Origin of the sequence: Yersinia sp. 2542 StPb PI (genome assembly GCF_048593855.1) — a bacterium.
GTDB lineage: Bacteria > Pseudomonadota > Gammaproteobacteria > Enterobacterales > Enterobacteriaceae > Yersinia > Yersinia enterocolitica_E.
This window is the reverse complement of the sequence record NZ_JAZGQA010000008.1, coordinates 1-49,102: the sequence shown is the minus strand read 5'-3', so window position 1 is coordinate 49,102 and position 49,102 is coordinate 1. Positions and strand designations below refer to the sequence as shown.

Below are 49,102 nucleotides of genomic sequence, written 5' to 3'. Positions count from 1 at the left end.
GATATATTATAAATATTAAGTTTATTGTTTAATTCATTGGGGCTGGTTTAGGTTTTGTTTAGAAATATAGACTTTACATAATTATCACACGCAACTATACTCTTGAAAAATTTCGGTGGAGAAAATAATGGATACGCAAAGTAGTAGTCAAATAAGCAAGGCAAGCTAACCTATCTCTCTACAGATTTGTTGCTTGCCGAAAATGGCGGGCAGCACCCTCTCTTATTTCCTGAGTTGTGCATACCCAAGTAGACCCTTATTACTTGACGTTATCGTGGCGCTGGTGGTGTTTATTCACTTGAAGCCCATGTTTTAGTCAGCGCAACGAGATTCATTCAATCGTTGTCTGGTTATAACGCCAATGAGTGTGGGTGTAATATTTCACTCGATGTTTAATCATCGAGGGTAATAATTCGGGTTTTTATTATGGTATTTAACAACCACGCACTTTTTCCTCCCGGCAGAAACACGGGCTATTGCTGATTTATACCCTCGGGTTATATATCTCAGCACAATTACCTGTGTGCTAAATAGCACATGATTATTCTACCAATGATTAATTCATGGAGAGAATCATGGCATTAACTCCTTTTGTCGTAAATTTATTACTGGCGATGTGTTTGGGCGCATTAATTGGCGCTGAAAGACAATGGCGCCAGCGTATGGCGGGCTTACGTACTAATGCATTAGTCGCGACCGGTGCTGCAGTATTTATTCTCAGCTCTTATGCCACATCCCCTGATAGCCCTGGTCGTATCGCCGCTCAAGTTGTTTCAGGCATCGGTTTTTTGGGTGCAGGCGTCATTATGCGCGAAGGCATGAATATTCGTGGCCTGAACACCGCAGCTACACTCTGGTGCTCGGCGGGTATTGGTGTGCTTTGTGGCTTGGGACTGTATTGGAATGCAGTGGCCGCCACTGCCGTTATTCTGTGTGCCAATATATTGTTACGGGAGGCGGCGCAACGGATTAATATGCAGCCTCAGCAACAAGCCATAGACCTGGAAGTTCGTTACCGGATTCAGGTCACTTGTGGTGCGGAAGATGAGATATTGGTTCGAACCCTTATTTTACAGGCGTTAAATGGTGTGGCATTACGATTACAGTCACTTTGCAGTGCAGATATTGCCAAACCCGGTCAGTTGGAAGTGTGTGCAGAAATAATGGCGACACCCGCAGCGCAAAGAGAAATTGAAAGTATTGTTTGCCGTGTCAGTCTGGAGCGGAGCGTCAGTGCCGTCCATTGGCGTATCGCATCTGAATTACCTGCTTAATAATAAAGTAATTTACTCATTAATAAGTTGCTCAATTTTTTGCAATAAATAATTAAATACTGACCCATGTGGTAGTAAGGAGTTGTTATGGACGATCACCCCGGAGTTAACCAAATTAGTCGCTGCTAATTAAATACAAAGTTGGCAGCGCAATAATAGTTCAGCACATTTATCTCTCAATAATTGAGCGGATAAACCCTGTGCGTTTAGAATTAAAAGAGAAGCGTTATGACCCAATTCAAAAAAACAGTTACCAGCCGTAGCAGTAATAAAAAAACTTTTGCTATCGCGCAAGAAGCCAAGAATAGTTTGGATCAAACATTATCCAAGTTGAATGCTAATTTAAATGGGCTGACAGAAGAGGATGCCAGGGAGCGACTGGAATTATACGGCATTAATCAGGTAGCACATGAGAAAGCGCCTCCAGCGTTGCTTCAGTTATTGGCAGCATTTAATAATCCTTTTATTTTTGTTTTGATGGTATTGGCGGCAATCAGTTTCTTTACTGATTATTGGCTGCCATTACAACAGGGTGAGGAGACTGATCTGATAGGTGTCACTATTATTGTGACGATGGTATTGATCAGTGGTTTATTGCGTTTCTGGCAGGAGTACCGCACCAATAAAGCGGCTGAAGCCCTGAAATCGATGGTGCGAACCACCGCCACAGTATTACGCCGTAGTAGCCATAGTGCCCAACCGGCAAAACAAGAAATTGCGATTAAGCAATTAGTGCCGGGGGATATCATTCTGTTATCCGCCGGAGATATGATTCCGGCAGATTTACGGCTCATTAAATCCAGAGATTTGTTTATCAGCCAGGCGATCCTGACCGGAGAAGCTATCCCTATTGAAAAGTACGACGCAATGGGGGCCATCAGCTCAAAATCAGTAGATGCGGATGCCAATAGCGAGAGTGAATTACTTGAATTATCTAATATTTGTCTGATGGGAACTAACGTTGCCAGTGGAACGGCAATGGCTGTGGTTGTGGCTACCGGCGGGCATACTTATTTCGGGTCGCTTGCTAAGTCGATTGTTGGCACACGCGCGCAGACGGCATTTGATCGTGGCGTCAACAGTGTCAGTTGGTTATTGATTCGTTTTATGTTGGTAATGGTACCGATTGTATTGCTAATTAATGGTTTTACAAAAGGTGATTGGACTGAAGCGGCACTATTTGCATTGGCAGTTGCGGTTGGGTTAACCCCTGAAATGTTGCCAATGATTGTCAGTTCTAACCTGGCGAAAGGTGCAATTGCTATGTCACGGCGCAAAGTTGTGGTTAAGCGATTGAATGCAATACAGAACTTTGGTGCTATGGATGTGTTGTGCACAGATAAAACCGGCACATTAACCCAGGACCGCATCATTCTTGAACACCACCTGGATGCCAATGGCAGCAATGACAATAAAGTGCTGCAATTAGCATGGCTTAATAGTTTCCATCAAAGTGGTATGCGCAATCTGATGGATCAGGCGGTCATAAAATTTAGCCGCGGTAAACCTGAAATAGATGCTTTGCGCGGCTTTAACAAGGTCGATGAATTACCGTTTGATTTTATCCGTCGCCGTCTGTCAATTGTGGTAAAAGATGAGCAGCAGCACCAGCGCTTAATTTGCAAAGGTGCGGTGGAAGAGATGCTGAGCATCTGCACCCAAGTTCGCGAGGGAGATAAGATATACCCACTGGATGAAGCCCGCAGAGCCAAATTACTGGCGTTAGCCACGCAATATAATGAAGACGGTTTTCGTGTTTTGTTACTGGCAACCCGTGAGTTAGGGACTCAGCTCAGTGAATTACCGTTAAATATTAATGATGAACGTGATTTGGTTGTTCAAGGGCTACTGACTTTCCTCGATCCGCCAAAAGAGAGCGCGGAGGCTGCTATCACCGCACTGCGTGAAAATGGCGTTGCAGTAAAAGTGTTAACGGGCGATAACCCGATTATTACGGCAAAAATCTGCCGCGATGTCGGGTTGGAGCCGGGGGAACCGCTGAGTGGCCGTGATATTGAAGGTATGGATGATGAAACGTTAGCGCGTGAAGTCGAGTTGCGCACAGTGTTTACCAAACTTACCCCTTTGCAAAAATCACGGGTGCTAAAAATGCTGCAAAGCAATGGGCATACCGTTGGTTTTCTTGGCGATGGCATCAATGATGCACCGGCATTACGCGATGCTGACGTGGGGATATCGGTTGATACTGGCACTGATATCGCTAAAGAGTCGGCAGATATTATTCTGTTAGAAAAGAATCTGATGGTGCTGGAGGAGGGGGTTATTATAGGGCGTGAAACCTTCGGTAATATCATCAAATATCTGAATATGACGGCTAGCTCGAATTTCGGCAATGTGTTCTCAGTGCTGGTTGCCAGTGCATTTATTCCTTTCTTACCCATGCTTGCCATCCACCTGCTGTTACAAAACCTGATGTATGACATTTCCCAGCTCTCCCTGCCGTGGGATAAAATGGACAAAGAGTTTTTACGCAAACCGCGTAAGTGGGATGCTAAGAATATTGGCCGCTTTATGCTATGGATTGGGCCAACTTCCTCAATTTTTGATATTACGACTTATGCGCTGATGTGGTTTGTTTTTGCGGCTAACAGTGTTGAGCATCAGGCTTTGTTCCAGTCCGGTTGGTTTATTGAAGGTCTGTTGTCGCAGACGTTGGTTGTCCATATGTTGCGCACACAAAAAATACCGTTTATTCAAAGTACCGCCGCCTTGCCAGTGCTATTGACGACCGGATTGATCATGGCAATAGGTATCTATATTCCGTTCTCACCATTGGGAGCATTAGTCGGATTGCAACCATTACCGTGGCAATATTTCCCTTGGTTGGCAGGTACCTTAGTCAGCTACTGTGTTGTTGCGCAAATGATGAAGCAATTTTATATTCGCCGCTTCGGCGAGTGGCTGTAATTGCTTCGATTAATGGCTAGGTTTTATATCCGGCAAGATTATTTGTTGTTATCAGGGCATTGATATAACAGTTTCCGGGGCGAGTTGGCCCCGGAATTATGTCGACTATTCATTACTGACGCGAATCACCAACTTGCCAAAATTCTTGCCTTCCAATAGGCCGATAAAGGCTTGCGGCGCATTTTCTAGTCCGTCAACCAAGTCTTCACGGAACTTGATTTTGCCCTGATCAACCCATTGGGTCATTTGCTGTAGGAAATCACCAAAATGATGGCCATAGTCATCAATAATGATAAATCCTTGCATCCTAATCCGTTTGCGCAAAATGATGCTTTGCAACAGTGGCAAACGATCCGGGCCATCCGGTAATTCCGTATCGTTATAGCGTGCTATCAACCCGCATACTGGAATACGGGCGCGTGGGTTCAGCAATGGCAATACCGCGTCAAATACCGCACCACCTACGTTTTCATAATAAATATCAATGCCGTCAGAACAGGCTTTCTCCAATTGTTGCGCAAAATCTGTTGCCCGGTGGTCAATACAGGCGTCGAAGCCCAATTCTTCCACCACATAGCGGCATTTCTCCGATCCTCCGGCTATCCCGATAACTTTGCATCCTTTTAGTTTACCGACTTGCCCGACAACTGAGCCAACCGCGCCACTGGCTGCGGCAACGACCAGAGTTTCGCCCGCTTTGGGCTGACCAATATCCAATAGTCCCATATAAGCCGTGAAACCAGGCATGCCCAAAACGCCCAGAGAGCGTGAAGGATGGGAGAGTTGTGGCCCCAAATTGCGGATACCAGCACCATCCGATAACGTATAGTCTTGCCAGCCACTGTTGGCCAAAACCCAATCACCCACTTGAAACTCCGGGTGATTAGAGGCTTCAACGCGTGAGACGGCCCCGCCCACCATGACGTCACCAATTTCAACCGGCGCGGCATAGGAGGGGGCGTCGCTCATACGGCCACGCATATAGGGGTCAAGCGACAAATAGCGAGTGCGAAGTAGCACCTGACCTGCTGCGGGTTGCGCAATAGGTTGAATATCTAAGGTGAAATTTTCGCTGGTTGGTGTGCCATGTGGGCGTGAAGCCAGCAGAATACGGCGGTTACTGGTTTTATCTTGAGGCATCAAATTCCCTTACTTGGACGGAGTAAAAAGGCCGGTAGTGAACATAGCGAATATTAAAAATAACGCGTGTTGAGAATAATAGTAGAACTCGGCGGGATGATTTCAGCTAATAGTGCGGCAACACAGCGAAAGGTATTACGGTTCTGACAGAACGGTTGCCGCAACGCGCAGTTGCGGGTTAATTAAAGTGGGACGATCAACACGTCGACACTACTGGTATTAATCAGCTTGGCAGCAGAACAGGAGAGTTTATTCATCAGGCTTGTACTGTGGTTACCGCAGATAACTAAATCAATATGCTGCTGTTGGCAAACGTAAGCCATGCTATCAGCGAATTGCCCGTGCACAATGGATCTATCCTCTATGGGATAATCTGCATTAATCGCTAACTCCTCCATAAATAGTTGCGCTTCTTCTTGCAACACAGAACGCAAGTCTCCCAGCATGGGGGCAGCATAACTGCTGTACATTTCTGGCTCAGTTGTCAGGGTGATTAACGAAACCCTGCCATTATAGGGCCGCACGATAGAAACGGCTTTATTAACCAATTGTTGGCTATCGGGTGAAAGGGCAACTGCGACCAGTACATTTCTGTATCCCATCATTAAGCTCCCATAAGCGCGGCTATAGATTAAAGGTTAGGGGAATACACCTTTGATAAATGGGATGTCAGTCACATTTGGTTACGACCAGCCAATAATGCGAGCCGTGATAGGGCGTTAATTAAAATAGTCGCTAATAAGCAATGTTTGAAACTTATGTTTCAAACATTATTAATTACTTTCAATTACATTGTATTCACAAATTCCTTGTAAAAACGCGGATATGAACCAAAGTTAAAACTGCGGCAGAATGAAATGTGTGCAATAGCGTTGAACTGAAACATGCAGTTACCTCTGTTGCCTTTTTTAATACATGTTGTTGGGTTTTTTAACGTTAAAAGGTAAATGGGTTAATAAATGGTCGATAGGCGGTGTTTTGTGAAATCGCATAAATATTCGTTAAAACAAAATAGTTTCGGAAGGGTAGTTATAGGATAACCGAACTATAATCCTCTGCTTTAGTCCTTACTGCTGATAATTTTGGGTTATAACAGATTTATGTTCTACTATTTTGCTTTAGGAATGCTTTTGTTCGAACTGATCTAAAAACACTAAGAATTGGGCCTATATATCTAGTTTTTTAGCTCTTTTCTGACTTGTGAGTGTTTTTTAACCATGGGTGTGAGTGAAAAATGAACAATTATGGGTGTAAGAAACAGCTTTATATTTTATTTTTGTGACCTGCATCACATTGCATTTAAAATGAATCACTAGTCACATTGTATGTGCTAACGATTCGGGAGTAGAGTTGGGCCTCTTTAGGAATAATCCTAATATTTTGTAAGAAAAATTGCATAGCAAAATGCACTATCAGAGCAGCACAAAACCGAGCTGCCAAGTTTACGACATGTTATTTCATACCAAAATGGTATTTTTGTAATGTAACACCAGTAGGTTTTAATTACTTTTAGTTCTATGGGTTTTAATTAACTGTATAGCGGGAAGGATCCCAGGTCTTGGGTGAAGAATTCTATCATCCAACTTATGTTTTAAAACATAATCAGTCGGGATGTATAAAATGAGTACGTCTGAATTACTCAAACATATTTATGATATTAATTTGTCTTACTTGCTTTTAGCACAACGGTTAATTAACGATGAAAAAGCCTCAGCGATGTTTCGTCTGGGTATTACAGATACTATGGCCGACGCATTAGCGCAGTTAACTTTACCGCAAATGGTTAAATTAGCTGAGACTAACCAATTAGTCTGTCATTTCCGTTTCAGTGACCACAACACTATTCATCATCTGACGAAAGAATCTCGTGTCGATGACTTGCAGCAAATCCACACAGGGATCCTATTGTCGAGTCACTTACTCCACGAGCTATCGTTACAAGACGGTAGTGCGCCTAAAAAAAGAGCATGACTGATGGTTGTGAAAAGTATTGTCCAGGAAGCCAAAGACATTCATTTGGCAATGGAGTTGATCACTTTAGGTGCGCGTTTGCAGATGCTTGAAAGCGAAACGCAACTCAGCAGGGGGCGATTAATTAAGCTCTACAAAGAGCTGAGAGGGAGTCCGCCACCTAAAGGAATGCTGCCGTTTTCGACTGATTGGTTTATGACCTGGGAACAAAACATTCATTCATCGATGTTTTATAACGCTTATAGCTTCCTGCTAAAAAGCGGGCAATGCACCGGTGTTGAGGCCGTTATTAAGGCCTATCGTCTTTATCTGGAACAGTGTCCTGATCAGTCTGGAGTGCCGCCATTACTGGCGTTAACTCGTGCCTGGACCCTGGTTCGATTCGTTGACAGTGGTATGTTGCAACTCTCAGGTTGCAGTTGCTGTGGTGGGACTTTTATCACCCATGCGCATCAACCACGAAATAGCTTTGTTTGCAGTCTCTGCCAGCCACCTTCCCGCGCAGTAAAAAAACGTAAACTTTCTCCGCCATCTGCCGATATTACTTCACAACTGCTGGATGAGCAGGTTAGACGCGCAGTTTGAGTCTCTTTGAGTTGTCAGAGTTTTTTGGTTACAGCTGCGGTATGGATACCGTTCCTGTAGCCAGTTAATGACAATTCATTGCACTCAAAGGGTGCTAACGCCTCACCTTCCACCCACACACTTTGCTAAGGATGTCGCGTGTTAGTTATTTTGGGTTATATCGTGGTCTTAGGTGCGGTCTTCGGTGGCTACATGATTGTTGGTGGCAACCTTGGCGCACTGTATCAGCCAGCCGAATTTTTAATTATCGGCGGTGCAGGTATCGGTGCATTTATCGTGGGTAACAACGGCAAAGCGATAAAAGCGACAATAAAGGTCATGCCAAAATTGATGCGCCGTTCTAAATATAACAAAGTCCTGTATATGGACTTAATGGCGTTACTTTACCGTTTATTAGCTAAATCCCGTCAACAGGGAATGCTGTCACTGGAACGGGATATAGAAAGTCCGCGGGAAAGTGAAATTTTCTCTAATTATCCTCGGATCTTGGCCGATAAGTTATTAGTGGAATTTATTACTGATTATTTACGGTTAATTGTCAGCGGAAATATGAATGCTTTTGAAATCGAAGCACTGATGGATGAAGAGATAGAAACTCACGAACAAGAATGTGAAGTTCCCGCAGGTAGCCTGGCGATGGTGGGGGATTCGTTACCCGCGTTCGGTATTGTTGCTGCGGTTATGGGGGTGGTACATGCCCTGGCTTCCGCCGACCGACCCGCCGCAGAACTTGGGGCACTAATTGCCCATGCGATGGTGGGGACGTTTCTGGGTATTTTGCTGGCATATGGCTTTATTTCACCTTTGGCCACCTTGTTGCGTCAACAGAGTGCAGAAACCACCAAAATGATGCAGTGCATCAAGGTGACACTGCTTTCCAGCCTGAACGGATATGCGCCACAAATTGCCGTGGAGTTTGGTCGTAAAACGCTCTACACCACTGAGCGTCCATCGTTCATTGAGCTGGAAGAGCATGTACGCAGAGTGAAAGCGCCGGCACCGCAAGCGACAGAAGAGGACGCATGAAGCATCAGAACCACCCCGTTATTGTGATTAGAAAGCGAAAAGCTAAGCATGGTGGCGGTCATCATGGCGGGTCATGGAAAATTGCTTACGCTGACTTTATGACAGCGATGATGGCCTTCTTTCTGGTGATGTGGTTGCTATCGGTTTCCAGCCCGCAGCAACTGACGCAAATTGCGGAGTATTTTCGGACACCGTTGAAAATAGCGTTGACCAGCGGTGATAAGAGCAGTGCCAGTACCAGTCCGATTCCTGGGGGCGGTGATGATCCCACCCAGCAAGTGGGCGAGGTACGCAAGCACATCGATTCAGAAGAGAGTCGCAAAGAAGAGTATCGACTGAACAAGTTGCGGGAAAAACTGGATCAATTAATCGAATCCGACCCGAGATTGAGAGCATTACGGCCACATCTGTTGATTAACATGATGGAAGAAGGGCTAAGAATTCAGATTATTGATAGCCAGAATCGGCCCATGTTTAAGATGGGCAGTGCGCAGGTAGAGCCGTATATGCGTGATATTTTACGTGCTATAGCCCCTATCTTGAATGACATACCAAACAAAATCAGTCTGTCTGGGCATACCGATGATCTGCCGTATGCCAATGGCGAACGAGGTTACAGCAACTGGGAGTTGTCGGCTGATCGTGCTAATGCTTCACGGCGTGAATTGCTCGCCGGTGGTTTGGATGAGGGAAAAGTGCTGCGGGTGGTGGGCATGGCCTCGACGATGCGCTTAAAAGAGCAAGCAGCGGACGATCCGGTTAACCGTCGAATCAGTATTTTAGTGCTGAACAAACAGACGCAACATGATATTGAGCATGAGAATTTAGATAACAAAGCGCTGGATATAGAAAAAGCCGCGAGCTTAAAGCAGCTTGAAACCAGTGGGACTGTGCCAACCGCGACGCCTGCTGCTGCGACAGCGCCAACGGGTACGGCAACCTCCACCGGGCAAACCGCGACTGGGGCGGTAACAGTATCGGCGGCGGCAGTACCGGTAACGGCAGCACCTGTGAAAACGATAACGCAGCCTGCAACAGCACCACAAACACAACAATCGAGCACGGGGAGCATCACTCCAGCGACCACTGGGCCAACGACATCGTTGCCAGCGGCACCTGCAAGTAATGCACCGGTCTCTCCGACAAGCCGCGACGCACAGTAGAGGTGACACCGTGAGCATGGATATTACCGCGTTTTATCAGACTTTCTTTGATGAAGCAGATGAACTGTTGGCAGATATGGAACAGCACTTGTTATTGCTGGACCCACTGGCACCAGATAAAGAACAACTCAATGCCATTTTCCGTGCTGCTCATTCGATCAAAGGCGGTGCAGCGACGTTTGGCTTTACGGTATTACAAGAGACAACCCATCTGTTGGAAAACCTGTTGGATGGTGCTCGTCGCGATGAAATGCGGTTGAGCACTGATATCATCAACCTGTTTTTGGAAACGAAAGATATTATGCAGGAACAGTTGGACGCCTATAAAACCTCTCAGGAACCTAATGCGGAAAGCTTTGAGTATATCTGCCACGCATTGCGCCAACTGGCATTAGAGGCTTTAGAACAACAAAGCACAGGAACCAACACATCAGTAGCACAAGGGAATGGCGTTGTGATGACTGACACCAAAGTGGGGGGTAAGTCACCGGCATTGGTTCAGGGGGGAATGCGCATTCGCTTGTCTGGCCTGAAAGAGCAAGAAATCCCACTGATGTTGGAAGAGCTAGGCAATCTGGGTGAAGTGAAAGATCCGCATCAAAGTGCTGATAGCCTGGAAGCCACCCTGATTACGTCTGTCAGTGAAGATGATATCAGCGCCGTGCTCTGTTTTGTGTTGGAACCGGAACAGATCAGTTTTATACCCGCTGAATTGCAACCAGAAGCTACAGCTGAAATGGCTGTAGTGGCGCCGGTTATCGCAGAATTACCGCCAACGGCGGTGGCCCCAGTGGCTGAAACCAACAGTTCCCCTAAAACGGGTGTTATTGCCGCACCGACCAGCCCGGAACATGTAAAACCAAAAGCGAAAGCCAGTGAGTCAACCAGTATTCGCGTCGCGGTTGAGAAAGTTGACCAGTTGATTAATCTGGTGGGCGAGTTGGTGATTACTCAATCAATGTTGGCACAGCGCTCCAGCACGCTGGATCCCGTCATCAACGGTGATTTGCTCAATAGTATGGGGCAGTTGGAACGCAATGCGCGTGACTTGCAAGAGTCGGTGATGTCGATCCGTATGATGCCGATGGAGTATGTGTTCAGCCGCTTCCCTCGTTTGGTGCGCGATTTAGCCAGTAAGCTCAATAAGCAAGTCGAACTGACGCTGCTTGGCAGTTCTACCGAACTGGATAAAAGCCTGATTGAACGCATTATCGATCCCCTGACCCATCTGGTTCGTAACAGTTTGGACCACGGTATTGAAGATGCTGAAACCCGTATTGCTGCCGGTAAACCGCCGGTGGGGAATCTGACGCTGTCCGCAGAGCATCAGGGCGGTAATATCTGTATTGAAGTCTTGGATGATGGCGCAGGGTTAAACCGGCAGAAGATTCTGGCAAAAGCGCAGTCTCAAGGAATGGCCATTAATGAGCATATGAGTGATGAAGATGTTGGGATGCTGATTTTTGCTCCCGGATTCTCCACCGCAGAGCAAGTCACTGATGTTTCTGGCCGCGGTGTCGGTATGGACGTGGTTAAGCGAAATATTCAGGAGATGGGCGGCCATGTGCAAGTCAGTTTCCAGGCCGGTCTTGGCACTTCAATCCGTATTCTATTGCCATTGACGCTAGCTATTCTTGATGGAATGTCAGTAAAAGTCAGTGATGAAGTCTTCATCTTGCCATTGAATGCGGTAATGGAATCACTGCAACCTTTGGCTGAAGATTTACACCCGCTAGCCGGCGGTGAACGGGTATTACAAGTGCGCGGCGAGTATTTACCTTTGGTTGAATTGTACCGGGTATTTGATGTTGAAAACGCCAAAACTGAAGCCACTCAGGGCATCGTTGTGATTCTGCAAAGTGCCGGGCGTCGTTATGCACTCTTGGTAGATCAGTTGATTGGTCAGCATCAGGTGGTGGTGAAAAACCTCGAGAGTAACTATCGCAAGGTGCCAGGTATTTCAGCCGCAACCATATTGGGTGATGGCAGCGTGGCATTAATTGTTGATGTGTCGGCTTTGCAGGCATTAAACCGGGAAAAGCGTGTAACGGCTGATGATGTGGTCGCAGCCTAACAGGTGGACCAATTGAAGCCTGTATGGAACCCGTATGAAAACAGGTATAGGGCACGGAGTGTTCCGGTCCTGAAAACAAACATAAATTCAACCTATTGATTGAAGGGTAAAAACATGGCAGGACTAGCAACCGTCACGAAGCTGGCTGGCGAAACGGTAGGACAAGAGTTCCTGATTTTTACGCTGGGCGATGAAGAGTACGGGATTGATATTCTGAAAGTACAAGAGATCCGTGGCTACGATCAGGTGACCCGTATCGCTAACACCCCGACGTTCATTAAAGGTGTCACTAACTTACGCGGCGTCATTGTTCCTATTATTGATTTACGGGTTAAGTTTGCACAAAAAGGCGTGAGCTATAACGAAAATACCGTAGTGATCGTACTGAATTTTGATCAGCGCGTGGTGGGTATTGTCGTTGATGGTGTGTCTGATGTGCTGTCATTAACCAATGAGCAAATACGTCCTGCTCCAGAATTTGCCGTTACTCTGGCAACTGAGTATCTAACAGGTTTAGGTTCACTCGGGGAAAGAATGCTGATTTTGGTGGATATCGAAAAGCTGTTGAGCAGTGAAGAGATGTCGTTGATTGACTCCGTCATTAAAGGGTAAGTTTCGGTTAATTTGCCTATCGGGTTTCGGTTGATATTCGTTCAGTGATCAGGTGATCTCCTGTCTCATGTCAACCGAACCAATCACCACGTCGGTCTCCATCGAAACCGTGGTCCGTTTTTGTCCGGCCAAAACCTGATGAGGCCGGTTTTCACCTCGATAATAACAAACTGCTAACACTCATCCTCATCTCGTTAAAATAATGTCTCTCTCCGGTAAAGTTCCCCCTCCCAGTGCCGATAACACAGTTAATTAGACGTCCTATGTTTTGGCGTACCTGTGTTTTGACGTACTTATGAAGGGATAACATGTTTAAGCGTATGAAAGTGGTCACCAGCCTCCTGTTGGTGTTAGTGCTATTTGGTGCCTTACAGTTCGTTTCCGGCGGGCTTTTCTTCAATTCCCTGAAAAATGACAAAGAGAACTTTGCGGTTTTACAGGTTATTCGTCAGCAACAGTCGGTGTTGAATGAAAGTTGGGTAAATCTGCTGCAAACCCGTAATACGCTGAACCGCGCAGGCATCCGCTACATGATGGATGTGAATCACACCGGTAGTGGCCCTACGGTGAATGACCTGTTGGCATCAGCCAAAGGGACATTGGGTGTGGCGGCGGAGCGTTTTAAAAGCTACGAACAGATCCCGTTGGATAGCCAGCAAGATGCCGAATCAGCTAAAAAATTAAAACAGACTTATGACCAATACTTTGGTGCGTTGACCGAACTGATCCAATTGATGGAAGCTGGCAAGATCAATGAGTTCTTCGACCAACCCACCTCTAGCTTCCAAAATGCTTTTGAACAGGATTACAACACTTACCTGACACAAAATGATCGCTTGTATGCCTCTGCAGTGGAAGACAGCAACCAGTCATTTAGCTTCGCGATGGGGGTGATTGTTACCGTACTGATTGTGGTATTCGCGGTAATTATTGTTGTTTGGCTTGGCATGCAACACATCTTGATTAATCCGCTTAAACACTTGATAGAACATATTAAACATATCGCTAACGGTGACTTAACGCAGACTATCGAAGTGCATAGCCGCAACGAAATGGGCACATTGGCAGCCAGCCTGAAACACATGCAATCTGAATTGATTACCACCGTCAGTGACGTGCGTTTAGGTGCCGATGCTATCTATAGCGGTGCCTCAGAAATTTCCGCCGGCAACAACGATCTGTCAGCGCGTACAGAACAACAAGCCGCCTCACTGGAAGAAACCGCCGCCAGTATGGAGCAGTTAACCGCCACAGTGAAACAGAATGCTGAGAATGCCCGTCAAGCTAGCCAACTGGCCTTAAGTGCATCGGAAACGGCACAGAAAGGTGGCAAAGTGGTGGCGAATGTGGTGCAAACCATGCATGAGATTGCCGGTAGTTCACAGAAAATTGCAGATATTACCAGTGTCATCGATGGTATCGCTTTCCAGACCAATATCCTGGCGCTGAACGCCGCCGTTGAAGCTGCCCGTGCCGGTGAGCAGGGTCGTGGTTTTGCCGTTGTTGCCGGTGAAGTACGTAACCTGGCACAACGTAGTGCGCAAGCTGCAAAAGAGATTAAAGGCCTTATTGAAGACTCGGTTAGCCGTGTCGATATGGGGTCAGTACTGGTTGAAAGTGCGGGTGAAACCATGGGAGATATCGTTAATGCGGTAACCCGCGTCACCGACATCATGGGTGAAATCGCTTCTGCTTCCGATGAGCAAAGTCGCGGTATCGATCAGGTGGGTCAGGCGGTCACTGAAATGGACCGGGTAACCCAGCAAAACGCCTCTTTGGTGGAAGAGTCAGCCTCTGCCGCCGCCGCACTGGAAGAACAAGCCAGTATGTTAACCCAATCCATGTCTGTATTCATTCTGCGTATGGATAACGGTAGTACTACAAGAGATGTTAGAAAAATAAAGCAACCGACACAGGATTTGAGCATCACAGCTAAAAAAACACTGGGAAGTGGCCTGCAAGACAATTGGGAAACTTTCTAGTCCCCTACAACCCTTCATACTTGAAATTGCAGGGGTGTTAACTGCGCTCACGAACCCGAATCACTTGACTGCGTAAGCTCATCGGGATTCGTTTGCTGGCTGCCTACCTGCAACTCCAATTATTTTGGGTGGACAAAAATAGATAAAGCCGACCAATGAGCCGGCTGAGAAGAGGTTACGATGTTTGGCCGAATTCGGATTTCTACCAGCTTTTTCCTGTTACTGATATTAATTTGCTCGATACAGTTAATTTCAAGTGGTCTGTCATTTACTGCTTTTCGCTCAGACTACCAAAATTTGAACCGGGTGGATCTCAGTAGCCAGCAACGGGATGCATTAAGCCTCAGTTGGGTATCCTTGCTTCAGGCGCGTAATACCTTAAACCGGGCGGGGACGCGCTCGGCTCTCAAAGTACCTCAGGAGCAAGTCAACGCATTAATGGGCAGTGCGCGCAGCTCATTACAAAAAGCGGACCTCTACTTCAATCAATTTATTGCGGTGCCACGCCTTGATGAGAGTGATAACGGTGGCGAATTGTTGGATGCCACTAAAAACAGTTATCAGAACTTACGGACGTCGTTACGACAACTAATCGATTTTCTGGAAGCCGGTAATTTACAAGGCTTTATGGACCAACCCACCCAGAAAACACAAGATTTGTTTGAAGCCGATTTTTTACAGTATTTGCAGTATGCCAATGAAGTGATTGCTGAGGCCGGTACCCAAAACCAGCAGGCGTACCATCTCTCCATGTGGATATTTGGTGCGGCGATTGTAATGGTAATAGCCATGGCGATTTCGTCGCTTGTTTGGCTGCGCACTATGTTTGTCAGGCCGCTGAAAATTATGCGCGCGCATTTTGACCGCATCGCACGGGGGGATTTATCGGCGCAGATTCATGTCTCCGGGCGTAATGAAATCAGTGAGATGTTTGCCAGTTTACGCATCATGCAGCAGTCGCTTATCACCACCGTTAGTCATGTCCGAGATGGCACTGAAGCAATGCTAACGGGGATTCAGGAAATTTCTGCTGGTAACAATGATTTGTCGGCAAGAACCGAACAGCAAGCGGCGTCACTGGAACAAACTGCGGCCAGCATGGAGCAACTGACCGCGACGGTCAAACAGAATGCGGATAATGCTCGTCAGGCAACATTGCTGGCGAAAGACGCATCAGCAACCGCTGCCAAAGGGGGTGAGTTGACGGGCAGTGTGGTGACAACCATGCATGATATCGCCACCAGTTCACAGAAGATTGGTGCCATTACCAGTGTTATTGACGGTATTGCCTTCCAGACCAATATTCTGGCGTTAAATGCTGCTGTTGAGGCTGCTCGCGCCGGTGAGCAGGGGCGCGGTTTTGCTGTCGTCGCCGGTGAAGTTCGTAATCTGGCCCAGCGCAGTGCACAAGCAGCAAAAGAGATTAAAGGGTTGATCGATGAATCGGTCAGCCGTGTTCGCCAGGGCTCCACTCTGGTTGAAAATGCGGGTACTACCATGGAAGAGATTGTTCGCTCAGTGACTCGGGTTACCGACATTATGGGTGAAATCGCTTCCGCCTCGGATGAGCAAAGCCGAGGTATAGAGCAGGTTTCACTGGCAGTAACACAGATGGATCAGGTCACTCAGCAAAACGCCGCATTAGTGGAAGAGGCTGCGGCTGCGGCTAACGCACTCGAAGAGCAGGCAAGTATGCTCTCCGATGCAGTGTCTGTTTTTCGTTTGGAGCAGGATAGCGACAGCGGGGAGGGGCAGGCAGCAGACGGCAGTGGTAAACAACCGGCTGTTAAGGAAATTCCAGATTGTCAAACGGCGTAACGAAGACTTTGTTGTGGGGTGAGGCCGGATGAAACCATCATCGATGAAACAGCCATCACCCCAAGAGTCTGGGTCGATCCTGACTCAGATGATTCAACGGCTCCCGTTGCCGGATGTTCACTTCCGGCGCATCTGCCAACTTATTTATCAACGAGCCGGGATAGTACTGGCCGATCACAAACGGGAAATGGTCTATAACCGCCTGGTCAGGCGGCTGAGATTGCTGGGGATTAACGATTTTGGTCAATACCTTGCTTTGCTGGAGACCGACCCGAACAGTGCAGAGTGGCAGGCATTTGTTAATGCCTTGACCACTAATTTGACGGCATTTTTCCGTGAGGCACACCATTTTCCGATTCTGGCTGAACATGCCCGCCAGCGGCCGGGAAGCTATTCGGTGTGGAGTACGGCGGCATCGACCGGTGAAGAGCCGTACTCTATCGCGATGACACTGTGTGATGTGTTGGGAAATAGAGTGGGTTCGTGTCAGGTGTTAGCCAGCGATATCGATACGCAAGTACTGGAAAAAGCGACCAGTGGTGTATACCGGCAAGATGAATTGCGTTCATTGTCGGCACAACAGATGCAACGCTATTTCTTGCGTGGCACCGGCCCACATCAAGGCATGGTGCGAGTGCGCCCGGAATTGGCCAATATGATCCATTTCCAGCAACTCAATCTGCTGGCACCAGAGTGGGCGTTACCCGGGCAGTTTGATGCTATTTTTTGTCGTAATGTGATGATTTATTTTGATAAAGAAACGCAGGAGCGCATTCTGCGTCGCTTTGTCCCTTTGCTAAAACCAGGTGGTCTGATGTTTGCAGGCCACTCGGAGAATTTCAGTCAAATTAGTCGGGAATTCTATTTGCGCGGGCAGACCGTTTATGGGCTGACCAAGGAGAGGTGATGAGTAAAATCAGAGTATTGTGCGTTGATGATTCTGCATTGATGCGCCAACTAATGACCGAGATTATTAATAGTCACCCGGACATGGAAATGGTTGCAACGGCTCCCGATCCGTTGGTTGCCCGTGATTTGATCAAAAAATTCAATCCGCAGGTTTTGACGCTCGATGTCGAAATGCCGCGGATGGATGGTTTGGATTTTCTTGAAAAGCTGATGCGGTTGCGGCCGATGCCGGTGGTGATGGTCTCATCATTAACCGGTAAGAACTCCGAGATAACCATGCGTGCGTTGGAGTTGGGAGCGATTGATTTTGTTACCAAACCTCAGCTTGGGATCAGAGAGGGAATGCTGGCTTACAGTGAGTTGATTGCGGAGAAAATCCGTACGGCTGCTAAAGCTCGCCTGCCGCAGCGCGGCCCAGAGAACGCGCCGGTTATGCTGACGCATACACCACTGCTCAGTAGTGAAAAGTTAATTGCAATTGGTGCCTCTACCGGGGGGACAGAAGCTATCCGTATGGTATTACAGCCGTTGCCACCGACCAGCCCGGCACTGTTAATTACTCAGCATATGCCGCCGGGTTTTACCCGTTCATTTGCTGAGCGACTCAATAAGCTGTGTCAAATCACTGTGAAAGAAGCAGAAGACGGTGAACGGGTCTTACCGGGGCATGCCTATATTGCGCCCGGCGATCGGCATATGGAACTGGCGCGTAGTGGGGCGAACTATCAGGTTCGCATTCATGACGGGCCGGCGGTTAACCGCCATCGTCCCTCGGTTGATGTTCTATTTCGCTCAGTGGCGCAGTATGCCGGGCGTAACGCCGTGGGGGTTATCCTGACGGGGATGGGCAATGATGGTGCGGCCGGGTTATTGGAGATGTATCGCGCCGGTGCTTATACCATCGCGCAAAACGAGGCCAGTTGTGTGGTTTTCGGCATGCCGCGTGAAGCGATTGGTATGGGGGGCGTTAATGAAGTTCTGGATTTGAACCAGATAAGCCAGCGTATGTTGGCGCAGATTAGCAGTGGTCAAGCCCTGCGAATCTAGTAGACATTTTCCGGTGGAAATCGGGCGTTGATAGTTAATCGCTCAGCGGTGAGCAACAAACCTTAGGAGTTGGTATGGCGGATAAGAATCTCAGATTTTTGGTGGTAGACGATTTTTCGACCATGCGTCGTATTGTCAGAAACCTGCTGAAAGAGCTGGGTTTTAACAATGTGGAAGAGGCCGAAGATGGCGTCGACGCATTGAATAAATTACGTGCGGGTGGTTTTGATTTTGTGGTTTCTGATTGGAATATGCCGAATATGGATGGCCTGGACCTGTTGAAAACTATCCGTGCCGATGGTGCTCTTAGTACTTTGCCGGTTCTGATGGTAACCGCCGAAGCGAAAAAAGAGAATATCATCGCAGCAGCGCAAGCAGGTGCCAGTGGTTATGTAGTGAAACCTTTCACTGCCGCTACCTTGGAAGAGAAGCTCAATAAGATTTTTGAAAAGTTGGGTATGTAAGGAGGCGAGATGAGTAACCATCAAATGCCCGCAACAGATGCGGCATCGGCCAGTGATATAATAAGCCGCATTGGCCAATTGACGCGGATGTTACGCGATAGCCTGCGCGAATTAGGTCTTGATCAGGCGATTGCACAGGCTGCGGAAGCCATTCCAGATGCGCGTGATCGACTGGATTATGTCGTTCATATGACGGCTCAGGCCGCAGAAAGAGCACTGAACTGTGTTGAGGCAGCACAGCCGCGCCAAAATGAGCTGGAGTCATCGGCGAAGGCGCTTAAAGTTCGTTGGGACGAATGGTTTGCTAATCCTGTCGAGCTGTCAGATGCCCGCTCTCTGGTCGCTGATACCCGTGAATATCTGGAAGTCGTGCCGCAACATACCTCATTTACCAATGCACAATTGTTGGAAATCATGATGGCGCAAGATTTCCAGGACCTTACCGGTCAGGTTATCAAACGCATGATGGATGTGGTGCAAGAGATTGAGAAGCAGCTATTAATGGTACTGATGGAAAATATCCCAGATATGCCATCTAAACCGCAAAAACCTGCTGACAGTCTACTCAATGGGCCACAACTGGATAAGAATGGTGCTGGTGTTATTGCCAACCAGGATCAAGTTGATGATCTGCTGGACAGTTTAGGCTTCTAAGCCGACTGATGACCATAATCGGCAGGTGAGGGGATATCTCATCTGCCATTATTTCTCTCTGTATTGATCTGCGCGATAACTTCATTTAAGGCTGCTTGTTGTTTAGCCAACCAGCCCCCTAACAGACGACTGAGCCTGACATGATGTCCTCATCCGAGAAATAACCCCCTAATTGCTGCTTTGTTCCATCCATAACCTTGCTGAATATTTGTCATGCTAGACAGCAATTTTTTATTTCCTAATTATCTGATATGGGAACGCTTACGCTGAACAGGAAAACCTGCTGTGGCTGAAGATAGCGACGCGGAAAAGAGCGAGGAACCCACAGCCCACAAGCTGGAGAAGGCTCGCGAAAAAGGCCAAATACCGCGTTCGCGCGAACTGACCTCGATGCTGATGCTCGGGGCCGGTTTGGCGATCCTGTGGGTATCTGGGGAATCGATGGCTCGCCAACTGGCGGCGATGATTGCCCAAGGGCTGCATTTTGACCATGGCATTATCAGCGATGATAAGCAGATGTTGCGCCAAATAGGGATGCTGCTGAGTCAAACGATGATGGCATTACTGCCAATCTTTGCCGGATTGGTGATCGTGGCGCTAGCAGTACCGATGCTGTTAGGTGGGGTGCTGTTCAGCGGAGAATCCATCAAGTTCGATTTTCAGCGGATGAGTCTGATTGCGGGCTTAAAGCGTATGTTTTCTTCTCAGGCTCTGGCCGAATTGCTGAAAGCCATCCTCAAGGCCACGCTGGTCGGTTGGGTCACGGGAATATTCCTCTGGCACAACTGGCCAGATATGATGCGGTTGATGGCAGCCCCGCCAGTGGCGGCTTTAAGTGATGCTGTCCACTTGATTATTTTCTGCGGACTGGTGGTGGTATTAGGCCTGACCCCGATGGTTGGATTCGACGTGTTCTTCCAAATAACCAGCCACATTAAAAAATTACGTATGACCAAACAAGAGATACGTGATGAATTCAAGGATCAAGAAGGTGACCCACATGTGAAAGGGCGCATTCGTCAGCAGCAACGGGCTATGGCTCGCCGCCGAATGATGGCTGATGTCCCTAAAGCTGATGTAATAGTGACCAACCCAACCCACTATGCTGTTGCCTTGCAATACAACGAAGCAAAAATGAGTGCACCCAAGGTGCTGGCGAAAGGTGCTGGCGCAGTGGCACTGCGTATCCGCGAGTTAGGTGCAGAGCATCGTATTCCGTTATTAGAAGCGCCACCGCTGGCCAGGGCACTGTTTCGGCACAGCGAGGTAGGCCAACATATTCCAGCCACCCTTTATGCCGCGGTGGCAGAAGTTCTTGCCTGGGTATACCAGTTGAAGCGTTGGAAACGGGAAGGCGGGCTAATCCCGAAAAAACCTGAACATCTGCCAGTGCCGGAAGCACTGGATTTTGCAACAGAGAGTGAGACTGACTAATGGCTAACTTGGCCGCCCTGCTACGTTTACCGGGCAATTTTAAAGATACGCAGTGGCAAATCCTTGCCGGGCCAATTCTTATCCTGATGATCTTGTCGATGATGGTGCTGCCGCTGCCGCCCTTCATCCTTGATTTGCTGTTTACCTTTAATATCGCGCTGTCCATTATGGTGCTGTTGGTTGCCATGTTTACCCAACGCACGCTGGATTTTGCCGCCTTCCCAACCATTCTGCTGTTCTCAACGCTGTTGCGTTTATCGCTAAACGTCGCCTCCACCCGTATCATTCTGATGGATGGGCATACCGGTGCGGCGGCTGCGGGCCGAGTGGTGGAAGCGTTTGGTCACTTTCTGGTTGGTGGCAACTTTGCCATCGGCATCGTGGTCTTTATTATTTTGGTCATAATCAACTTTATGGTTATCACCAAAGGGGCGGGGCGTATTGCAGAAGTGGGGGCGCGCTTTGTTCTGGATGGTATGCCCGGTAAGCAGATGGCGATCGATGCCGACTTAAATGCTGGCTTGATTGGTGAAGACGAAGCCAAAAAACGCCGTTCCGATGTTACGCAAGAAGCTGACTTCTACGGCTCAATGGACGGGGCCAGTAAGTTTGTTCGTGGCGATGCGGTTGCCGGGTTACTGATCATGGTGATTAACGTGGTCGGTGGCTTACTGGTAGGGGTGCTTCAGCACGACATGGCGGTGGGCCATGCAGCAGAAACCTATACCTTGTTGACGATTGGTGACGGCCTGGTAGCACAAATCCCGGCATTGGTTATCTCGACGGCGGCGGGTGTTATCGTGACCCGCGTCAGTACCGACCAGGATGTTGGCCAGCAAATGGTCACCCAGCTATTTAATAACCCACGCGTGATGGTGCTGAGTGCCAGTGTCCTCGGGTTACTGGGGATGGTGCCTGGCATGCCTAACTTTGTCTTCCTGCTATTCACCAGCGCACTGTTGGCATTAGCCTGGCGTTTACGTGGCAAACAAATGCAGCAACCCATGGTGGCAGAATCACCGGTGGTGCAAGACCAGCAACAAGCTACTGAAGCGACCTGGTCAGATGTTCAACTGGAAGATCCGCTGGGTATGGAGGTGGGGTATCGCCTGATTCCGATGGTGGATTTCCAGCAAAATGGTGAGCTGTTGGGGCGGATTCGCAGTATTCGTAAAAAGTTTGCTCAAGAGATGGGATACCTGCCACCGGTGGTGCATATCAGAGATAATCTGGAACTGCCACCAGCAAACTATCGGATATTAATGAAAGGGGTCGAGATTGGCAGTGGCGAAGCTCATCCCGGCCGTTGGTTAGCCATTAACCCCGGCAATGCGGTCGGTTCGTTACCCGGTGAGGCCACCCATGATCCCGCCTTCGGATTGGCGGCGGTTTGGATTGAAAGTGCATTACGTGAGCAGGCGCAGATTCAAGGTTTTACCGTGGTTGAGGCCAGTACCGTTGTGGCGACCCATCTAAACCATCTGATTAGCCAATTTGCCAGCGAACTGTTTGGCCGCCAGGAAACCCAGCAATTGCTGGACAGAGTTGCGCAAGAGATGCCGAAGCTGACGGAAGACTTCATTCCCGGCGTCGTCACCTTAACCACGCTGCATAAAGTACTGCAAAATCTGCTAATGGAGCGGGTATCCATTCGCGATATGCGCACCATTATCGAGACACTGGCTGAACATGCGCCAAACCAGACCGACCCTTACGAATTAACGGCGGTAGTTCGAGTGGCGTTAGGGCGCTCCATTGCGCAACAATGGTTCCCGGGAACCGGCGAAATTCAGGTCATCGGGCTGGATGCGGCATTAGAGCGTTTGTTACTACAGGCGCTGCAAGGTGGGGGTGGTCTGGAGCCAGGTCTGGCTGACCGTTTGTTGGATCAATCTAAACAAGCGCTGCAACGTCAGGAGATGTTGGGTGCACCGCCGGTGTTACTGGTTAACCATGCACTACGGGCACTTTTAGCCCGTTTCTTGCGCCGCAGTTTGCCGCAGATGGTGGTGCTGTCTAATCTGGAAATTGGCGATAATCGCCAGATCCGGATGACATCAACGATAGGAGCTGCTTGATGCTAACTCGTCTCTCCCTAATGTTGGCTACACTACTTCCGGTATGTGTATTGCCGTTGAAGGCTGTCGCTTCAGGCACTTGGGTGGCGGACGATATTGGGGTTACGCAGGGTTTGCGCGGGGTAGCTACCTCGTCGGCGGTACTGCAACCACCGGTAGCGCTGGCGCAGGAAAATGCGCGCATCGTGTCGGTTGGTTGGCGCTACCAATTAATGTCGACAGCGCCAGAGGGTTTACAGGTTAAATTATGCACCCCGACCCGTTGTATGCCACTTGAGGGTGGCAGCGGACAGAGCCGGGGACTGGCGGGAGAGGCGGCAGCAACTCAACTGAGGTTTGTTTACTTTATTGCCGGTAAAGGCCGGGTTAACCCGCCGTTGCAAGTGATCAGCAATCAGGTGTTGGTCAATTATCGCTAAAACCAGACGAAGGGGTAATAGCAAGTCGTACAGAAATAGACCGGATGTTCGAGCTGATTGTTGGTCTCAACGGCCTGCACTGCCTGACTCATTGACAGTGCTGCCGCACCGCAAAAAAAACACCCCAGTAGCAGACTTACATACCTTTTTTTCATATTTCCTCCTTGACACTAAGCACATTTGCTCAGTTTCAGCAGACTAAAACATCGGAGAAAAACAGGAAAACTCATTTTTTAAGTAGGTAGAAAGCATTGAGGGCACGAGCCAATCAACGCGGAGGAACGCTACGTATATAAGCCTCGGCTGAGCGGCGGTTTATATCCGTAGGGATGAGGTTTTAAATACCGATCTTGCGGCCCAGTAGACTGGCACCTTTAGAATGACCATCTGGCCCGTATAGTGACTGGCCGTGGCGGGTATTCAATACTGCCAGCGCCTGAGTATTATGCTCAATATGCTGTTGTAGCAATAATCCATTGTGCAAATTACTGTACTGAAGGTTCTCAGCCAGCTGCAAGATACGTTGCCAACGAATTGCCAACTCTTGAATCTCGCTATAAGGCGCCTGTATATTGGCCGCAATTTCGGTGGTGAGCCGGGTTTGATCCAGATAAGCCAAGGTGGCCAGTATTGAACTTTTTTGTTCCGTCACACCTTGCAGCACGACACCTTGAATCCGACCGGAGCAGAGTAATTGCTGCTCTTGTGCTACCACAGTCGTCAGTGACTCGAGAAGTTCCAGTTGCTGGTCCAAATTGGTCTGTAGTCTTTCCACCACCACGTATCCTTTTACGGTTAACGACTGTTTTGCGGTTAACGATTATTCTAGGGTTAATGACTTTTGTTATGTTTAGCTATTTCTCAGAAAATCCGCGACATTCTTTAACAGAGCATCGGCAATTTTACCGGTGTCCATCGTCAGTTGACCTGAGCGGATAGCCTGTTTTAAGGTTTCTACACGTTCTACGTTGATGTCCTGGCTGCCCGGTTGCATCAGTTTTGCCTGCGCATCACTTAATTTAACCTCAGTACCACTCACCTGTGCTTTTGTCTGGGCAGAAGGCTTACGCATCTGCTGCGCAATGTCACTGGTTTCCCGTGGCTGCACTTGCGATACCGGTAATAACGGTTGAGTGCGATCAATACTCATGTTGTGTTGCTCCCTCTATAGCGGGATTGACGTTTATCGACCCGCGAGACTTTTATCTTTTAACAAAAAGAAAGGCGGGATTGTCACAGTGCTACCCGCAAATAACTGCATACCAGAGTTATCGGCAAAGGTTAAAAAAACTTTAATCACTATAACATAATCCGAATTGTGCCATCTTCGGCTACGGTGCCACTGACGATTTGGCCGGATGCCATGCGCACCCGAACGTTATCCTGTATGGCGGCGTTGTTCATCGCTTTACCATTACTGTTAACATTAAATCCTTCTCCCTGTGCCAAAACTTGCACCTCTTGCCCTGCTTTAATGACCCACAATCGACGCAGCATATTGCGCGTCAGCGGCTGGCCGGCACTGATTTGCCGCAAGCTGACGGCACCTTGAGCAAAATGCGAATCCAGCAAGGCGCCGGGGGGGAGGGTATCCAACCGGCCTTGTTTCATCTGTATATCAGACACGGCAATTTTCTCACCCGCTGCCAGTTGGCGGCCAGCCACAGCATATTGCCCACTGACCTGCACTTGTGTCTGAATAAAACGGCGAACCCCCTCACAGCGTACGGACAAACTGATATTGCCCCACGGGCGCGCATTGGCAGGCAGCGTGATTTCTGGCACTTCGCATTGCGGCCATTGGTTCTGTGGCGTTTTGATAACCACCTTAACCTGACTCTCTTTATCCGGGTATTGCTGTTGGAAGAATTGATTTACCTGCGTTAATAAATCTGCCGCCATCGCTGAATGAGTGACGGTCTGACTCAGCAACAGCACCCCCCAAGCCAACTTTATGACGCCATTTTTATTCATTGTCATCAATCTCCTTTCTGCCTGTGTAACCAGGTAATACCAGGGCACACCCCTTTTGCACACTAGTGTACCTGTAGCGCGATGAGGTTAAGGGGACAAATAGCGACGCATTTTGCTCTTATTCTGGCGATAGGCTTTCCTATACGGCGTTTATGCTGTCGACTCCAAATTCTAACCTTGCGGGGGGACTATGCTCGACAAACTGGACGGTGCTCTGCGTTTTCAACAAGAGGCGCTTAACTTGCGTGCTCAACGACAGGAGATCCTGTCGTCCAATATTGCAAATGCGGATACACCCGGCTTTCAGGCACGTGATATTGATTTCTCCAGCCAACTGAAAAAAGTGATGGAGCAAGGCCGTGCCACAGGTACAGGGGTGTCGCTCAGTTTAACGTCAGCCCGTCATATCCCGGCAAGCACCGTTGCGCCACCTGACCTTGACCTTTTATTCCGGGTTCCAGACCAGCCGGCGATGGACGGTAACACGGTTGATATGGATCGTGAACGTACTAATTTTGCCGATAACAGCCTGAAATATCAGACCGATTTGACCGTTCTTGGCGGCCAGATCAAAGGGATGATGTCAGTGTTACAACAAGGATAAGACGTATGTCTTTACTGAATATTTTTGATATTGCCGGTTCGGCATTATCAGCCCAATCGCAACGGTTGAACGTCAGCGCCAGTAACATGGCCAACGCCGATAGCGTTACCGGCCCGGATGGTCAGCCTTATCGTGCCAAGCAAGTGGTGTTTCAGGTAGCGGCTCAACCAGGGCAGGAAACCGGCGGGGTACGTGTATCACAAATCGTTGACGATCCCGCACCGGATCGTTTGGTGTATCAGCCGGGTAATCCGCTGGCTGATGCCAAGGGTTATGTCCGCATGCCCAACGTTGATGTAACAGGGGAAATGATTAACACCATTTCGGCCTCGCGTAGCTATCAAGCCAACGTTGAAGTGCTTAATACCACTAAATCTCTGATGCTCAAGACGCTTACACTGGGTCAATAACAGGAGCTTGTCTATATGGCCATTACCAATTCTCTGACTGAGAGCGATTACGGTATTACCAACACCACCGGGACCAATTCCACCACCGGTAGCGGTAGCACCAGTCAGGATTTGCAGAACAGTTTCCTAACGTTGCTGGTTGCCCAGTTAAAGAATCAGGACCCGACTAACCCAATGCAAAACAACGAGTTGACAACGCAATTGGCGCAAATCAACACCGTAAGTGGCATTGAAAAGTTGAATACTACACTGGGCTCCATCTCCGGGCAGATTGATAGCAGCCAGTCGCTGCAAGCCAGTAGCCTGATTGGCCACGGCGTGATGATCCCCGGCACCACGGTGTTGGCAGGCAGCAAAGATGGCACCGTCACTACCACGCCATTTGGTGTTGAGTTAGAACGTTCAGCAGACAAAGTGACGGCAACCATCAGCGACAGCAATGGTCTGGCAGTACGCACCATTGAAATCGGTGGCCTGTCAGCAGGTGTCCACTCCTTTACCTGGGATGGTTCACTGGACGCGGGCGGTAATGCGCCAGATGGTGCTTACACCGTGACGATCGCCGCCAGCAGTGGTAGCGAGTCACTGGTTGCTACTCCGCTGAGCTACGCGGTTGTTAATGGTGTGACCCGTGGCAGTGACGGTTCCAAGCTGGATCTGGGCCTGGCGGGGACTATCACCATGGATAAAGTCCGTCAGATTTTGTAGGTCAGAGATCAGTCTTAAGCAGTAACCAAACAAATACCATGGTGAGTTAACTAATTGAAAAAACTCATCTTAATTTTTTAAATAGCGTTTGATATGTCATCAATGCTCAAGGTCTATAACGGACCCCGAATCTAACGGAGAAGAAAATGGGCTTTTCTCAAGCAGTCAGCGGTTTGAACGCAGCATCCAGCAATCTGGATGTGATCGGTAACAATATCGCCAACTCGGCGACATCAGGTTTTAAAGCCGGCTCAGTTTCTTTTGCCGATATGTTCGCAGGTTCCCAGACCGGTATGGGGGTTAAAGTTGCCGGGATTACTCAAGACTTTAACGACGGTACGCCAACCACCACCAACCGCCGTTTGGATTTAGCCATCAGCCAGAGTGGTTTCTTCCGCATGCAAGATAGCAGCGGCGGTGTGTACTTTGCCCGTAACGGCCAGTTCAAACTTGATGAAAACCGCAACATCGTTAACATGCAAGGGCTGAGTTTGACCGGTTATCCGGCAACAGGGACTCCTCCTACCATACAGCAAGGGGCAAACCCGGTACCCCTGTCGATTCCTCAGGATATGATTGCCGCGAAAGCCACCACCTCGGGCAATATGGTCGCTAACCTGACCTCAACCCATGATGTTATTAGCGCAACCTTTGATCCGCAAAAGCCAGATACTTATAGCTTTGTGAATAACATGACCACCTACGATAGCCTGGGTAACCGCCACGTTATCAATGTGTATTATGTGAAAACCGCTGAAGATGCCATCAATGGTAATAGCTGGAATGTCTATACCAAAGACAGCAGCGGGACATTGGCCGATGCGACTAAACCTTTTGACCCTGCTGACCCTGCCGCTGCCTCTCTGCGCGGAACGATGGTATTTGATACCAATGGCGCACTGAAAAGCGTGAAAAATGGCGCGGGTGCTGCCAGTACCACTGACTTCAATCTGACTGTCCCTATGGCGGTGGTGAATGGTGCCCCGGCGCAAACCTTCGCGCTGAATGTTGGGGGTAGCAAACAGCAAAATACCGGTACTGACGGTATTGTGACTCAGAACCAAACCGGCTATGCCGCAGGTGAGTTCACCGGCTTCCAGATCAACAACGATGGCTCGGTTGTCGGCACTTATTCAAACCAGCAGACCCAACTGCTTGGCCAAATTGTGCTGGTTAACTTCTCTAACCCTGAAGGTTTGTCTCCTGAAGGCGATAACGTTTGGAAAGAAACCAAGTCTTCCGGTAACCCGATCCTCGGTACTGCCGGTGGTGGCGGTTTCGGCACTTTGACCAGTGGCGCGTTGGAGTCTTCTAACGTGGATTTGAGTAAAGAACTGGTGAATATGATTGTGGCGCAACGTAACTATCAGTCCAATGCGCAGACCATCAAAACTCAGGATCAGATCTTACAAACTCTGGTTAACCTGCGTTAATCGAACTGACGGGATAAGCTCATGGATCACGCAATATATACCGCGATGGGGGCTGCCAGGCAGTCGCTGGAGCAGCAAGCGGTTACGGCTAACAATCTGGCTAACGCCTCGACGCCGGGTTTCCGCGCGCAGTTGTCAGCGATGCGTGCCGTACCTATCGACGGGCCGAGCATGGCAACCCGTACCATGGTGACGGCATCGACCCCCGGTGTGGATATCAGTCAGGGGACGATGAATTATAGCGGCCGCCCATTGGATGTTGCCTTACAGCAAGATGGTTATCTGGCGGTGCAACTGCCTGATGGCACCGAGGCTTATACTCGCAACGGGAATATTCAGGTTGCGGCTAACGGTCAAATGACCGTGCAGGGCTACCCGCTGATGGGCGATAACGGCCCGATTGAAGTGCCACCGCAGGCCGCAGTGACTATTGCGGCTGATGGCACCATTTCGGCGCTGAACGCCGGTGACTCACCGAATACGATTGCTCAGCTCGGCCAAATCAAACGGGTTAGGGCCAATGCGGGTGAAGTGATGCACGGTGATGACGGTTTGTTCCATCTGACTCCCGCGACGCAACAGGCGCGTGGTGCTCAGTTGGCCAATGACCCGCTGATTAAAATTATGCCGGGTGTACTGGAGGGCAGCAACGTGAAAGCGGTTGAAGCCATGGCAGACATGATTGCCAATGCCCGCAGTTTCGAAATGCAGATGAAAGTCATTCACAGTGTGGATGAAAATGAACAGCGCGCTAATCAGCTGTTAGCAATGGGCTAAGCGCGCAGGCGCAGAGGAATAAACAGATGATCCGATCATTATGGATTGCCAAAACCGGTTTGGATGCACAGCAGACCAATATGGATGTCATCGCCAACAACCTGGCGAACGTCAGCACCAATGGCTTTAAGCGCCAGCGGGCGGTATTTGAAGATTTGCTCTACCAGACCATGCGCCAGCCGGGTGCGCAATCCTCCGAGCAGACAACCTTGCCATCGGGTTTACAGATTGGTACCGGTGTTCGCCCGGTAGCGACAGAGCGTTTACACAGTCAAGGCAACCTGTCCAAGACCGACAATACCAAAGATATCGCCATTAAAGGTGAAGGGTTCTTTCAGGTGCAAATGCCTGATGGTACCAACGCTTATACTCGCGATGGGTCTTTTCAGGTGGACCAAAACGGCCAGTTAGTAACATCCGGCGGTTTTCAGGTACAACCGGCGATTACCATTCCGGCCAATGCCCTGAGCATGACGGTGGGGCGCGACGGGATAGTCAGTGTCACCTTGCAGGGGCAAACTGCCACGCAGCAAGTCGGGCAACTGACATTGACCACATTTATCAATAACAGTGGCTTGGAAAGTATTGGCGAAAACCTGTATCAGGAGACCGCCAGTTCCGGTGCACCAAACGAAACCACGCCAGGTCTGAATGGTGGGGGCTTGCTGTATCAGGGCTATGTTGAGACCTCTAACGTCAATGTGGCGGAAGAGTTGGTCAATATGATCCAGACGCAACGAGCCTATGAAATCAACAGTAAAGCGGTTTCAACTTCAGACCAGATGTTGCAAAAACTGACCCAATTGTAAATCCGCTTTCAGGGGGTAATTTAGCCCCCTGACTGCAACAGAATAATGAGTAGATGAGGCCGACCGCGTGGCCTCTTACCGGTTACAGGACTGATAATCAGAGATGGACAGAAAGCCGCTGCGCAAATCAGGTGGATTGAAATGGGTCTGTATGCCGTTGACGGCGATGCTGCTCAATGGCTGCGCGTATATTCCGCATAAACCACTGGTGGAGGGTACCACCTCGGCACAACCGGCACCGGCCAGTGCGCCGTTGCCGAATGGCTCTATTTTCCAGGCTGCTCAGCCGATGAACTATGGTTATCAGCCTTTGTTCGAAGACCGTCGCCCACGTAATGTCGGTGACACGCTGACCATTACCTTGCAGGAAAATGTCAGTGCCAGCAAAAGCTCCTCTGCCAACGCCAGCCGTAATGGTTCAAGCAAATTTGGTGTCGCCACCGCGCCGCGTTATCTGGAAGGATTATTGGGCAATGCGCGGGCTGATATGGATATCTCGGGTGACAATACCTTTGGCGGTAAGGGCGGGGCGAATGCCAACAACACCTTCAGCGGCACGATCACCGTTACCGTCGATCGCGTGCTCGCTAACGGCAACTTGCATGTGGTCGGTGAGAAACAGATTGCAATCAACCAGGGGACTGAATTTATCCGCTTCTCTGGGGTAGTAAACCCACGCACCATCAGCGGCAGCAACACCGTGACCTCAACGCAGGTTGCAGATGCGCGCATCGAGTATGTGGGTAATGGTTATATCAATGAAGCGCAGACCATGGGCTGGTTGCAGCGGTTCTTCCTTAATATCTCACCGTACTAAGAGGCCGTCGATGCGTAAACAGTCACTTGTCACTCTATTTGTTATACAGCTTATTGCGCTGCTCACACTGGTGTCATTACCTGCCACCGCAGAGCGTATCCGCGATTTGGTGACCGTTCAGGGAGTACGTGATAACGCGTTAATCGGTTATGGCCTGGTGGTCGGCCTGGATGGTTCCGGTGACCAGACCATGCAAACGCCGTTTACCACGCAAAGCCTGAGTAACATGCTGTCGCAGTTGGGGATTACCGTACCGCCAGGTACCAATATGCAGCTCAAAAACGTAGCAGCAGTGATGGTCACGGCCAAGTTACCGGCATTCTCCCGTGCCGGGCAAACCATTGATATTGTGGTTTCTTCAATGGGTAATGCCAAAAGTATTCGCGGCGGCACCCTGCTGATGACCCCATTGAAAGGGGTGGATAATCAGGTTTATGCCCTGGCACAAGGTAACGTGCTGGTCGGCGGTGCGGGTGCGGCATCGGGTGGCAGTAGTGTACAGGTCAACCAACTGACCGGTGGGCGAATCAGCAATGGTGCCACTATCGAACGTGAGCTGCCGACGACCTTTGGTACCGATGGTGTGATTAATCTTCAATTGAATACCGAGGATTTCACCATGGCACAACAGGTGAGTGATGCCATTAACCGCCAGCGCGGTTTTGGTTCTGCCACAGCGATTGATGCTCGCACCATTCAGGTTTTGGTCCCGCGCGGCAGCAGCTCGCAAGTGCGTTTCCTGGCAGATATTCAAAATATCCCAGTGAATGTCGATGCGGGTGATGCCAAGGTGATTATCAACTCTCGTACCGGCTCGGTGGTGATGAACCGCAATGTAATGCTGGATTCTTGTGCTGTGGCGCAAGGGAATCTATCGGTGGTGATTGATAAGCAAAATACCGTCAGCCAGCCTGATACCCCATTTGGTGGTGGGCAGACCGTAGTTACCCCGAATACTCAGATTTCCGTTCAGCAACAAGGTGGGGTATTGCAACGCGTCAATGCCAGCCCGAATCTGAATAATGTGGTCCGCGCCCTGAACTCGCTGGGGGCAACCCCGATCGATTTGATGTCTATCTTGCAGGCAATGCAAAGTGCTGGCTGCTTGCGGGCTAAATTGGAAATTATCTGATGAGTGATTTGATGGCGATGTCTGGGGCGGCGTATGACGCCCAATCACTGAATACCTTAAAACGTGATGCGGCAAGAGATCCACAAGGTAACTTGAGGCAGGTTGCTCAGCAGGTAGAGGGGATGTTTGTGCAGATGATGCTGAAAAGTATGCGTTCTGCCTTGCCGCAAGATGGCGTGATGAACAGTGATCAGACCCGGCTTTATACCTCGATGTATGACCAACAAGTCGCGCAGCAAATGTCGGTCAAGGGGTTGGGCCTGGCCGATATGATGGTGGAGCAGCTTTCAGGCTCTACCTCGCCAAGTGAAACGGCAGGAACGGTGCCGATGCTGCTGGATAATGAAGTGCTGCAAACATTGCCAGCACAGGCATTGGCACAAATGGTACGTCGTGCCATGCCGACACCGCCAGCCAACAACTCAGCGTCATTGCCACAAGGCACCGGTAATTTCGTGGCGCGGATGTCTATTCCGGCACAAATTGCCAGTCAGCAAAGTGGCATTCCTCATCAGCTGATTGTGGCTCAGGCGGCACTGGAGTCGGGCTGGGGTCAGCGCGAAATTCCGACGGCCGACGGCAAAACCAGTTACAACGTATTTGGCATCAAAGCGGGTAGCAACTGGGATGGTCCAGTCAGTGAAATTACGACTACCGAATATGAGCAAGGTGTGGCGAAGAAAACCAAAGCTCGCTTCCGGGTATATGGCTCCTATGTCGAGGCCGTCAGTGATTATGTCAAATTACTGACACAAAACCCGCGCTACGCCAATGTTGCCGCAGCACAAAGCCCTGAGCAGGGGGCACATGCGCTGCAACAAGCCGGTTATGCCACCGACCCGCAATATGCGCAAAAATTAGTCAGCGTGATCCAGCAAATGAAAAATAGCGGTGAACAAGCAGTAAAGGCATACAGCAGCGACCTAAGTCAGTTGTTCTAAATAGGCTATTTTATTTGTCATTTTGGGATTGGACAGTGCTCGGGGGCGTCACGTAGCCATAACTTACAAAGTCATGGTGTACGCTCCGTTGCCTGTGCGCTGGCCACACCCAAACTGTCTGCGACAATAACGCCTATTGGATTGGTGAGGATCGAGATTTACACCCATATTTTGACTCAAGTTTTCCAAAGTCGAGCCGATAATAATCACAGGCTGTGCGGAGGCTAAGGTCTCCTCAGGCAGTATCCCAATATTAATTAATGCAGGCGCTGCGATGCTCGTCGTCTGTGGTAAAAGGATTTCTTCATGTCCAATAGTTTAATGAATACTGCGATGAGTGGTCTGAGCGCAGCGCAATATGCCCTGAGCACCGTCAGTAATAACATCACTAATTTTCAGGTGGCGGGCTATAACCGTCAGAATACTATTTTTGCACAAAACGGTGGAACCTTAAGTCCCGCCGGCTTTATTGGTAATGGCGTTGCAGTAACCGGTGTTAACCGTGAATATAACTCGTTTATTACCAACCAATTACGTTCTTCACAAACGCAAAGCAGTGGCTTAACTACCTATTATCAGCAAATTTCGCAAATTGATAATTTGCTCTCTAATTCGTCCAATAACCTCTCCAGCACCATGCAGGACTTTTTCAGTAACCTGCAAAATCTGGTGAGTAATTCCGGTGATGATGCGGCCCGTAAAACGGTATTGGGCAAGGCTGAAGGGTTGGTTAACCAGTTCCAGAATGCGGATAAATATCTGCGTGATATGGATACTGGCGTAAACCAGAAGATCACCGAAAGCGTTACGCAAATCAATAACTATGCTGACCAAATTGCTAAGTTAAACGATCAAATTACCCGTTTGCGCGGCAGCAGTGGCAGCGAGCCAAATGCGTTACTCGATCAGCGCGACCAATTGGTCACAGAATTGAACCAGATTGTTGGCGTGACCGTGACCCAGCAAGACGGCGATGCTTACAACGTTTCTTTTGCCAGCGGTCTGCCATTGGTGCAAGGACCGGATTCTTATAAAGTCGAAGCCATACCTTCCAGCAGTGATGCTACCCGATTAACCATTGGCTACAAATATGGTAGTGGCGATGTGCTTGAAGTGGACGAAAGCCGCCTGACCACCGGTAGCCTGGGTGGTACGCTGAAATTCCGCAGTGAGGCACTCGACAGTGCACGTAACCAACTGGGGCAATTGGCCTTGGTCATGGCAGACAGCTTCAATACTCAGCATAAAGCCGGGTTTGATACCAGCGGTGATCCGGGCGTTGATTTCTTCAGCTTTGCACAACCGAATGTGTTGAAAAATGCGAGAAATCAGGGTGATGCCAGCTTGACGGTGTCCTACACCGATACTTCAAAAGTCAAAGCCAGTGATTATAGTGTGGAGTTTGATGGAACTGACTGGCAGGTGACACGGCTGTCTGATAACACCAAAGTGCCGGCTAACCCGGTGAAAGACGGCAGTGGTAACACCACCGGGCTGAGCTTTGATGGTGTCGCCGTCAGTGTTGATAACGGCACTGCTGGCGCGCAAGCCAGAGATAAATTCATCGTCAAAACCGTCTCTAACGTGGCTGCTAATTTACAGGTCGATATCACCGACTCAAGTAAGATTGCTGCTGCCGGTACCGCTGATGGTGGCGCGAGTGACAACGTTAACGCCCAGGCATTGTTAGATCTGCAAACCAAAAAACTGGTTGATGGCAAAGCCACGCTGTCTGGTGCTTATGCCGGTTTGGTCAGTAACGTCGGTAACCAAACCAGCACCGCGAAAACCAACAGCACGGCGCAAGCCAATATCGTCAAACAGTTGACCGCCGAGCAGCAGTCTATTTCCGGCGTGAACCTGGATGAAGAGTACGGCGATTTACAGCGTTTCCAGCAATATTATCTGGCGAATGCCCAGGTCATTCAGACGGCTTCGACGCTGTTTAATGCGTTGCTGAGTCTGCGCGGTTAATTTTTTGTCAGCGGCAGAGAGTCCCTGTCGCTACTTATCTTATTTAGCGGTTAGTCAGTATCCCTGTTAAGACAGATTGATTGTTGAGACGGGGTTAGCGGGCTGAACGATTACTAAAAGGAACTGGCATCATGCGCTTAAGTACCAGCATGCTGTATCAGCAAAATATGCAGGGCGTGACTAACGCCCAATCACTGTGGATGCAGTCGGGCCAACAACTCTCCAGCGGCAAGCGGGTGGTTAACCCTTCCGATGACCCGATGGCCGCATCTCAAGCGGTGATGGTGTCGCAAGCCCAATCGGAAAATAGCCAATATACTTTAGCGCGCAGTTTCGCTCGCCAAAGTTCTTCGCTGGAAACCACGGTTTTGGCGCAGGCGACCAGTACCATTCAATCAATTCAGACCTTAGTCATTAGCGCTAAGAGCGATATATTGAGTGATGATGACCGTGCCTCTTATGCCACTCAGTTACAGGGTTTGAAAGACCAACTGGTCAATCAGGCTAACACCACTGATGGCAACGGTCGTTACATCTTTGCTGGCTTCAAAAGTGACAAAGCGCCGTTTGCGGTTAGTGCTACCGGTGATGTGACTTATCAGGGCGGCGATGTCGCTATTGAGCAGAAAGTCGATGCTAACCGTTCGATTACGGTTGGACATACCGGTTCCAGTGTCTTTATGGCATTGACCAGTAATGCGAAACCTGAACCTGATGATGCCGGTGGTAATCCGGTTGCGTCAGAAAGCAATATTTTCAATACCATCGATACCGTGCTGAACTCACTGAAAGTCCCGTTACAAGGGGCGACTGATGCGGTTAAAGATCAAGCTAATGCCGATATGGATAAAGGTATCCGTGGGATGTCCAACTCATTGAATAATGTGTTGTCGGTTCAAGCCGAAATCGGTACCCAACTGCAAGAGCTAGACAACCTGGATAGTTTAGGCAGTGATCGTAGTTTGATTAATAAACAGCGTTTGAGTGATTTGCAGGATGTGGATTGGACCGCGGCTATCTCGTCATATGTGATGCAGCAGGCTGCGCTACAGGCTTCATATACCACATTTACCAATATGCAGGGTTTGTCCCTGTTCCAGCTTAATAAGTAATCCGTCTTCTGCCTGTGGGTCTACCCCACAGGTTCCCTCTTAAGTGTACTTAAACCGGGTGCACTTTTTGGTGTGTCATCTTTTCCCACTAAGGTTTGGGGTGACATACCATTTTTTTGCAGCGACTCAGTTTGCCAATCCGCTCAATACGCCGGCTAATCGGTCAAAAACTTCCCCGAACAGATGCTCAGCAAAGGGGGGCAATAATGGCATTATCAACCCTATTGAGATGATACCGACGGTCAACGTCAGTGGGAAACCGATAACGAACACCGAAAGTTGAGGGGTCATTCGGTTTAGCATGCCTAATGCCATATTCAGAGTTAACAACAGCGTGATCAGCGGCAATGCTAACATCAGTCCATTCATAAAGATTAATGAGCCGGCCTGCGTCAATGCCAGAAAGCCATTACCATTGAGCGGTTCGAACTGAATGGGTAAGGTATGAAAACTGTCGGCCAACAATGAAATTAGCCATAAATGACCATCAAAAGTGAGGAATAACAGCAGGGCCAGCAAGTTAAGTAACCGGGCTAAAACCGGCATATTCGGCCCCCCCGAGGGGTCAAAGAAGGTCGCGAACGACAATCCCATCTGTAAACCAATCACTTCACCGGCCAGCCGGATGGCAGCAAAAGCAAATTGCATGGTCAAGCCGATGGCTACCCCAATCAACACTTGTTGGGCGGCGACCCAGACTGCACCGGTTGAGACTAAGGGAATATTGACCGGGGGTAGCGAAGGGGCAATCAGAAAGGTAATTAACAGCGCCAAACCGACTTTAACTTTGCGGTTTATCTGTTTCTCACTAAACACCGGCGCAGTGGTGATCAGCGCCAGCACCCGAATTAACGGCCAGAAATACTGGCTGACCCAGAGGCTAAGTTGAGTGGTATCGAGGGAAAGCACCGTTAGCCAATCAACGTGGGCAGGCTGGTGAACAGATTACGCATATAGTCCAGTATCAGGTTCAGCATCCATGGGCCTGCGATCACCATCGTGGCGAACACGGCCAGTATTTTTGGGATGAATGACAATGTCATTTCGTTAATTTGCGTTGCTGCCTGCAACAGGCTCACGATCAGGCCGCTTATCAGGGCGGCTAATAACAAGGGCGCAGCCAGGGCAAGTGCAATCTTCATTGCCTCAACGCCGAGGGCCATTACCGATTCTGGTGTCATGATGAGTCTACCTTAGCTATAAAAACTCTGTGCCAGGGAACCCAGTAGTAGCTGCCAACCATCAACCAAGACAAATAGCATCAGCTTGAAGGGCAGTGAGATACTGGCTGGGGGAACCATCATCATCCCCAATGCCATCAGCACACTGGCTACCACCAGATCGATAATCAGGAAGGGAATAAACACGGTAAAACCGATTTGGAAGGCGGTTTTCAGCTCGCTGGTGACATAAGCAGGTAGCAGAATGCGCATCGGTACCACTTCGGGACCTTCCAATGGCGGCAGATTGGCCAGCCTGGCATACAGTGCCAGATCTGATTCGCGGGTTTGGCGCAGCATAAATTCACGTAAAGGTTGTGAGCCTTTATCCATCGCCACTTCCATGCTTATCTTGTCCTGACTGAAAGGCAGATAAGCGTCCTGATACACCTTGTCAAATACCGGCGACATAATAAAAAATGTCAGAAACAGCGCCAGACCCAACATCACCTGATTGGGGGGCGCAGAGGGGGTACCCAATGCGTTGCGCAGCAACCCGAGCACAATAATAATACGGGTAAAACTGGTCATCATCAGTAAGGCGGCTGGCAGGAAACTCAGGGTGGTGATGAAAACCAAGGTCTGCACCGGTAAAGACCAGCTCTGCCCACCATTAGCCAATGGCTGGCTGATGATACCGGGCAGTTGAGCCAGCACCGCCGGAGAGCAGAGTAAGCCCAATAGCAGTAGGGTGGTTTTATTGATGAGTGCAGCCAGAAGACGGCGCAGCAGCAACCGATAAGTGAAATCAGTGTTGGCCGCTGCGGTTGTTACGCTATTGGCTGTGGTAAGCACGGGGCGAAGAGACATCATGCCGATTTTTCCGGGTGTTTCGATTTCTTGTTAAATAGATGGTTGTTCAGTAGCTGGCGAAAATCGGCCGGTTTCGCACGGTCGGGCGACGAAGCTGCTGTCGCTTCATCAATCGCAGGACGTGTCAGAGTGTGGAGTTGTGTCACCTGCTGTGCAGTTACGCCTAACACCAGCCAGGTATTGTCTACTTCAACAATGACCACCCGCTCGCGCTGACCAACCTGACAACTGGCCTTCACATTCAATAATTTGTTGTTACGTGCCTGCGGGGCAAAACCTAAACGGCGTACCAGCCAGGCACCACATAAAATCAGCAGTAAAATACCGCCTAACACGCTGCCAACCTGCGTTAACACCGAGCCGGCAGGTATCGCTGGTGCCGTCTGTTGCACCGCCGTACCAGGGTGGCTGGCCGCAAAGCCAGTAACCGGTGTCGTAACCGTGGATGCGGCAGTATCAACCTGTGCTGCGGTCATTAGCGGCTCAGACGGCGCATACGTTCTGACGGAGTAATGATGTCAGTGATACGTACACCATATTTATCAGCGACTACCACCACTTCACCCTGCGCAATCAGATAACCGTTAATCAAAATATCCAATGGCTCACCGGCCAGGCCATCAAGGGAGACGACCGAGCCTTGAGACAAGCGCAGTAACTCTTTGATGGTCATTTTGGTGCGACCCAGTTCAACGGTCAGCTTTACCGGGATATCCAGAATTAAATCGATATCCTGTAGGTTACCCAAGGCATCCGGTGCTTCCAGTGATTTAAATACACCCTCGGTGGTGGCCGCTGGTTTATCCGCTGCCTGCTGCTCATTAAACGCATCAGCCCACAGATCGTCCACGGATTCCTTTCCATCGTCAGACGGAAGCTTAGGGTCACTCATTGGGCTGTTCCTCATTCAGAGCATTCAAAATAGGGTTAATCAAATGTTCAACACGTAGGGCATATTGCCCGTTTAATGTCCCGTACTGACTGGTCAGTACCGGTACGCCGTCGACATGCGCAATCAGTCGATCCGGTTTATCTATGGGTAATACATCCCCTGGTTGCAGCTTGAGTATCTGCGATAGTCTCAGCGGGATATCGACAAAATTAGCCACCAGCTCCAGCTCGGAGTGCTGCACTTGCTTCACCAGTGTTTCGCGCCAGTGGCTATCTTCCTGTCGGGAATTTTCCAACGGTGGGTTGGTTAGTAGCTCACGCAATGGCTCGATCATGGCGAAGGGAATACAGATGTTGAACTCACCACTCAACGCCCCGATCTCCACATGGAAAGGGGTGGTGACCACGATATCGTTGGGGGAGGTGGTGATATTGGTGAATTTCACCTGTATTTCAGAACGGACATATTCCACATCAATTTTATAGATAGGCGCCCAGGCATCACGGTAGGCATCCAGCGCTAGCCGTAACATGCGGTTAATCACACGTTGCTCAGTGTGGGTAAACTCGCGACCTTCTACTTTAGTTGGGAAGCGACCATCACCACCGAACAGATTATCAACCGCAATAAAGACCAGGCTCGGGGCGAAAACGAATAGCGCGGTGCCACGTAGCGGTTTGAGATGAATCAGGTTGAGATTGGTCGGTACCGGCAGATTACGGGCAAAGTCGTGGTATGGCTGAATTTTTATCGGGCCGACGGTGATATCCGGGCTGCGACGTAACAGGTTAAACAGCCCCATACGGAACTGACGAGCAAAACGTTCATTGATGATCTCCAACGCTTGCAGGCGTTCACGCACCACACGTCGCTGGGTCGTCGGATCGTAAGGTTTAACGTCTGTTTCATTACCGACGACAGCAACTGGCTCATCGCCACCGCTGTCACCGTTTAACAGTGCGTCAATCTCTGCTTGTGAAAGAATGCTATCGCCCATAATGATTATCGCAATATAAATGCGGTAAACAGCACATCGCTGACTACCTGATTAGGTTGGCCTTTAACCATTGGCGGGCTAAGTACGTTTTTAATTTCACCGACTAAACGCTGTTTGCCTTCTTCATTTGACAGGCTATCGGCGGACTGCCGAGAAAGTAGCAACAGCAAGCGGCTGCGAACTTCCGGCAGATAGTCATTGAGTTTGGCGCGAGTCGCATCGTCGGGCAGCCTTAACGTTAATCCGATATAAAGCACGCGATCCAGATTGTTATCTGGCGTGATCAGATTGACCGTAAAGGTCTCCAGCGGCATAAACACCGGAATAACAGGAACGGCTTTCGCAGCGGTAGGTTTACTCTTATGGAGTATCCACCAGCTATAACCGCCACCTGCAGATGCTGCCACAGCAATCAGCACTAGCAGGATCACCCAGATCGAACTCTTACGCTTGGCCGGGAAGGTATTATCAGACATGGAGAAGACAAATTCCTGTTTCGGTATCAAACCGGTGAATCACGACAATAACCTGGGGTATCTCATTGCTGGATGGCACAAACCGCTGACCACCGACAAATAACCCCATGCTATCCGAATTATTACTGATGATTATCCCGCGTATCTTTAATGCCAATAGGCAGAATAGGTGGCGAAAAACGGCCTAACTTGTCCGTTTGTCACCTTTTGCTGAAATTAACACCCGTTTTAGGCGAAAATATCGACACCACCATTACCATTAGCCAGTGATTGCAACGCCGCAGGTGTCACGAGCGGTGTGCTGTTCGGTACATCACCCGATGCGCTGCTACCGTAAGCGGGTTGGCCGTGTGATGCGAAACTCTGCTGATTTTGTTGGCTCTGTTGTTGTGCCTGTTGCCACTGTCCTTCACTGCCGACACTGCTTTGGCCCAACTGGATACCACTTTCAGCCAATGCCGAGCGTAAACTTGGCATCGCCGCTTCAATAGCTGCCCGAACCTGGCTGTGAGCTGAAGCAAAGTGCAACTGAGCTTGGTTATCTTCCATTTTCAGGCTGATTTGCAATGCCCCCAACTCTTGCGGATGTAGCCGCAGTTCGGCATTTTGTTGGCCGTTACGACTAAACATCACCACTTGTTGCCCCAGCGATTGTTGCCATTCCTGGCTACCCAACTGAGCGCTTAAATGGCCACTGACGGGCACGCTAACCGGGCCACTGGCTGTCGCTGGCAGAACCGGGCTGGAAACCGGAGGGAGTGATGGTGTTACCGTGGCTGAACTCACGGCTATTTTATCCACCGCGGCTGTGGCAATGGTTTTGTCGGTCGGTACGGCTACGGGGGCGGCTTTGGCACTAAGGCTGCTATCTGCATCCTGTGCTGTCGTCAGACGTGCCAGCTTATCTTGGGCGGTAGTGGTTTTAGCCTTACCGGGGGTGGCCGCTGGCAGTGCGTTGTTGGTGGCATTGTCACTTTTCGCAGTGCCGATGGTGCCGCCGATCAATGCCGCCAAACCTTTATCTTGTGAGGTCAGACTGGTCAGAGTAGCTAAGTCCTGCCTGGCGCTGGTTTTGTCGCTGGTCAGGCCATTGCCGTCAGTCAATGGCGTTTTCTGTCCATTGTTGGCGCTGCCCAGCGTGGTAGCAACCTGGTGGGGTAACATGGCTAATAACGACTGCAACGCACTGGATTCGGCCAGCGCGGTGGTTTTATCCAGCGTGCTGTCATCATCTAATGTGGTTTTCTTCACATTAGCCGCGTCTCCAGTCTGCCCTGCGTGGGTCAGGCCTACAGGCAACGTGGCGCTAATATCACCTAAGGCGGCCAATAACTGATTCAATTTACTGTTACCACTGATTGACTTTCCTCCGTCCACATTGGCAGTGATATCAGTGGTTGCAGCCAGCGATGATTTCAGGGTCGAGGCATCCATAGCCGTCAGCTCTTTACCCAGTTGGTCACCCAATAATTTGGCAAAATCAGCCGGTAGCCCCGCGTCTGTAAACAGCGCAGCAATCGATGAAGAGGAAGATGCACCCTCAGTTTCACTGGCAGTTGCAGTGGCAGGCAATAGGGACAGATTCATGAATTAAGACTCCTTTGTGAGGCGCGCTGTGCGAACTCATCCATCAATTTTTGATCCAAACGGTTTTCTTGCAAGCGCGCGGTGGTTTCAGCCCGCTCATTCAAGGTTTCAAATGCATTTAACCGTTGCTGCTTTTCTTGCCAATGCTTAACTGCCTGCTCAACTTTGACATTCCACTGAGCCAACTGATTACGATGTTGGTCAATGGCTTGCTCCAGCGTCTGAATAAATTGCTGATAGTTTTGCCAACTGGAGGAGGCCATCCCGTTACTCAGTGTGTCATTCAACCGCACCCGGTATTCATCCTGATAAGTCAGCAACATCGTGAGTTGCTGCTCAGCATTCTGATAGGACAGGCGAACCTGACCCAGTTGCGTGCTTGCCTGTTCGACGGCTTTCTGGGCCAGATCGCGCAGGGTGATGAGAGGTGACTGACTTTTCATCGTATTCCTTATACCCGCCGTACTTGAAGCCGCAGGGTTGTTGGCTACCTTCACTTACCCAAATGGCTTGACGGTGTCAGCTCATTGGGATTAATGAGGCTCACCCTACGGGCTAGCATAAATACTGTTCAAATCGGTTCCCGACCGATTTGTCATTCACTTGCCGCCTACCTGCCACGCCAATTTCTTTGGGTATACGCCAGGGGCGGTGGCTTGAGTCACTGGCTATCAACCCGGAAACAGACTCTTCAGATGCTGGCATGCATCGTCGTAACTGCTGCGTTCGAACATGCCTTGCTGTAAGAAGATTTCCATTTGCGGGTAAAGGGCGATAGCCTTATCCAGTAGCGGATCACTACCGGCGGCATAGGCACCCACACTGACCAAGTCACGGTTACGCTGATAACTGGCAAGTAGTTGTTTAAACTGGCGAACTTGACTGTAATGGTTCTCATCGATCAGTGATGTCATGGCACGACTGATCGATGCTTCAATATCGATGGCCGGATAGTGGCCAGATTCAGCCAGACGGCGTGATAACACCACATGACCGTCGAGAATGGCGCGTGCCGAGTCGGCAATCGGGTCTTGCTGGTCATCGCCTTCGGTTAATACGGTATAAAATGCAGTAATCGAGCCACCGCCGGTGACACCGTTACCCGCACGTTCCACCAGCGCCGGTAATTTAGCGAATACGGAGGGTGGATAACCTTTCGTTGCCGGTGGTTCGCCGATGGCCAGCGCAATTTCACGTTGCGCCATGGCATAGCGAGTCAGCGAGTCCATAATCAGCAATACGTGCTGACCACGGTCACGGAAATCTTCTGCAATGCGAGTTGCATAAGCGGCACCTTGCATACGCAGTAATGGCGATACGTCGGCAGGCGCGGCTATCACTACCGAACGAGCACGGCCTTCCGGCCCTAAAATATTCTCGATAAAGTCTTTTACTTCACGGCCACGTTCACCAATCAGACCCACCACAATGACATCTGCTTGGGTATAACGCGCCATCATGCCGAGCAGCACACTTTTACCTACCCCAGAGCCGGCGAACAGACCCATACGTTGCCCACGGCCAACGGTCAGTAGGGCATTAATCGTCCGCACACCGACATCGAGTACCTGCACAATCGCGGTACGTTGTAATGGATTGATTGGCGGGGTGATCAGTGGGGCGCGATAACTGGTTTCTGGTGCAGGTAGACCATCAAGCGGTTTGGCACTGCCATCCAATACCCGCCCCAGGAGTTCCGGGCCGAGCGGCAGTTGTTTACTGGCTGAAGCACCGCCGGTGGTCACCCGGGCATAGACTCTGGCACCGGGTACAATGCCTTCGACTTCTTCCAGCGGCATCAGAAACAGGCGATGGCCGTTAAAACCGACCACTTCACTTTCAACTTCCTGCACTGCGCCGTTATCGTGGCGCTCAATCAGACAAGTTGCGCCCAATGGCAGCTGTAATCCCGTGGCCTCCAGGACTAAACCCGTGGCGCGGGTCAACCGCCCGTAGCGACGGATAGTGGTTGACTGGCTGATGCGCTCTTCGAATTTATCTAAAGAGGCGAGCCAACGACCAAGGCGCGCGGTCATCATAATTCTCCCGGCGCGGCGAGGCGGCACAACTCATGCCAGCGGGTCGCCAAACTGGCATCGAGATCACCTTCTTCGGCGCTGACTTTGCAGCCACCCGGATGAATTTGACTATCACCCAGCAAGCGCCAGCCATGCAGACTTAAGGTGCTGCCTAAGCGTTGCTCGACGACTGCCAGATCATCAGGATTAACCCGCAGTTGTGGCTTACCGGTGAACATCGGTTCTTGCTGAATCAGTTGTTGGATTTGGGCCAATAATGCCGTGCCATCACAGATTGCAGGTTGCCCGAGAATTTGTTTCGCGGCGGCCAGGGCCATTTGCATTAACCGCGAGGCAATCACGCTGTCGAGTGCATCAAGGGTACTTTGGAAGTCGTTCACCAGCAGTTGCCAGTGGGCAGTCATCGGGGCCAATTGCTTTTGAGCATCGGCCAGTGCCTGTTGATGACCTTCCTCCAGACCGGTCTGGTAACCTTTATCCAACCCTTCTTGTAACCCTTTAGCGAACCCTTGTTGGCGGCCCTGCTTCTCGGCTTCGAGTTGCAGATTTACCAGTGCTTGCTGCTCACTGACCCCGGTTGATTCGCTATCGCTACCCGTATCCGGTTCATCAGTAAACAGCATACTGATATCCGGCGCAGCCGCGGGCGGAGTAGTATCCGATGTAGTGGCAAAGTCGTTGAGTGACCAAGGTTGCCAGGGCAGGGCATTTATCCTGTCAGACATAGATATCCTCGCCACCACCAATGACTATCTCGCCGCTTTCCGCCAGACGACGGACAATAAGCAAGATGGCTTTCTGTTCGTTTTCGACCAGTGACATACGTACCGGTCCACGGGTTGCCAGATCGTCGCGCAAGATTTCTGCTGCACGCAATGACATGTTGCTGAGGAAACGCTCGCGCAATGCTTGATCGGCACCTTTCAGGGCGATCAACAGTGATTCGTTGTCTATCTCTTGCAGTAAACGCTGAATGCTGCGGTCGTCGACACTGACCAAATTCTCGAACAGGAACATTTCGTCGATAATTTTTTGAGCCAATTCGCCGTCGTATTCGCGTACTGCGTCCATGACCGTCTCTTCCTGTTGTGTTTTCATCAGGTTGATAATCTCGGCCGCTGTGCGGATACCGCCCATTTTGCTGCGTTTGAGGTTCTGGCCATCGAGCAGGTTGTTCAATACTTCGGTCAACTCAGCCAATGCGGCGGGCTGGACACCACCAAAGGTGGCGATACGCAACATCACATCGTTGCGCAGGCGCTCGTCGAACAGCGCCAGTATGTCGGCGGCCTGAGCGCGTTTCAGATGGACCAGGATGGTGGCGATAATCTGCGGATGTTCGTCGCGGATCAGGTCGGCCGCCATCTGCGGTTCCATAAAGTTGAGCGTTTCCATGCCACTGGTGGTTTCGCGCGATTCCAGAATATCTTCCAACAAGCTGGATGCGCGCTCTTCCCCCAGGGCTTTTATCAGCACACTGCGCAGGTAATCACTGGCGTTGACGCTCAGTGCGGCATATTGCTCGGCATCGTCTTCAAATTCAGCCAATACATCAATCAGTTGCTGGTGAGAAACCTGACGCATACTGGCCATGGTGGTACTGAGTTGCTGCACTTCGCGCGAGGAGAGGTGTTTAAACACCTCAGCGGCATGGTCTTCACCCAGAGTCATCAGCATGATGGCGCTTTTTTCAGTTCCGGTCAGGCTCATTGGTCATTACTCATCCATTGACGGATAACCAGCGCGACAACACGTGGGTCTTTATCCGCAAGTTCGCGTATACGCTGGGCCTGAACTTCAGCACTCACTCGCTGCTGATTTTTCTTACGTAAGGCCAGCTCTTCTTTACTCTGTTTGGCATTTTCAGACGCTACCGCAGTCTGGACAATGTTATTGACCGATGCCGCAGCCTTATCAGCAACTTGTTTCTTAGCGACCATAGGGCGCACTAATTTGCGCCATAAAATCCATGCCACCAGCAAGATAAGCAGATAACGACCAGCATTTAACATCTGATCAAAGAACGATTGTTGCTGCCAGAAGGGCAGTGTGTTGCCGCTGGCATCATCGGTGGCGTTAAATGGTGTATTCACCACATTTAATGTGTCGCCACGATCAGTAGAGAAGCCCATCGCCTCGCGTGTCAGGGATTCCACTTGTGCCAATTGATCTTTGGTCAGCGCAACTGGCTTGCCCGCCTTATCACTGCCGTAATTAACAACAACGGCAACAGAGAGGCGCTGCACCATGCCAGCTTGTTGCTGGGTATGACGGATTGTGCGGTCAACTTCAAAGTTAGTGGTTTGGTCGTGGCGGCTGTTGCTTGACGTCGCTGTCGATTTAGCGGCAGTGGCCGGACGATTAGCCGTGTTGGCATTGTTCGCTGTGGCACCAGCTGCACCGGCAGCAGGCGTCGCTGCTGGGGTTTCAATCGGTGCGACCGGTGTGGCAGATGGCTGATTGGATAATGCCCCCGGAACACCACCGACATTGGTTCCCCCCAACTGTTCACTGGTGCTAACTTGCTGTGAGCGGACCGCGCCTTTGTCGGCGGCCTGATTAGGCTTGTACTCTTCATCGGTCTGTTCACGGCTGGCAAAATCAACTTGAGCCGTGACCTGCGCATGCACATTACCGTTACCGACCATCGGGGCGAGTATGGTTTCAATGCGACGTTGGAAGCGATTTTCAACTTCGTTAGTAAATTTGAGTTGTGCGGCGTTTAAATCACGGCCCGCACTGTCGGATTGCGTTAACAAACGGCCGGTTTGGTCAACGACAGTCACGTTACCCGGCGGTAAACCGGCCACGCTGCTGGAAACCATATATACGATGGCGTTAATCTGGCCATCATCAAGGGCACGACCTGGTTGCAATGCGAGTGTTACAGAGGCGGTTGGAGACTTTTGTTCCCGAACAAAGAGAGAAGGTTTTGGCATTGCCAAGTGAACACGCACATTCATCACTGGCCCGAGGGTGCCAATAGTGCGCGCCAGTTCACCTTCCAAAGCGCGCTGATAGTTAATTTGCTCACTGAATTGGCTGATGCCAAACTTTTCCTGATCCAGCAGTTCAAAACCTACCGCACCGCCTTTAGGCAAGCCTTGTTGGGCCAGACGCAGGCGGGTTTCATGTACCTTATCTGCCGGGACCAACAACGCGCCACCATTATCAGCGAAGCGATAAGGGATATTCAGTTGTGTCAGTTGCGTAACGATATCACCACCGTCACGATCATTCAGGTTGCTATAAAGGACGCGATAATCCGGGCTTTTAGCCCATAACATCAGCGCGACAATAATAGCGACGGCCGCAGCCGCAGCAATCAGCAGTGGGATTTTTGGATTCGCGCGTAGGCGTGCCAGTGTCGTCGTAAAAACATTCTCACGATTTTCACCGCCAGTTATCGAGGCATTCATACACGTCCTTGGCCAAGCTGAACAACGTTTGAGTTAGTATTTTTTATGTAACTAGTGTGTCGAAACAAAACAGACTCCCAAGTGCTGTGAGCGATAAAGCATCAATAGCTGATCTCCCCTTTTATGGGCATGCCATTATTTGCTGTAAGTGATGAATTCGATGGCTCAATAAGCCGGTATTTTTGTGTCTAATTAGCGGCTTTAGTACAAAAATGATGTGTTAGGGTGTCATCCTGAAAATAGTGACTCGTGGCGAATGGTGAATAACCGCATTTACGGACTCATTTTCCATGTTGTTATTTGACCCATTACATCGTTTGAGGATGAGCATGTCTGTTCAAGGTATTGAAGGGGTTTTACAGCAGTTGCAGGTCACTGCATTGCAGGCATCCGGTTCGGCAAAGATGTTGCCAGCAGAGGCCGGCTTCGCCAGTGAGTTGAAAGCGGCCATCGGCAAAATCAGTGAAAACCAACAGCATGCCCGCACTCAGGCACAGAATTTTGAATTGGGTGTGCCCGGTGTTGGCCTGAATGATGTGATGGTAGATATGCAAAAGTCATCAGTATCTTTACAACTGGGCATCCAAGTTCGTAATAAGTTAGTTGCGGCTTATCAAGATGTGATGAATATGGGGGTGTGAGGCTACTTATACCGTCTCATGTGACAGTGCCCATAGATAGAGGGATGCCGTTGTTCCATAGGGTGTGTAACGGCGGCGGTAACGCTCAAAGCGTTCTCGTGGCAGCGTTTTATGGCCATATAGATTCATCATGCCGCGCCGGATCGCTAAATCTCCCCAACTGACGACATCGGGTCGTGCAAGTGAGGAGATCAATAACATTTCTGCGGTCCAGATGCCGACACCGTTGAGGCTTGATAGCTGCGCAATAACGTCGTTATCGGGCAGCAGGGAAATAGCAGATAAATCCAGCGTGCCATTAAGTGCAGCATCCGCAGCACCTTTAATGTATCCCGCTTTCCTCATCGTCATACCACACCCTTGAATAGCCTCTACCGTTGCAGTTGCGACAGTTATTGGTGTCACGGCCCCGAGCAATGCGACCAACCGTGCATTGACCGTTAGTGCCGCCTTGACCGAAATTTGTTGGTCAACGATATTTCTGATCAATGCAGCAAATAAATCAGGGGATAGCGGGCGAGTTATCATCCCCAGCCGTTCGATGGCGGCGGCCATCTTTTTATCACGCCGTTTGAGATGGTTAATTTCTGTTTCACCGTAACGATAGAACATGCCTGACAGCCTCCTGTTATCGACGTAATAAAATATATAAGTAGAAAGTTAAAAATCATAGCGCTAATTCTAGCTGCTGCACACTCTGTTTGTTGCTGATGTTTTTTTACAATTGAGAATTATCTGACCACTATCAC

49 protein-coding genes are annotated in these 49,102 nt (G+C 49.8%); 29 read left to right on the top strand and 20 right to left on the bottom strand.

What is annotated here, in order from left to right:
- Nucleotides 1-575 precede the first annotated feature (575 nt).
- Both V1952_RS02500 and mgtA read left to right on the top strand, forming a co-directional pair.
- Entirely contained in the window at nucleotides 576-1,274 is a 699-nt protein-coding gene (locus V1952_RS02500) for an MgtC family protein (protein WP_193784678.1), read from the top strand.
- A gap of 228 nt (nucleotides 1,275-1,502) precedes the next feature.
- Nucleotides 1,503-4,202, top strand: coding sequence for a magnesium-translocating P-type ATPase (mgtA, locus tag V1952_RS02495; RefSeq protein ID WP_372558657.1), 2,700 nt, complete (start codon nucleotides 1,503-1,505; stop codon nucleotides 4,200-4,202).
- Between the two features lie 105 nt (nucleotides 4,203-4,307).
- Here mgtA and V1952_RS02490 read toward each other — a convergent pair whose 3' ends face one another.
- Entirely contained in the window at nucleotides 4,308-5,342 is a 1,035-nt protein-coding gene (locus tag V1952_RS02490) for an NADP-dependent oxidoreductase (protein ID WP_420074270.1), read from the bottom strand.
- 182 nt (nucleotides 5,343-5,524) lie between these two features.
- Nucleotides 5,525-5,944, bottom strand: coding sequence for a universal stress protein UspC (uspC, locus tag V1952_RS02485; protein ID WP_083163715.1), 420 nt, complete (start codon nucleotides 5,942-5,944; stop codon nucleotides 5,525-5,527).
- A gap of 1,018 nt (nucleotides 5,945-6,962) precedes the next feature.
- Between uspC and flhD the strand changes: the two genes are divergently transcribed.
- The 15 genes from flhD (at nucleotide 6,963) to V1952_RS02410 (ending at nucleotide 23,578) form a co-directional block, all read left to right on the top strand.
- Nucleotides 6,963-7,313 carry a flagellar transcriptional regulator FlhD gene (gene flhD, locus V1952_RS02480; protein ID WP_193784677.1) on the top strand — a complete coding sequence of 117 codons (351 nt, stop codon included), beginning with the start codon at nucleotides 6,963-6,965 and terminating at the stop codon, nucleotides 7,311-7,313.
- Nucleotides 7,314-7,316: 3 nt separating this feature from the next.
- Nucleotides 7,317-7,898, top strand: coding sequence for a flagellar transcriptional regulator FlhC (flhC, locus tag V1952_RS02475; protein WP_083159175.1), 582 nt, complete (start codon nucleotides 7,317-7,319; stop codon nucleotides 7,896-7,898).
- A gap of 138 nt (nucleotides 7,899-8,036) precedes the next feature.
- Nucleotides 8,037-8,924, top strand: coding sequence for a flagellar motor stator protein MotA (motA, locus tag V1952_RS02470; RefSeq protein WP_083159174.1), 888 nt, complete (start codon nucleotides 8,037-8,039; stop codon nucleotides 8,922-8,924).
- Nucleotides 8,921-10,087 (top strand): flagellar motor protein MotB, encoded by a 1,167-nt coding sequence (gene motB / locus V1952_RS02465; protein WP_372558659.1) that lies wholly within the window; start codon nucleotides 8,921-8,923, stop codon nucleotides 10,085-10,087. The genes motA and motB overlap by 4 nt, the downstream gene beginning before the upstream one ends.
- 16 nt (nucleotides 10,088-10,103) lie before the next feature.
- Nucleotides 10,104-12,161: a chemotaxis protein CheA gene (gene cheA, locus V1952_RS02460; RefSeq protein ID WP_372559878.1), complete on the top strand. Its 2,058-nt coding sequence runs from the start codon at nucleotides 10,104-10,106 to the stop codon at nucleotides 12,159-12,161.
- A 114-nt stretch (nucleotides 12,162-12,275) separates the two neighbouring features.
- Nucleotides 12,276-12,773 (top strand): chemotaxis protein CheW, encoded by a 498-nt coding sequence (gene cheW, locus V1952_RS02455; RefSeq protein WP_083159171.1) that lies wholly within the window; start codon nucleotides 12,276-12,278, stop codon nucleotides 12,771-12,773.
- Between the two features lie 308 nt (nucleotides 12,774-13,081).
- Nucleotides 13,082-14,755: a methyl-accepting chemotaxis protein gene (locus V1952_RS02450; protein ID WP_372558660.1), complete on the top strand. Its 1,674-nt coding sequence runs from the start codon at nucleotides 13,082-13,084 to the stop codon at nucleotides 14,753-14,755.
- A gap of 180 nt (nucleotides 14,756-14,935) precedes the next feature.
- On the top strand, nucleotides 14,936-16,573 hold the full coding sequence (locus V1952_RS02445) for a methyl-accepting chemotaxis protein (protein WP_372558661.1): 1,638 nt from the start codon (nucleotides 14,936-14,938) through the stop codon (nucleotides 16,571-16,573).
- A gap of 28 nt (nucleotides 16,574-16,601) precedes the next feature.
- The gene (cheR, locus tag V1952_RS02440) at nucleotides 16,602-17,480 is read left to right on the top strand and encodes a protein-glutamate O-methyltransferase CheR (RefSeq protein ID WP_420074269.1); all 879 of its coding nucleotides are present in this window, start codon (nucleotides 16,602-16,604) and stop codon (nucleotides 17,478-17,480) included.
- Complete coding sequence (locus V1952_RS02435; RefSeq protein ID WP_083159168.1) at nucleotides 17,480-18,529, top strand: protein-glutamate methylesterase/protein-glutamine glutaminase; 1,050 nt, start codon at nucleotides 17,480-17,482, stop codon at nucleotides 18,527-18,529. Before cheR ends, V1952_RS02435 begins: the two co-directional genes overlap by 1 nt.
- A 74-nt stretch (nucleotides 18,530-18,603) precedes the next feature.
- Nucleotides 18,604-18,993, top strand: a complete 390-nt coding sequence (gene cheY, locus V1952_RS02430; protein WP_372558663.1) for a chemotaxis response regulator CheY — start codon at nucleotides 18,604-18,606, stop codon at nucleotides 18,991-18,993.
- 9 nt (nucleotides 18,994-19,002) lie between these two features.
- Entirely contained in the window at nucleotides 19,003-19,647 is a 645-nt protein-coding gene (cheZ, locus tag V1952_RS02425) for a protein phosphatase CheZ (RefSeq protein ID WP_372558664.1), read from the top strand.
- Between the two features lie 285 nt (nucleotides 19,648-19,932).
- Nucleotides 19,933-21,081, top strand: a complete 1,149-nt coding sequence (gene flhB, locus V1952_RS02420) for a flagellar biosynthesis protein FlhB (protein WP_372558666.1) — start codon at nucleotides 19,933-19,935, stop codon at nucleotides 21,079-21,081.
- A complete protein-coding gene (flhA, locus tag V1952_RS02415) occupies nucleotides 21,081-23,159 on the top strand; it encodes a flagellar biosynthesis protein FlhA (protein WP_372558667.1) in 2,079 nt (692 codons plus the stop codon). Before flhB ends, flhA begins: the two co-directional genes overlap by 1 nt.
- Nucleotides 23,159-23,578 carry a flagellar protein FlhE gene (locus V1952_RS02410; RefSeq protein WP_420070831.1) on the top strand — a complete coding sequence of 140 codons (420 nt, stop codon included), beginning with the start codon at nucleotides 23,159-23,161 and terminating at the stop codon, nucleotides 23,576-23,578. Before flhA ends, V1952_RS02410 begins: the two co-directional genes overlap by 1 nt.
- Here V1952_RS02410 and V1952_RS02405 read toward each other — a convergent pair.
- The 4 genes from V1952_RS02405 to flgA form a co-directional block, all read right to left on the bottom strand.
- Nucleotides 23,575-23,733, bottom strand: a complete 159-nt coding sequence (locus tag V1952_RS02405) for a hypothetical protein (protein WP_420070830.1) — start codon at nucleotides 23,731-23,733, stop codon at nucleotides 23,575-23,577. The genes V1952_RS02410 and V1952_RS02405 overlap by 4 nt on opposite strands.
- Nucleotides 23,734-23,915: 182 nt before the next feature.
- A complete protein-coding gene (locus V1952_RS02400) occupies nucleotides 23,916-24,356 on the bottom strand; it encodes a flagella synthesis protein FlgN (protein WP_083159163.1) in 441 nt (146 codons plus the stop codon).
- Between the two features lie 72 nt (nucleotides 24,357-24,428).
- Entirely contained in the window at nucleotides 24,429-24,728 is a 300-nt protein-coding gene (gene flgM, locus V1952_RS02395; protein ID WP_372558669.1) for a flagellar biosynthesis anti-sigma factor FlgM, read from the bottom strand.
- A 149-nt stretch (nucleotides 24,729-24,877) separates the two neighbouring features.
- The gene (gene flgA, locus V1952_RS02390; RefSeq protein ID WP_420074268.1) at nucleotides 24,878-25,558 is read right to left on the bottom strand and encodes a flagellar basal body P-ring formation chaperone FlgA; all 681 of its coding nucleotides are present in this window, start codon (nucleotides 25,556-25,558) and stop codon (nucleotides 24,878-24,880) included.
- Nucleotides 25,559-25,742: 184 nt separating this feature from the next.
- Here flgA and flgB point away from each other — a divergent pair, with 184 nt between their 5' ends.
- From flgB to flgL, 11 genes are all read left to right on the top strand, one after another.
- On the top strand, nucleotides 25,743-26,156 hold the full coding sequence (gene flgB / locus V1952_RS02385; protein ID WP_083159160.1) for a flagellar basal body rod protein FlgB: 414 nt from the start codon (nucleotides 25,743-25,745) through the stop codon (nucleotides 26,154-26,156).
- Between the two features lie 5 nt (nucleotides 26,157-26,161).
- Nucleotides 26,162-26,566 (top strand): flagellar basal body rod protein FlgC, encoded by a 405-nt coding sequence (gene flgC, locus V1952_RS02380; protein ID WP_005189321.1) that lies wholly within the window; start codon nucleotides 26,162-26,164, stop codon nucleotides 26,564-26,566.
- A gap of 15 nt (nucleotides 26,567-26,581) precedes the next feature.
- Complete coding sequence (gene flgD / locus V1952_RS02375) at nucleotides 26,582-27,274, top strand: flagellar hook assembly protein FlgD (RefSeq protein ID WP_420074267.1); 693 nt, start codon at nucleotides 26,582-26,584, stop codon at nucleotides 27,272-27,274.
- Between the two features lie 146 nt (nucleotides 27,275-27,420).
- Nucleotides 27,421-28,707: a flagellar hook protein FlgE gene (gene flgE / locus V1952_RS02370; RefSeq protein ID WP_420074266.1), complete on the top strand. Its 1,287-nt coding sequence runs from the start codon at nucleotides 27,421-27,423 to the stop codon at nucleotides 28,705-28,707.
- 21 nt (nucleotides 28,708-28,728) lie between these two features.
- Complete coding sequence (locus V1952_RS02365) at nucleotides 28,729-29,484, top strand: flagellar basal body rod protein FlgF (protein ID WP_420074265.1); 756 nt, start codon at nucleotides 28,729-28,731, stop codon at nucleotides 29,482-29,484.
- A gap of 26 nt (nucleotides 29,485-29,510) precedes the next feature.
- Entirely contained in the window at nucleotides 29,511-30,293 is a 783-nt protein-coding gene (flgG, locus tag V1952_RS02360) for a flagellar basal-body rod protein FlgG (protein ID WP_005189344.1), read from the top strand.
- Nucleotides 30,294-30,396: 103 nt separating this feature from the next.
- Complete coding sequence (gene flgH, locus V1952_RS02355; RefSeq protein ID WP_372558671.1) at nucleotides 30,397-31,110, top strand: flagellar basal body L-ring protein FlgH; 714 nt, start codon at nucleotides 30,397-30,399, stop codon at nucleotides 31,108-31,110.
- A 10-nt stretch (nucleotides 31,111-31,120) separates the two neighbouring features.
- The gene (locus tag V1952_RS02350; protein ID WP_372558672.1) at nucleotides 31,121-32,242 is read left to right on the top strand and encodes a flagellar basal body P-ring protein FlgI; all 1,122 of its coding nucleotides are present in this window, start codon (nucleotides 31,121-31,123) and stop codon (nucleotides 32,240-32,242) included.
- Entirely contained in the window at nucleotides 32,242-33,183 is a 942-nt protein-coding gene (gene flgJ / locus V1952_RS02345) for a flagellar assembly peptidoglycan hydrolase FlgJ (RefSeq protein WP_102970432.1), read from the top strand. Before V1952_RS02350 ends, flgJ begins: the two co-directional genes overlap by 1 nt.
- Nucleotides 33,184-33,489: 306 nt before the next feature.
- Nucleotides 33,490-35,157, top strand: a complete 1,668-nt coding sequence (flgK, locus tag V1952_RS02340) for a flagellar hook-associated protein FlgK (protein WP_372558673.1) — start codon at nucleotides 33,490-33,492, stop codon at nucleotides 35,155-35,157.
- A 131-nt stretch (nucleotides 35,158-35,288) separates the two neighbouring features.
- Nucleotides 35,289-36,269, top strand: coding sequence for a flagellar hook-associated protein FlgL (gene flgL, locus V1952_RS02335; protein ID WP_372558674.1), 981 nt, complete (start codon nucleotides 35,289-35,291; stop codon nucleotides 36,267-36,269).
- A 126-nt stretch (nucleotides 36,270-36,395) separates the two neighbouring features.
- Here flgL and fliR read toward each other — a convergent pair whose 3' ends face one another.
- From fliR to fliF, 13 genes are all read right to left on the bottom strand, one after another.
- Nucleotides 36,396-37,178, bottom strand: a complete 783-nt coding sequence (gene fliR, locus V1952_RS02330) for a flagellar biosynthetic protein FliR (RefSeq protein ID WP_372558675.1) — start codon at nucleotides 37,176-37,178, stop codon at nucleotides 36,396-36,398.
- A 2-nt stretch (nucleotides 37,179-37,180) separates the two neighbouring features.
- Nucleotides 37,181-37,450 (bottom strand): flagellar biosynthesis protein FliQ, encoded by a 270-nt coding sequence (fliQ, locus tag V1952_RS02325; protein WP_083159154.1) that lies wholly within the window; start codon nucleotides 37,448-37,450, stop codon nucleotides 37,181-37,183.
- Nucleotides 37,451-37,462: 12 nt separating this feature from the next.
- Complete coding sequence (gene fliP / locus V1952_RS02320; protein ID WP_372559879.1) at nucleotides 37,463-38,218, bottom strand: flagellar type III secretion system pore protein FliP; 756 nt, start codon at nucleotides 38,216-38,218, stop codon at nucleotides 37,463-37,465.
- Between the two features lie 80 nt (nucleotides 38,219-38,298).
- Nucleotides 38,299-38,778, bottom strand: coding sequence for a flagellar biosynthetic protein FliO (fliO, locus tag V1952_RS02315; protein ID WP_083159153.1), 480 nt, complete (start codon nucleotides 38,776-38,778; stop codon nucleotides 38,299-38,301).
- A complete protein-coding gene (fliN, locus tag V1952_RS02310) occupies nucleotides 38,778-39,194 on the bottom strand; it encodes a flagellar motor switch protein FliN (protein WP_025377918.1) in 417 nt (138 codons plus the stop codon). Before fliN ends, fliO begins: the two co-directional genes overlap by 1 nt.
- Nucleotides 39,187-40,191: a flagellar motor switch protein FliM gene (fliM, locus tag V1952_RS02305; protein ID WP_083159152.1), complete on the bottom strand. Its 1,005-nt coding sequence runs from the start codon at nucleotides 40,189-40,191 to the stop codon at nucleotides 39,187-39,189. The genes fliN and fliM overlap by 8 nt, the downstream gene beginning before the upstream one ends.
- A gap of 5 nt (nucleotides 40,192-40,196) precedes the next feature.
- Nucleotides 40,197-40,667: a flagellar basal body-associated protein FliL gene (fliL, locus tag V1952_RS02300; RefSeq protein WP_372558678.1), complete on the bottom strand. Its 471-nt coding sequence runs from the start codon at nucleotides 40,665-40,667 to the stop codon at nucleotides 40,197-40,199.
- Nucleotides 40,668-40,895: 228 nt separating this feature from the next.
- The gene (locus V1952_RS02295; protein WP_420074264.1) at nucleotides 40,896-42,254 is read right to left on the bottom strand and encodes a flagellar hook-length control protein FliK; all 1,359 of its coding nucleotides are present in this window, start codon (nucleotides 42,252-42,254) and stop codon (nucleotides 40,896-40,898) included.
- Nucleotides 42,251-42,697, bottom strand: a complete 447-nt coding sequence (fliJ, locus tag V1952_RS02290; RefSeq protein WP_083159150.1) for a flagellar export protein FliJ — start codon at nucleotides 42,695-42,697, stop codon at nucleotides 42,251-42,253. Before fliJ ends, V1952_RS02295 begins: the two co-directional genes overlap by 4 nt.
- Before the next feature lie 228 nt (nucleotides 42,698-42,925).
- Nucleotides 42,926-44,290: a flagellar protein export ATPase FliI gene (fliI, locus tag V1952_RS02285; RefSeq protein ID WP_372559880.1), complete on the bottom strand. Its 1,365-nt coding sequence runs from the start codon at nucleotides 44,288-44,290 to the stop codon at nucleotides 42,926-42,928.
- On the bottom strand, nucleotides 44,290-45,018 hold the full coding sequence (gene fliH / locus V1952_RS02280) for a flagellar assembly protein FliH (protein WP_372558681.1): 729 nt from the start codon (nucleotides 45,016-45,018) through the stop codon (nucleotides 44,290-44,292). Before fliH ends, fliI begins: the two co-directional genes overlap by 1 nt.
- Nucleotides 45,011-46,003, bottom strand: a complete 993-nt coding sequence (gene fliG, locus V1952_RS02275) for a flagellar motor switch protein FliG (RefSeq protein ID WP_083159147.1) — start codon at nucleotides 46,001-46,003, stop codon at nucleotides 45,011-45,013. Before fliG ends, fliH begins: the two co-directional genes overlap by 8 nt.
- Nucleotides 46,000-47,712, bottom strand: coding sequence for a flagellar basal-body MS-ring/collar protein FliF (fliF, locus tag V1952_RS02270; protein ID WP_420074263.1), 1,713 nt, complete (start codon nucleotides 47,710-47,712; stop codon nucleotides 46,000-46,002). The genes fliG and fliF overlap by 4 nt, the downstream gene beginning before the upstream one ends.
- A 329-nt stretch (nucleotides 47,713-48,041) precedes the next feature.
- Between fliF and fliE the strand changes: the two genes are divergently transcribed.
- Nucleotides 48,042-48,353 carry a flagellar hook-basal body complex protein FliE gene (gene fliE / locus V1952_RS02265; RefSeq protein WP_005189374.1) on the top strand — a complete coding sequence of 104 codons (312 nt, stop codon included), beginning with the start codon at nucleotides 48,042-48,044 and terminating at the stop codon, nucleotides 48,351-48,353.
- A 6-nt stretch (nucleotides 48,354-48,359) separates the two neighbouring features.
- Here fliE and V1952_RS02260 read toward each other — a convergent pair whose 3' ends face one another.
- The gene (locus tag V1952_RS02260; RefSeq protein WP_372558744.1) at nucleotides 48,360-48,965 is read right to left on the bottom strand and encodes a DNA-3-methyladenine glycosylase family protein; all 606 of its coding nucleotides are present in this window, start codon (nucleotides 48,963-48,965) and stop codon (nucleotides 48,360-48,362) included.
- Nucleotides 48,966-49,102: the final 137 nt, after the last annotated feature.

Bases quoted from the DNA above. Each gene is read 5' to 3' on its own strand.
- fliE (WP_005189374.1), top strand. From the start codon at position 48,042: ATGTCTGTTCAAGGTATTGAAGGGGTTTTACAGCAGTTGCAGGTCACT.
- cheZ (WP_372558664.1), top strand. From the start codon at position 19,003: ATGAGTAACCATCAAATGCCCGCAACAGATGCGGCATCGGCCAGTGAT.
- V1952_RS02295 (WP_420074264.1), bottom strand. From the start codon at position 42,254: ATGAATCTGTCCCTATTGCCTGCCACTGCAACTGCCAGTGAAACTGAG.
- V1952_RS02450 (WP_372558660.1), top strand. From the start codon at position 13,082: ATGTTTAAGCGTATGAAAGTGGTCACCAGCCTCCTGTTGGTGTTAGTG.
- fliF (WP_420074263.1), bottom strand. From the start codon at position 47,712: ATGAATGCCTCGATAACTGGCGGTGAAAATCGTGAGAATGTTTTTACG.
- flgK (WP_372558673.1), top strand. From the start codon at position 33,490: ATGTCCAATAGTTTAATGAATACTGCGATGAGTGGTCTGAGCGCAGCG.
- cheW (WP_083159171.1), top strand. From the start codon at position 12,276: ATGGCAGGACTAGCAACCGTCACGAAGCTGGCTGGCGAAACGGTAGGA.
- flgL (WP_372558674.1), top strand. From the start codon at position 35,289: ATGCGCTTAAGTACCAGCATGCTGTATCAGCAAAATATGCAGGGCGTG.
- V1952_RS02260 (WP_372558744.1), bottom strand. From the start codon at position 48,965: ATGTTCTATCGTTACGGTGAAACAGAAATTAACCATCTCAAACGGCGT.
- uspC (WP_083163715.1), bottom strand. From the start codon at position 5,944: ATGGGATACAGAAATGTACTGGTCGCAGTTGCCCTTTCACCCGATAGC.
- flgB (WP_083159160.1), top strand. From the start codon at position 25,743: ATGCTCGACAAACTGGACGGTGCTCTGCGTTTTCAACAAGAGGCGCTT.
- fliH (WP_372558681.1), bottom strand. From the start codon at position 45,018: ATGTCTGACAGGATAAATGCCCTGCCCTGGCAACCTTGGTCACTCAAC.
- flhC (WP_083159175.1), top strand. From the start codon at position 7,317: ATGGTTGTGAAAAGTATTGTCCAGGAAGCCAAAGACATTCATTTGGCA.
- flgE (WP_420074266.1), top strand. From the start codon at position 27,421: ATGGGCTTTTCTCAAGCAGTCAGCGGTTTGAACGCAGCATCCAGCAAT.
- fliQ (WP_083159154.1), bottom strand. From the start codon at position 37,450: ATGACACCAGAATCGGTAATGGCCCTCGGCGTTGAGGCAATGAAGATT.
- flgJ (WP_102970432.1), top strand. From the start codon at position 32,242: ATGAGTGATTTGATGGCGATGTCTGGGGCGGCGTATGACGCCCAATCA.
- cheY (WP_372558663.1), top strand. From the start codon at position 18,604: ATGGCGGATAAGAATCTCAGATTTTTGGTGGTAGACGATTTTTCGACC.
- flgC (WP_005189321.1), top strand. From the start codon at position 26,162: ATGTCTTTACTGAATATTTTTGATATTGCCGGTTCGGCATTATCAGCC.
- fliI (WP_372559880.1), bottom strand. From the start codon at position 44,290: ATGACCGCGCGCCTTGGTCGTTGGCTCGCCTCTTTAGATAAATTCGAA.
- fliJ (WP_083159150.1), bottom strand. From the start codon at position 42,697: ATGAAAAGTCAGTCACCTCTCATCACCCTGCGCGATCTGGCCCAGAAA.
- flhD (WP_193784677.1), top strand. From the start codon at position 6,963: ATGAGTACGTCTGAATTACTCAAACATATTTATGATATTAATTTGTCT.
- V1952_RS02435 (WP_083159168.1), top strand. From the start codon at position 17,480: ATGAGTAAAATCAGAGTATTGTGCGTTGATGATTCTGCATTGATGCGC.
- flgH (WP_372558671.1), top strand. From the start codon at position 30,397: ATGGACAGAAAGCCGCTGCGCAAATCAGGTGGATTGAAATGGGTCTGT.
- mgtA (WP_372558657.1), top strand. From the start codon at position 1,503: ATGACCCAATTCAAAAAAACAGTTACCAGCCGTAGCAGTAATAAAAAA.
- cheR (WP_420074269.1), top strand. From the start codon at position 16,602: ATGAAACCATCATCGATGAAACAGCCATCACCCCAAGAGTCTGGGTCG.
- V1952_RS02350 (WP_372558672.1), top strand. From the start codon at position 31,121: ATGCGTAAACAGTCACTTGTCACTCTATTTGTTATACAGCTTATTGCG.
- cheA (WP_372559878.1), top strand. From the start codon at position 10,104: ATGGATATTACCGCGTTTTATCAGACTTTCTTTGATGAAGCAGATGAA.
- fliO (WP_083159153.1), bottom strand. From the start codon at position 38,778: ATGACCGCAGCACAGGTTGATACTGCCGCATCCACGGTTACGACACCG.
- flhA (WP_372558667.1), top strand. From the start codon at position 21,081: ATGGCTAACTTGGCCGCCCTGCTACGTTTACCGGGCAATTTTAAAGAT.
- V1952_RS02500 (WP_193784678.1), top strand. From the start codon at position 576: ATGGCATTAACTCCTTTTGTCGTAAATTTATTACTGGCGATGTGTTTG.
- fliM (WP_083159152.1), bottom strand. From the start codon at position 40,191: ATGGGCGATAGCATTCTTTCACAAGCAGAGATTGACGCACTGTTAAAC.
- flgG (WP_005189344.1), top strand. From the start codon at position 29,511: ATGATCCGATCATTATGGATTGCCAAAACCGGTTTGGATGCACAGCAG.
- fliG (WP_083159147.1), bottom strand. From the start codon at position 46,003: ATGAGCCTGACCGGAACTGAAAAAAGCGCCATCATGCTGATGACTCTG.
- fliL (WP_372558678.1), bottom strand. From the start codon at position 40,667: ATGTCTGATAATACCTTCCCGGCCAAGCGTAAGAGTTCGATCTGGGTG.
- V1952_RS02365 (WP_420074265.1), top strand. From the start codon at position 28,729: ATGGATCACGCAATATATACCGCGATGGGGGCTGCCAGGCAGTCGCTG.
- flgA (WP_420074268.1), bottom strand. From the start codon at position 25,558: ATGACAATGAATAAAAATGGCGTCATAAAGTTGGCTTGGGGGGTGCTG.
- flgM (WP_372558669.1), bottom strand. From the start codon at position 24,728: ATGAGTATTGATCGCACTCAACCGTTATTACCGGTATCGCAAGTGCAG.
- V1952_RS02490 (WP_420074270.1), bottom strand. From the start codon at position 5,342: ATGCCTCAAGATAAAACCAGTAACCGCCGTATTCTGCTGGCTTCACGC.
- V1952_RS02445 (WP_372558661.1), top strand. From the start codon at position 14,936: ATGTTTGGCCGAATTCGGATTTCTACCAGCTTTTTCCTGTTACTGATA.
- fliN (WP_025377918.1), bottom strand. From the start codon at position 39,194: ATGAGTGACCCTAAGCTTCCGTCTGACGATGGAAAGGAATCCGTGGAC.
- flgD (WP_420074267.1), top strand. From the start codon at position 26,582: ATGGCCATTACCAATTCTCTGACTGAGAGCGATTACGGTATTACCAAC.
- V1952_RS02410 (WP_420070831.1), top strand. From the start codon at position 23,159: ATGCTAACTCGTCTCTCCCTAATGTTGGCTACACTACTTCCGGTATGT.
- motB (WP_372558659.1), top strand. From the start codon at position 8,921: ATGAAGCATCAGAACCACCCCGTTATTGTGATTAGAAAGCGAAAAGCT.
- V1952_RS02405 (WP_420070830.1), bottom strand. From the start codon at position 23,733: ATGAAAAAAAGGTATGTAAGTCTGCTACTGGGGTGTTTTTTTTGCGGT.